The following is a 54,702-nucleotide window of genomic DNA, read 5'->3' on the forward strand; positions in this document are numbered from 1 at the left end:
TGGGTGAATTGACTGGGACGTCCCCGGTTGGTTCGCTGGCCTGTTCCTCGGATGCCTTGGCGCCGGGGGAGTCGACCACGTGTACAACCGAATTCACCGCCCCGGCTCAAGAAGCGGGCTGGGCCTTTCCTGTGACGGTAAGTGGAGCTACAGCGGGAGACGGTGAACAGGTCCAGGCCTCTCAGCGGGTTTACTTCACCGTGGCGAGTTCAGAGCGCAGCGATGGCACCGTTCCTGATGGCCATGGCTCAACGGGTGGATCAAACCCAACGGGTGGATCCAACTCGGCTGGTGGTTCTTACCCGAGCAGTGGAGACGCTCCGGTGGGTGGGTCTGATCCCGCGACCGGTGTCGGTGGTGCATTTACACCGCCGTTGTCCACGAACAATGGTGGTCCCGCCAACCTGTTTCCAAACGGTTTGGATGCCGGTGGCAACCATCAAGTAGGGAAGGTGCCCGCGGGTAGTGTCGACGGCGGTCTTGCTTCGCAGTCGGCCTCGGATAGCGGATGGCTGTTCAACGCTGGCCTGTTGACGTTGCTGACAGCTCTCGTTATTGGGGCTTGGCTGCGCTTGGAGCCGGCGACGGCATCGATTGTGGCGAAGATGGAGAAAGAATGAGCCAAAAGGAAAGGAGACGCAGGAGCGGTCGCCGGTCCCTGATGGGCCCGGCGGCCCTCGTCGGCAGCGTATTCCTCATTCTGGGGTTGGGATTCGGTCCGCTCCTCGGCCCGGCTAATTCGGGTTCGATGCCGGCATCAGGCGAAGCTGCGCAAGCGGACCCCACAGGTTCAGCCGAATCGACAGATGCGAATTCCGGCCCGGAGATGGACCGGTCTAAACCGGTCTCATTGAAGGTGCCTGCTATGGGGCTTCGCGAACAACTCCTTGAGCTGGGGACGAAAAAGGATGGTGATTTCGTCGAGCTCCCGGCACCGGCGCGAGCCGGATGGTTCACCGAATCGGTGACGCCTGGAGAGGTTGGCATCGCAACAGTAGTCGGTTACATACGCAAGTCCGAGAATCAGCCCGGGGTGTTCTCAAACCTGGGTGATCTGGCGCAAGGGGACAAGATTTCCGTAAAGCGCGAGGACGGGTCCAAAGCCGTCTTCGACGTCGGCCGGATCGAGACCTATGCGGAAGGGAAGTTACCGGAGTCTGAGGTATACGGGCAGACGGATCGTCCCGAGCTTCGGCTCATCACCAGTGGCGGTAAGCTACACCCGGATGATCCGGCCGGCAACGTCGTCGTCTATGCCCACCTTGTCGATTCGCGATGAGGTGAACAACGATGCTGTCGACGCTGAGATCCCTGGCCCGCAGGCCGGGGCGCCTCGGCTGGAGATCAGGGAGTATCCTGGTCGGCGTTTTAGCCACACTGGGATGTGCCTTTCTGATAGTGGCTGCCCTGAATGACGAACAGGGCAGTGGCCCGCAGCCGGTGGAGGCTGCCTCGCCCGCTCAGAAAAGCCAGTCTGGTGCAGGCGAAGAACCTCGCAAAGGCCAGGATGTTCGTCAGCTGAGGCGGCCGACGACGAAAGACGCCGCGGCAACTATGTCCCATTCACAGCCGGTGCAGTTGGCGATTCCCGCGATCGAGGCCGGTTCCCGGCTGCTCACCCTGGGTTTGCAGTCCGATGGGACTATGGAGGTGCCCCGGCCCGGGCAGGCGGATATGGCAGGTTGGTACCGCCATTCGCCGGCTCCCGGGCAACTGGGTCCTGCCGTGATAGCCGGTCATGTCGACTCGCTTGACGACGGGACTGGGGTCTTCTACCGGCTGAGCTCGTTGCAGCAAGGCGACGAGGTGCGGGTCACCCGGGCGGACGGGCTCATCGCGATCTTCACGGTCGAGACGGTCGCCTCGTACTCCAAGGAGTCCTTTCCGACTGAGAAGGTGTATGGCGACATCGACCACGCCGGCTTGAGACTCATCACCTGCGGAGATCTAAACGAGGCAGCCGGCGAATATCAGGCAAATACGGTTGTCTTCGCCTCATTGGACCGTATCGACCATCCACCGTCCGGGTGAGGCCGGCCCCGCGAGGGGCGGCGGGACCATTCGATAATTGCAGGTCAGGGAAAGGGAGTCATCATGGCCAGGTTACGGCCCCGACGAAGCTATGGTGTCCTGCTGCTGGCCATCGCGCTTTCCGTCACACTTGCCGCCATCGCGTTTTCAACCACGTTGGCCGCTTCCGGGGCGTCGATGGCCCAATCGAATCCGGCCGGCTTCGATTCCGGTGGCCAGGACCGGTCGCCGAGCCGCGATGCAGCGCCGGCCGCCTGGCAGCTGGCCGATGTTCAGTCTCAACTGACCCGTTTCGCGGTCAATCATGGGGCCGGTCAGGTACAGAACTGGTACGTCGATCAGGACCGTAATTCGGTCGTGCTGATGGTGCGGGCAGGCGCCGATGATGCGAAGACCCGGGCATTCGTTGAAAAGGCCCAAAGTTTCGGTCACCGGGTCGACGTCGAGCGGGTCCGGTCACAGGCCCGTTCAGCGGCGTACCTCTACGGCGGGCAACCGGTCACGCTCAGTAACGGCAAGCAATGTTCCATTGGGTTCAACGCGAGGACGTCCAGTGGTGAGTCGATCTTCCTGACGGCAGGCCACTGCGCGGCCGGCGGGCCAATAGCCATCCGCAATGGCAGCCGGATCGGCCACACCATAGGACGCAGCTTCCCGGGCAACGACTACGCCGCGATGACAATCAACCGGCCCAATGCCTGGAACCCGCAGCCGGCAGTCGACAAGTACAACGGGTATGCGCGAGTGGTGCGCGGGCATCGTGAGCCGCCGGTCGGCTCGAGGGTGTGCAAGGGTGGTGAAAGTACCGGCTGGACGTGCGGAACGATCCAGAGCTACAACCAGGCCGTCAATTACAACGGCAACATCGTCTACGGGCTGGTCCGGTTCAGCGCGTGTGTGCAATCCGGCGACAGCGGCGGCGCCGTGATGCGGGGCAACTACGCCGTCGGAATCGTCAGCGGCGCGCAAATGAAACAACACGGAGCGGCCACAGGGTGCGGGCAGCGCACGGCACCGAATGTGAGCTTCTACCAACCCATCGGCGAGGTGCTCAACGCCTACGACGCCACACTGGTGACCCGCCATTCGGGACCCTGACGCTCTCGGCTGACGAGACCCGGCCTTCCGCCACTGTTCATCTGAAGGACAACGCCACGTCAGCTGCCCGGAACTTCCGGGTGGCACGGTAGGAGCGTTGTTGAACAGATACAGGAGGCCAGACATGACCGGGACCAACATCCGGGGAGCACACGCACGCCGCAGCCGTGTCCTTATCACAGGCTTGCTGACGGCAGCGATGCTGAGCACCGGGACAGCCGCCGCCCACGCCTGGCCTGCGGCGGCGCCGAACGATGAACCAACTGTGATCGCCCACCGCGGCGCTTCCGCCCAGGCGCCCGAAAATACGCTGCCCGCCGTTGAACTTGGTACAAAGGCCGACTTTGTGGAGGTTGATGTCCAGATGACTAAGGACGGTGAGTTGGTTGTCATTCACGACACCACCCTTGACCGCACGACGGATGTCGAAAGCAAATACCCCGATCGCGCGCCCTATAACGTAGGTGACTTCACCCTCGCCGAAATCCGCACTCTCGACGCCGGATCCTGGTTCAGCGACGAATACGCCGGCACCAGGATCCCCACCCTGGAGGAGGTGCTCGACACGCTGCGCGGCCGCGCCGGTCTGCTGTTGGAGGTCAAGAGCCCCGCGCTGTATCCCGGCATCGCAGAAGCCATCGTCGCCGAGCTCGACGGCGAGGGTTGGCTGCGGGCGAACCCCCGCTCCGGACGGCTCATTGTGCAGTCCTTCAACTGGGACTTCATGGCCCAATTCAACTCCCTGGCTCCCAAGGTTCCGGCAGGGCTGCTGGGCGGGCCGCCGTCGGAAGCGGAAATGGCTGAGCTGTCCACATGGGCAGACCAGATCAACCCCAACCACAATCAGGTGGACGCCGAATTCATCGACACCGTGCACGAATACGGGATGGTCACCTGGCCTTACACAGTTGACGATCCAGCGCGGATGGGTGAACTCGCAGGGATCGGCGTGGATGGCATCATCACCAACCACCCGGCGGTGCTGATCGAGGTACTGCGTGAAGGACCGGGCTTGCGGGACGCCGCCTGACGGGCGCTGCTACAGCTCCGGCAGGTAGCTTTGCGCGTCCTCGTGGTCCAGGCCGGTGGCCTCAAGCAAGTCGACAATCATCGGCCGATAAAGCAGCACCAGGCCCTCGCCCTCGAGACGCTTGATCGACAACAGATTCGGATGCAGGCTGACCGCTACGGCCTCGAGCTCATTGCGGGCGCGGCGCAGGTAGCTTTCCTGCGACCCTGCTTCGGTCTCCGACAGTGCCGCGGCCAGGATCCTCACTCCGTCGGCGGTGTCCTCGATCAACGCGCCCAGATTCTCCATCGCCTCCTCGGTCAGGGCAGCGTTGTTGATCACCGACGCCAGCCTCCGGCTGAATACTCGGCTGTTGCGCACTGCCAGATCGATATGGTGCAGCGCTTTCTCCAACCGTTCCACCTCGCCGCGGTGCCGCCGGTTGGCCGGAGAGATCGTGGCCACCTCCCGGGAGGACCGGAGGGTGCCGGAGAGGCGGTCGACCAGGGGCTGGCAGTTCCGTGCCCGGACCAGCGCGTGCCAGGCCCGGGTGGAGTCGCTGCGAGTGACTGCTTCCGCCGTCTCACGAAGCACCTTCGCCAGCTCATCCAGCAGCTCGCGGAGACTCACTTTTGGTTCACGGCGGGGGTCCCGGGGCACCAGCATGGTGATCAACAGCGCGAACGCACCGCCGACGACGGCATCGAGGCTGCGGGTGAACGGGCCGCCGTCGGGCGCGGGCAACAGCACCACCAGCAACGCCTGCAGCCCCAGCTGGGTGGTGAAAATGCTGCCACTGTCCAGGAAGCGGGCCAGCATGACGGAGATGAAAATCACGACGGCGGCCTGCCACAATCCGACGCCGAGAAGGTGCAGCAGCGAATCTCCGACGACGATGCCCAACGTGCAGCCCGCCGCGACCTCCAGCACCTTGCGGATTCTCGGGTCCCGGGAGAAGCCAAGGGCGATGATGGAGGATGTTGCAGCGAACAGCGGACCCTCATGGCCGAGGACATACTGAGCGAAGGCGTAAGCGCCGACGCTGCACACCGTGATCTGCAGGGCCGGCCAGACGGAATTCCGGCTTCGGAGCAGGCCAACCTTGGCCCGGCGTCGCAGGAACGACGCGGGCCGCTTTGCCCGTGAACCGGAGGTGGCCATGGGTTCACTCTATTGGACACAACGACGGTACACAGACGGGCGCGAATGACTCACGTGCTGGAGGTGAGACAAGGGGTTTAGTAGGCTTACGCCAGGTTATTGACTGCTGTTCACCGGTCCTGGCTTGTAGTTAACCTTTTGTTCATCTGGGTTGTTCACGGTGGTGGTTGCGGGTACAGCGGTGCCCGGATGCAGACAACGAATGAAAGGGGCATCGCCCGTGAAGGCATCCCGCCTGCGCGTTGTGGCCGCCATGTTGGCGGCGGGTGCGGTGGTTTTGACGGGTTGCGGTTCGGATAATCCGACCGGCGAGACCCCCGGAGCAGACAGGGCTTACCAGGGAGAGGGCCTGGCCGGCACGTTGACGGGTGTCGGGTCCTCGGCCCAGGCCTCAGCGATGAATGCGTGGAAGACGGGGTTCATGGCCGAGCATCCCGGCGCGACAATCCTGTACTCGCCCGACGGCTCCGGAGCGGGCCGTGGCGCCCTGCTGGCCGGCGCGGCGGATTTCGCCGGTTCCGACGCCTACCTTGACGAGAAGGAACTGAAGCTGTCCAAGGAAGTCTGCGGCCCCGGAGGCGCCATCGACATACCGGTGTACATCTCTCCTATCTCGCTGGCCTTCAACATCCCGGGGGTCGAGAAGCTGAAGCTGGATGCCAAAACCATCGCGCTGATCTTCCGCAACGAGATCAACAACTGGCAGCATGAGGCCATCGCCAGCCAGAACCCGGGAGTCGACCTGCCGGACCTGAAGATTACGGCCGTCAACCGAAGCGACGACTCCGGAACCACCGAGAACTTCACCGACTATCTCTCCGCCGCCGCCCCGAAGGTATGGCCGGAAGACCCCGGCGGCACATGGCCGACGAATCTGCAGGGCGAGAACGCAAAAGGCAACTCCGGGGTGGTTAAGGTGGTATCCAACACCCCCGGCGCCATCACCTATGCGGACGATTCCGCCGTCGACGATTCGGTCAGCACCGTCAGCGTGAAGGTTGGCGACGAGTACGTTCCGGTCACGCCTGAGGCGGCCTCCAACGCGGTGGAAGAAGCCACCCGCGTGGAGGGCCGCGCCAAGCACGACATTGCACTTGAGCTCGACCGCTCCACCACCAAATCCGGGGCCTATCCCATTGTGCTCGTCTCGTACCACATCGTCTGTACGCAGTATGAGTCGGAAAAGACGGTGAAACTGCTCAAGGAATTCGAGTCCTACGTGTTGAGCAGGCAGGGACAGCAGGACGCCCAGGAGGCCGCCAGCAGCGCTCCGATTCCCCGCGGTCTCGCCAAACAGGCCCTGCAGGCGGTTAATTCGGTGGAGGTCGCCCCGTAATGTCGAAGCAAACCTCCCGAGCCGGGGACAGGATATTTTCCACCACCGCACTGATGGCCGGCGTGCTGATCCTGGTCGTGCTGTTCAGCGTGGCCGTCTTCCTGCTGATCCAGGCGCTGCCGGCCTTCTTCGCCGATCCGTCGGAAATCACCGGCGGCGAAGGATTCTGGTCCTACATCTGGCCTATCATCGTCGGCACGGTGATTGCCGCGGCCATCGCACTGATCCTCGCCACCCCGGTGGCCTTGGGCGTGGCGTTGTTCATTTCGCATTATGCCCCGCGCAGGCTGTCACAGGGGCTGGGCTACGTCATTGATCTGCTGGCCGCCATCCCGTCAGTGATTTACGGTGTCTGGGGCATTACCTTCCTGGCGGTGCAACTGGAGCCGATGTACGAGTGGCTGGCGGAATATGCCGGTTGGATACCGATCTTCGCCGGTCCGGCGTCGGCCACCGGTAAAACGATGCTGACCGCCGGTATCGTGCTGGCCGTGATGATCCTGCCGATTATCACCTCGATTTCCCGGGAAATCTTCCTGCAGACGCCGAAACTCCACGAAGAAGCGGCCTTGGCGCTGGGAGCAACGCGGTGGGAAATGATCCGGATGACCGTGATCCCCTTCGGCCGTCCGGGAGTGATCAGCGCAGTGATGCTCGGACTGGGACGCGCGCTGGGTGAGACGATGGCGGTCGCGTTGGTGCTGTCGACCGGTCCGCTGATTCTCAGCTTGATCCAGACCGGCAACTCCACCATTGCTGCAGAAATTGCCCTCAATTACCCGGAGGCATATGGGCTTCGCCTGGCTGAGCTGATCGCGGCGGGCCTGCTGCTGTTCATCATCACGCTGGCCGTCAACATGGTCGCCCGCTGGGTCATCACCCGGAACAAGGACTTCTCTGGAGCCAACGCATGACCAACACCATGACGACCCGCAGAAAGTCGAACCTCACCAGAGGGCAACTGCCCAAGTACACCCCCTGGGTGGTGGTGGCAGCAGCGGTGGTCCTGGCCGCGGCGATCATGACCCTGGTCGGTTTCAGCGCCTTCGGTTGGGGCGTGCTGGCAGCGATCCTGTTTACCGTCGGCCTGACCGGAATATCGGCGGCCGTCGAAGGGGCGCGCCAGGCAAAGGACAAGCTCGCCACGTGCTTGGTGTTCGGGTCCTTCCTGATTGCTCTATTGCCGCTCATTTCGGTGATCTGGACCGTGCTGGTCAACGGCATCCCTGGATTGACCTTCGATTTCCTCTTCTACTCAATGAACGGGGTAACCGGCCAATTCGATGACGCTGCGGCCGCGGGCGAGGCACCGGTGGTCGGCGGCGTCTACCACGCGATTGTCGGCACCCTGCTGATGACCTTATGGGCCACGCTGATCTCAGTTCCGGTGGGGCTGCTGGCTGCGGTTTACCTGGTCGAATACTCGGAAGGCGGCCGGCTGGCGAAGGCCATCACCTTCTTCGTCGATGTGATGACCGGTATCCCTTCCATTGTGGCCGGCCTCTTCGCGGTGGCGTTCTTCGCCGTCGTCTTTGGCCCCGGGACCAAAACCGGCATCGTTGCTGCTGTGGCGTTGTCGGTGCTGATGATTCCGGTGGTGGTCCGTTCCACGGAGGAGATGCTGCGCATTGTGCCCAACGAGCTGCGTGAGGCTTCTTATGCGCTGGGTGTGCGCAAGTGGCGGACCATCACCAAGGTGGTGATTCCGACGGCGATCTCGGGTATTGCATCCGGTGTCACCTTGGCCATTGCGCGAGTGGTGGGCGAAACCGCCCCCATCCTGGTGACCGCCGGATTCGCGACATCGATCAACTTCAACGTGTTTTCCGGTTGGATGGCGTCGCTTCCCACCTTCATTTATACCCAGATCATCACGCCCACATCGCCGTCGAATCCGGATCCCAGCGCCCAGCGTGCCTGGGCAGCGGCGCTGCTGCTGATCATCCTCGTGATGCTGCTCAACCTGGCGGCACGGTTGATTGCCCGGTTCTTCGCACCCAAGACCGGCCGCTGAACCGGCGAACCCGGCTGAGAAACCAGTAAAGGATTTCCATTGTCCAAGCGTATTGACGTACAGGACCTGAACGTCTTCTACGGCGACTTCAAGGCAGTCGAAGACGTCACCATCCGGGTCGAAGCACGCTCCGTGACCGCCTTCATCGGTCCATCCGGTTGCGGGAAGTCGACCTTCCTGCGGACCCTGAACCGGATGCATGAAGTGATTCCCGGCGCCCGGGTGGAAGGGCAGGTCCTGCTCGACGGGGACGATCTGTATGGGGCCGGAGTCGACCCGGTGACGGTGCGCAGCCAGATCGGTATGGTCTTCCAACGGCCCAACCCGTTCCCGACCATGTCCATCCGGGACAACGTGCTGGCCGGGGTGAAACTGAACAACAAGCGCATATCCCGTGCCGAATCGGACGCACTGGTGGAACGTTCGCTCCGCGGCGCGAACCTGTGGAAAGAGGTCAAGGACCGGCTGGACAAGCCCGGTTCAGGACTGTCCGGCGGGCAGCAGCAGCGGCTGTGCATCGCCCGGGCCATCGCTGTGGAGCCCGAGGTGATCCTGATGGACGAGCCGTGTTCGGCCCTCGACCCCATCTCCACACTGGCGGTGGAAGACCTGATCGACGAGCTCAAGGACAACTACACCGTCGTCATCGTCACCCACAATATGCAGCAGGCCGCGCGCGTGTCCGAGAAGACTGCTTTCTTCAACATCGCCGGCACTGGCGACCCTGGTCGGCTGATTGAATACTCGGACACCACGGAGATTTTCAACAATCCCCGTGAGAAGTCCACCGAAGACTACGTCTCCGGCCGCTTCGGCTAAACCCGGGCGGCGGCCCGGAACCATCACCTAGCCTGCGGTTCGGGACCTCCGCCGTACTCCCCGGGAGCACGTGCGGGTACGTTGCGGTTCGCTGATCGGCACCACTCACCGAGGTAGCGACTTCCCAGCGACGTAGCCCGTTGCAACGGGCTACGTCGCGGGTATGGGGCTCCCTCGGTGGAATTCAGCCGTCGGCCACTCGTTTCCTATCCACCCTGGTTCCAACAGCCGTCCCCGGTGCAGCGCAGACGCCCCATAGCCTGCCCGGCGCACCGGGTCAAGAGGCCTGGCGCCGATGTCAACCAAGAATGCGCCGGTTGTTCACCTGAAGTTTGCCTGGCGCCGCCCCTTCCGTTACCTAAGGCTCATAGCTTCGTAGTTGTACAGCACACGAGTACAACCAATGCGGATCATCCGCACCGAATGTGGCTAATCCTTGGAAGGGGCACTGACACGTGAAGGCTCTTCGCTATGGCCGCCCAGCGGCACTTCTTGCAGCAGGCGCACTGGTACTGACCGCCTGCGGAACCGACAACGCAACCGGCACCAATCCGGACCCGGCCGGCAACAGCGCCTCCGCCGGGGCTTCGGTGACCGGCACTCTCACCGGCGCCGGGGCGTCATCGCAGCAGGCGGCAATGACCGCCTGGAAGGCCGGTTTCGAGGAGATGTACCCCGAAGCCCAGGTCCAATACTCACCGGACGGCTCAGGCGCCGGCCGCGAGGCGTTCCTGTCCGAAGGCGTGCAGTTCGCCGGCTCGGATTCGTACCTCGACGACAAGGAATACGCCGCCTCAAAGGAAATCTGCGGCCCCGAGGGTGCACTGAACATCCCCGCCTACGTCTCGCCGATCGCGGTGGCCTTCAACCTGCCCGGTATCGATTCGCTGAAGCTGGACGCAAACACCATCGCGTCGATCTTCAACGGCGACATCAAGAAGTGGAACGATAAGGCGATCGCATCCCAGAACCCGGATGTGGATCTGCCGGACCTGCCGATCACCGTCGTGCACCGCTCGGATGATTCCGGCACCACCGAGAATTTCGTGGACTACCTGTCCGTCGCGGCGCCTCAGGCATGGCCCTACGAGGTCTCCGGCAATTGGCCGTCCGACATCGTGGCAGAGAGCGCCCAGGGGACCAGCGGCGTGGTGGCAACCACGTCTTCGACCAAGGGAGCCATCACCTACAGCGACGCGTCCGCCGTCGGCGACCTGGGCAAAGCCAAGGTGAAGGTCGGCGAGGAATATGTGGAATTGAACGCCGAGGCAGCTTCCAAGGCCGTCGAGGCGGCCACCCCGGTGGAGGGGCGTTCCGATCAGGACATGTCCCTGGACCTGAAGCGTGACACCACAGAATCGGGTGCCTACCCGATCGTGCTGGTCTCGTACCACATCTACTGCTCGGAGTACGAGAACCAGCAGACTGCTGATCTGGTCAAGGCCTTCGGCAGCTACGCGATCAGCGAGAAAGGCCAGCAGGACGCAGCCAAGTCCGCCGGCAACGCGCCGATCTCGGACAACCTGCGGCAGCAGGCACAGAAGGCGATTGATTCCATCAGCGCCACCTCTTAGTAATTCGCCGGTGCCCCGTTCGGAACGCAGCAATGCCGGACGGGGCTTTCCGGCGGTGGGCGCCCCGCCCCGCGCGGCGGAACCCGTCGCCGGCCACCGTCGAGTCCCCGTGATCCAAAGGTCCTTACGTGTCAACCAATACTCTGGCCAGGAGAGGCTCCGGCCGCTCGTCTGACAAAGCCTTCCACCTCGCCACGCTGGCAGCCGGCTGCCTCATCCTGGTGGTGCTGTTCAGCGTCGCTGCGTTCCTGCTGGTGCAATCCATACCCGCGTTCCAGGCCCAGGCAGAAGAAGTCACCGGCGGCGCCGGTTTCTGGTCCTACATCTGGCCCATCGTGATCGGAACCTTGATTGCCGCGGCCATCGCGATGGCTTTGGCCACCCCGGTCGGTATCTTTGTCGCCCTGTTCATTTCGCACTTCGCCCCCCGCAGACTGGCATTGGGCTTCGGCTATCTGATTGACCTGCTGGCCGCAATTCCGTCGGTGATTTATGGCGCCTGGGGTTACATCTTTCTCGCCCCGCTGCTGACGACGGCGTACGACTGGCTGGCTGCAAACCTCGGCTGGATACCGGTCTTCGCCGGTCCGGCCAGCCAGACGGGCCGCACCATGTTGACTGCCGGAATTGTGCTGGCGGTGATGGTGCTACCCATCATCACCGCGCTGACCCGCGAAATCTTCCTGCAGACGCCGAAGCTCCACGAAGAAGCCGCCTTGGCCATGGGCGCCACGCAGTGGGAGATGATCAAGATGGCTGTACTTCCCTTTGCCCGGCCAGGCATCATCAGCGCAGCGATGCTGGGACTGGGACGGGCCTTGGGCGAGACGATGGCGATCGCCTTGGTGCTGTCCCCGGGTGCCCTGACGGCTAGCTTGATCCAGAGCGGAAATCAAACGATAGCCGCCGAAATCGCGCTGAACTTCCCCGAAGCCTACAATCTGCGGCTCAGTGAACTCATCGCTGCAGGCCTGGTGCTGTTCGTCATCACCCTGGCGGTCAATATGCTCGCCCGGTGGGTCATCAGCCGCCACAAAGAATTCTCGGGAGCCAACTAATGCTCAAGGTGGATGCAAAACAACACCAGTCCCAGCTGACCAGGAACCGGCTGCCGCGGTTCGCCCTGCTGGCGGTGCTCTTCCCCGCTGCTATCGCGGCAGCCGCTGCCGCCACCCTGATCGGCTTCAACGTGGTGCTGTGGATGGTATTCACAGCCGTCCTGTTCGTCATCGGCGCATGGCTGATCACCCTGTTGGTCGAAGGAAGCCGGCATGCCGGCAATCGGATGATCAGGTACGTGGTCTACGGAGCGTTCATTCTTGCCCTGATCCCGCTGGTGTCAGTGATCTGGACGGTGCTGGAACGGGGTCTGCCGGGGCTGACCTCCAACTTCCTGTGGACGTCGATGAGCGGCGTGACCGGCGCCGTCGACAATCGGACCGTGGCCGAGGGCACGCCGGTGCTGGGCGGCGCCTATCATGCCATCGTCGGCACGCTGCAGATTTCGTTGGTGGCTACGTTGATTTCAGTTCCGATTGGCCTGATGTCGGCCATTTACTTAGTGGAGTACGGCACCGGCGGTCCATTGAGCCGGGCTATCACCTTCTTCGTGGACGTGATGACCGGCATTCCCTCGATCGTGGCCGGCCTGTTTGCCGCGGCCCTGTTCGGCATGGTCTTCGGTCCCGCCACCAGGACCGGCTTCGTCGCTGCTGTGGCGTTGTCGGTGCTGATGATTCCGGTGGTGGTCCGTTCGACGGAGGAGATGCTGCGGATCGTCCCCAACGAGCTGCGGGAGGCTTCCTATGCGCTGGGTGTGCGCAAGTGGCGGACCATCACCAAGGTGGTGATTCCGACGGCGATCTCGGGTATTGCCTCCGGCGTCACCCTGGCCATTGCCCGGGTGGTCGGAGAGACCGCGCCGATCCTTGTCACCGCTGGATTTGCGACTTCGATAAACTGGAATGTGTTCTCAGGCTGGATGGCCTCATTGCCCACATTCATCTACTACCAAATCAGGACGCCGACGTCGCCCACCAACGTTGAGCCTAGCGACCAGCGGGCATGGGCGGCGGCGTTGATCCTGATCCTATTCGTCATGCTGCTGAATCTGGCAGCCCGTTTGATCGCCAGGTTCTTCGCGCCCAGGACGGGCCGATAGGCAGCAGGCGAGCAACCGCAGTAAGGAATTAAGTGTCGAAGCGAATCAGCGTCAAAGACCTCAACGTTTTCTACGGCGATTTCAAGGCCGTCGAAGATGTCACCTTGGATATCGCACCCCGGTCCGTGACCGCATTTATCGGCCCCTCGGGATGTGGGAAGTCCACCTTCCTGCGGACCTTGAACCGCATGCACGAGGTGATTCCCGGCGCCCGGGTGGAAGGTGACGTCCTGCTCGACGGCGACAATCTCTACGGGCCGGGTGTGGACCCGGTAACGGTGCGGAGCCGGATCGGCATGGTCTTCCAGCGAGCCAATCCATTTCCGACGATGTCCATCCGGGACAATGTGCTGGCCGGGGTGAAGCTGAACAACAAGCGGATTTCCTCCAGCGATGCCGATGACTTGGTGGAACGTTCCCTGCGTGGTGCGAACCTGTGGAAGGAGGTCAAGGACCGGTTGCAGAAGCCGGGATCGGGCCTTTCCGGCGGGCAGCAGCAGCGGTTGTGTATTGCCCGGGCGATCGCGGTGGAGCCCGAGGTGATCCTGATGGACGAACCCTGTTCGGCCCTCGACCCGATCTCCACGATGGCGATCGAGGACCTGATCGCGGAGTTGGAGAAGGACTATACCGTGGTGATCGTGACACACAATATGCAGCAGGCGGCACGGGTTTCCGAGCGGACGGCGTTCTTCAACATCGCCGGCGCAGGCGAGCCGGGCCGGCTGATTGAGTACTCCGATACCACCGATATCTTCAACAATCCGCGCGAGAAGTCCACCGAAGACTACGTGTCCGGCCGCTTCGGGTAGCCCGTTCCCTCCGGTCAGCGCCGCATGGCGCGCCGTCCCCTCCGGCCAGCGGCGCAGCCCGGCTCCGTCCCCGCCAGTCAGCGGCGCAGCCCGGCTCCGTCCCCATCCGGCACAGGTAGTCTGGAAGCTGGCGTTCACTGTCCGAAAGGTTGATTCATGTCTGATCCGGTTGTTGTCACAGCGATTTTCCGCCCCGTTCCGGGCCAGTTCGAGGCGGTGTATGAGGCCCTGGTTCCCGCGATCCAGGAAGTCCACCGGGAGCAGGGGTGCGAGCTCTACGCGATCCACAAGCACCAGGACGGCAACACCATCGTGATGATCGAGAAATGGGAATCTGCAGCGTTGCTCGATGCCCACGGCGAGGGTGAGGCGGTGGCCCGGCTCAACGCATCGCTTGAAGGCAAGGTCACCGGACCGGCCGAGGTGACGCGGCTTGAGCCCCTGCCGGTTGGCGACTCCGGCCAAGGCGTTCTATAGACCTCTCACAAGACCGGATTGAGCGCGAGGTAGAACACCCCGCCGAGCAGACCGGTCGCCACGGCGGTCACCGCCCAGACAGCGACCACCTTAAGTACCAGCGCCACGTTCACCGAATCGAAGCGTTGGTTGGCCCCGGCCCCGACAATCGCGGAACTGATGGTGTGGGTGCTGGACAGCGGCATGTGCAGGCCGATGGCCCCCACGAACAGCATCAGAGCGCCCAGGCCCTGGGCCACGCTGCCGCGGAGCGGGTCGATCCGCACCAGCCTCCGGCCGAGCGTTTGGGCGATCCGCCATCCTCCGAACAGCGTCCCGGTGGCCAGCGCGGTCCCGGCGAGCAGTTGCACCCAGAGCGGAATGCCCGTACCGGTGGCCCACCCACCGGCGATCAGCGCCAGCATAATGACGGCCATGGAACGCTGCCCGTCCTGCAATCCGTGGCCGAGGGCGAATGCCGCGGCGGACACCGACTGTGCCATCCGGAAGCGCCGGTTGATCCTGCGAGGCTGGCTGTAGCGGGCCAGCCATGTGATGGGAAAGACCAGCAGGTACGCCAGCCCGAAGGCCAGCACCGGAGAGAGCAGCAGCGGCAGCCCGACCCGCAGCCATAGATCGGCACCTGCCACGGTGTGCCCGCCCACCAGCGTGGACGCGAAGCCGGCACCGACCAGACCGCCCAGCAGGGCATGGGTCGACGACGACGGGTAGCCCCGCCACCAGGTGAACAATCCCCACAGGCAGGCGCTGGCCAGCGCGGCGACCAGGATACCCAGCCCATCGGCACCGGGGGGAAGCACAATCCACTCGTCGCTGATCAACAGCGCCAGCGTGGTTCCGAGCAGGGCACCGGTGAGGTTGAAGATAGAGGCTAACAGAACGGCCACGGTGGGAGTCAGGGCGCGGGTGCGCACCGCCGTCGTCACCGAATTGGATGCATCGTGGAACCCGTTAATGAAGGCGAAGGTGCCGGCAAAGCCGACCACGACCACCAGCAGGAACAGCTCCACGCTTACGATTCCTTGACGATGATGCTGCCCACGTGCGTGGCTACGCGGCGCATATCCTTGGTGACGTCGACCAGCTGATTGGCCACATCCCGATGCCGGGCGTAGGGGATGGCCTTATGCTCGGAGAGCAGTTCGTAAACGTAGGTACGGTGTGTCCGTTCGGCCCGTTTGGAGAGCCGGAGCACATCCAGCCAGTAGTCCTCCAGGTCGTCCAGCTCACCCAGCTGCTGCATGGCTCTAGCCGTCAGTTCGGCCTGCCGGCCAATCACCTCCAGCTGCTCCGATGCCCGCGAAGAGAGCCGGTCCAACCGGTACAAGGCGATCAACTCCGCCGCGCCGTCGAGCTTCTCCATCGCCTCATTGAGGTACCGGGACAGGGCGTACATGTCCTCGCGGGGCAGGGGGTTGATGAAGCTGGTCCGCATCGAGGTCATCAGCGCGTACAGCAGGTCGGTGGATTTCGCCTCGTGCTGGTGCAGCTCTTCGGCCAACCGGTCGAGGTCGTCTTTCGAAGCGCCCAGCAGCTCCGACAGGGTCTGCACCCCCAGCACCACTTGGGAGGCCATCTCGGACAGCAGGTCCAGTCCAGCGTTCTCCTGTGGGAAGAGGCGCAACTTCACATCATCACCAGGCTTTTCGGGTTCAACAGGCAGCAGGCAAAAGGACTGCCCGGAACTACTCTACTTCGGCCGGGGAATCAGGGCATAAAAGTGGTGTCGGACTGGGAGCGCCTCTCGGCGGATGGCCGCTCGAAGCGGCTAAAAGTTGGAGCCCGGGGCTGCCGCAGTCCGACACCACCTTTAGTCTTCTACTTCGCTCCAGCAGTGTCAACCACATGGCTGCAGCGGCTGGAATCAACTGTTTGGCCCGGAGAGTTGCTTGCGTACCAGTGCCGAGACCTGGTCCACGACCACAATCAGCACAAGCACCACGATGATGTGGGTCAGCATTGCGTCGAATTGGAAAGACTTGATGGATTGGTTGATCAGCAGCCCGATCCCTCCCGCGCCAACGAGTCCCAGCACCAGCGAGGACCGGACATTCACGTCGAAACGGTACAGCAGCAGCCCCACGAACTGCGGCACCACCATGGGCAGCGTGGCGTTGGCGGCCTGCTGCATCCGGTTGGCGCCGGCGGTGCGCAAGGCCTGCTGCGGGCCCTGGTCGGTCTCCTCCATGGATTCGGCCCACAATTTCCCCATCACGCCGGTGTTGTGGCAAATCAGCGCCAGCACACCGGCGAAGGGCCCCAGCCCGACGGCGGTCACGAAGATCAGTGCGAAGACAATGTCCGGTACGGCCCGGAAGAAAGACAGCACCGACCGTGCCGCCTGGTACACCAGAGGATGGGCACCGGTGGTCCGGGACCCGAGCACGGCAAGGAGCAGCGCGGTGGGTATTGACATGGTGGTGCCGAGCAGCCCGATCCACAGGGTGACGACAGTGGCCTCCAGGCCGGGCCGCAGCACCGTTTCCCAGTCCAGGTCCGGGGGAAATGCCTCTGCGAGGAATCCGGCCATGCCCTGCCAGCCCTCCACCAATACAACCGGGCGGAAACCGGTGCCTTGGAAAGCCAGCAGGTGCAGTACAACGATGACGACGGCGGCCAGCACCAGGCGGGAGGTGCGGAGCCCGCGGCGGGGCTTCGATGGTACGGGCAGTCGTCGTGGCGTCCGGGTTTCAGCGGTGGTCATGCTGCCACCCGGTCCGGTAGGTAGAGCGGTTCAAGGTGTTCGCCGGTCAGGTCGGCGGGGGCGACGTCGAAGTCCACTTGGCCTTCCAGCAGCCCAACCGCGCGGTCCGCATAGCGGCGGGCCAGGTCCGGCTGGTGCAGCACGGTGGCTACAGCGAGGTGCTCCGTATGTGCGAGATCGGCCAGTAACGACATCACCTGTTCGGCGGCGTGCGGATCCAGTGCGGAGACGGGTTCGTCCGCCAGCACCACCGTCGCCCGTTGGCACAGCGACCGGGCGATGGCCACCCGCTGCTGCTGGCCCCCGGAGAGCCGTCCGACCTGTTCCAGCGCCCGGCCGGCCATCCCCGTTCGGTCCAGGCAGGCCATGGCTTCTTCGCGGATCTGCCGGGGGTACAGCTGTGGCAGCATCGACCGCCACCCGGGCATCCGGTGCAGTGCGCCGGCGCAGACGTTGTCCACGGCGGATAACCGAGGCACCAGATGGACTTTCTGGAACACCATGGCGGCCTGCTGCCGGGCGGCGGCCAGTTCGCGGCCGCGCAGCGGCCCCAGGTCGGCACCACCGAGACGGATGCCGCCGTCGTCGGGGTCGGCCAGCCCCATGATGCACTGCAGCGCAGTGGACTTGCCGGACCCGTTGGCGCCCAGCAAGGCCACGATTTCCCCGTAACGGACATCAAAGTCGACGCCGGTCAGCACCGGTCGACCGCCATAGCTTTTGACCAGGCCGCGGACGCTCAGCGCCGTCGTGCTCACTTCGGGGGCCGTCATCGTCATATTCATTAGAGGCTCTCCTCTGTCAGGTTCATGGTTTCCGCCAGGTCAAACAGCGGCGCGTAGGTCTTTTTGTCCACCTCGACCAAGGGGCCGGGAGGCGATACGTCGAGGAACTTGCCGACCTTTTTGACCGCGGACGGATCGAGGTCCAGCAGCGCCTCTTCCACTGCCTTCTTGAATTCGGGGTCCATGTCGCCACGGACCGTGATCGGGTCATTGGGAATCGGCTCTGACTTCCAGATCTGCTTGTACTTGTCCGGGTCGATCGTTCCCTCGGACTTGGCCGTGGCCAGCGTTTGGGAATTGATCTGCGCGGCGTCGACGGCGCCGTTGACCAGGGACAGCAGCGCCTCGGGGTGGCCGCCGGTGTAGTCCATTTTCAGGTCGCTTTCCTGGATGCCCGCCTTGTTCAGTGCGTAGCGCGGCAGCACATCGCCTGAGGTGGATCCAACACCGCCCAGCGCCAGGGACTTGCCCTGAAGGTCCTCGATGTTCTCGATTTTCGAGTCCTCCGGCACCCAGATTCCGGCGGTGTAGGTGCTGAGTTTGCCATCCGAGGTGCCGAAGGACACCAGCGGCTCTGCGTTGGCCCGGTTGCTGGCGAATACGTATCCGATGGGACCGAATTGCCCCAGGTCGAGCTTTCCGTTCTGCATGGCGAGGACTTCGGCCGAATAGTCGGCGACAACCTCGACGTTGACCGGGCAGTTGAGCTCGTCTTCCAGCGCGTTGGCCAGGACTTTGTAGGCGGGTTTCAGCTTGGAGGGGTCCTCGTACGGTTCAATGCCGAATTGGATCTCTCCATCGGGGCAGGTCGGGCGGTCCCGGGCGGCTTGTGTCCCGCCGCCGCAACCAGTCACGGCAAGGCCGACGACGGCGGCGAGGGAGACGAGCGAGAGGTGCTGCTTTTTCATGGATTCCTCACAAGAACGGATTGGTTGAGGTACAGCTCGGACGGGTACATGGATTCGAGGGTGCGTTCGGCCAGCCCAAAGGAGACGGTCATCCCGACCCCGGAGGTGACGGAGACGGCGGTGACGCCTCGCTGGACTTCTTCGACGAACAACGGCCCGGCATCGCTGGAGGCATACACGCCCTGCCACCGCTCAGCCACGGCCAGCTCGATTCCCAGCAGAGCGCTGATTTCCTGGTTCAGCCGTTCGGCGATGGACTCGGCAAGGAACGGTGCAGCGGTGTGCTGATAGGAATGCGAATCGCCCAGCAGCAGGCTTCCGTCCGGCTGCTGGGTGAACATCACGTTGGCGCCGATCTGCTGCAGCAGCGGGTCGGCGTCGGCCTGCAGCGCATCGGCGGACGGCATGGATGCGAAGGCGCCGTAACGGAGCATCGACGTTCCGGTGAGCACCGCCGGAGTGAGGTCCAAACCGGCTTCAGGCATGGCGCGGGACATCTGCAGCGTGCAGCGTTGGATCCTGTGATCGGCGGCGGCCTCGGGGAAGAGGTAATCGAGATCGTGGCCGACGCAGACAATCACGTGGTCGCCGGTGACGGCGCCCCGGCTGGTGTGCACCGCACCGTCGGCGAATCCCAGGGCGCTGGTCTTCCAGTGGAACGTGACGCCTTGTCCGGCCAGCCACGCGGCCAACCGGTGGACTGTAGTGCGCGGATCCACCCGCAGATCGTCGCGCAGGAAAGCACCGCCGATGATCCGCGGGTCCGGCTGCCCGCCTCTTGCTTGCAGATGGCTGACGACGTCATCACTCGGCAAAAGGGTGATTTGCCCGGGTTCGCGGCTACGGCCAAGTTCGCGCAGCACTTGCATCTCGATGTCAGTCCGGGCCACCACCAGCGCCCCTGTTTCGGCGGCCGTAAATCCCGCCTTGGTGGCGTAGTCCAGCCAGTGCCGGCGCCCGTTCATCGCGAGGTCGTACAGTTCGCCGCTTTGGCCGGTGATGCAGCAGTGGCCGAAGTTGCGCACGGAGGCGCCAACGGCATGCTCATCACGTTCGATCACGGCAACGGTCAGTCCGCGGTCGACGGCACGTGCCGCATGGGCAAGTCCCACAATTCCGGCTCCGACAATGACGACGTCGACCGGGGTCACAAGGTCGTTTGGCTTGGTCACGCTTCCGATCGTGCCGCCCCGGCTGAGCCTGCCACAAGCGGATTCGGCACTTATACATACAAGTTCACCAGACGTTCAAATCTGACAGTGCGAATTCATCGCCCGTTCATCCAGCACCCCCGAATTCGGGGCGTTGCGAGTGCCATTGAACTTGTATGATCAACCCATGGACGACGTCGTTAACCTCCCCCTGCATCAACGGCTCAGCCACGAATTCCGGCAACGGATCACCGAAGGTATCTGGGCGCCGGGCTCGCAGTTGCCCAGCGAGGCCGAGCTGTGCAGGGAGTTCGGCACTTCGCGCGGACCGGTACGGCAGGCACTCGCGGCGCTGCGCTCCGAGGGAGCCGTGATCGGCGGGAGGGGCCGCCCGCCGATGGTCCGGGGTCAGGTCCAGTCCCAGTCCTTTTCCACCTTCATGTCGTTCACGGAGTGGGCCCAAACGCTGGGCAAGGTCCCGGGCCAGCACACGCTGGAGGTGGCACGCCGGGCCGCGTCCCCGGCGGCTGCCGCGCAATTGATGCTGGACGACGGTGCGCAGGCGGTCGAGGTGTTCCGGGTGCGATTCCTGGATGGCACGCCGGCCATGATCGAGCGCACGACGTTCATTCCCGACGTCGGCCGGTTGCTCTTCGACTTCGACACCGACAGCGGGTCCATCTTTGCCTATCTAAAGCGGCATGGCGCGGACCTGAGCAGCGCACGCCACACCATTGACGCGGTGGCCGCCACGGACAGGGACGCCGAACTGCTGCACCAGGAGCCCGGAACTCCGCTGCTGCGCGAACGCCGGCTCACCTCAACCGCCGGGGGACACCCGGTGGAGTACTCCGACGACCGCTACCTGCCGTCCCTGACCAACTTCACCATCGAAAACAACGCCCAGCACCGGGCCAATCTGGTCCGCATCCACACTGCCTAAGGAGCGCTTTGATCACGTTAGTCGTATTCGATATGGCAGGAACCACCATCGACGAGCATGGCGATGTCTACCGTGCGCTTGCCCGGACGGTCGAGGAGACCGGCGCCAGCATCACGGACGATGATGTGCAACGGTGGATGGGCGCTGACAAGCGCGAGGCGATTGCGGCCTTGATCGAGATAGGGGGAGGCGTCCCGGACCAGAGCGTAGTGGATGCCGCCTTTGATCGATTCCGTGCCGTGTTGTTGTCCCTCTACAGTTCAAATCCGCCCGCGCCGCTGCCCGGGATCCCCGAGGCACTACAGGAACTGAAGACGCAAGGCATCAAGACCGCGCTGACCACCGGTTTCTCGCGGGATGTGACGGAACTGCTGCTCAAGGGACTTGGCTGGCAGGACGTGGATTTCCTGGACACGGTGATCTGCTCCGATGAGGTTCCGATGGGACGCCCCGCGCCGTACATGATCCACCGGGCGATGGAAGTGACCGGCGTCATCTCCGTCTCCGAAGTGCTGTCGGCGGGGGACACGGTCAATGACCTACTGGCCGCACGGAACGCCGGCGTCACCGGTGTCGGGGTGCTGACGGGAGGGCTGAACCGTGCAGAGTTGGAGCAGTATCCGCATGAATGCATAGTGGACAGCGCCGCGGATGTACCGGCATTGGTGAAGAGCCGGAGCTAATCAAGTTCGCCGCGGCGCCACGACGAGGCGGCGTGCTCCAGGTCCTCGGCCGTTTTCATCAGCTGTTGGGAATCGCGGGTGAGTTTCGACGCGTGGCGTTCATTGCCGGCGTCGGTGTCATCGGCCATGGTCGCCTGCCCGAGCGCTACGACCCTGCAGAATGCGGCGGAACGTTCCAGTGCGACGTCGAAATCACCCTCGAATGCTCCGGAGAGAATGGTGTTGGCCATAGTCTGGACTTCGTCTGCGCCCGGCGGCTCGGCCATCCCGGCCACCACATTCGAAACCTGGGCCACGTTGCGTCCGGCCGCGAAGTAGGACGAAATCCGTTCCGGGTTCTGCTGCGCCGCGGCCCGCAGGGCATAGAGGCGCCACAACGCGCCGGGAAGCGAACGCGGAGGGCTCTCCGCCCACAGCTCGGCGACAGCCTCGAGCCCCTGTTCATCGCTGAGCTTGACCAACCGCTCCGTCACTTCGGGATCGTCACTGGCGCGTCCGTGGTGCACGAGTGCCTGGGCAGCCAAGTGGGCCGCCTCGGAAACCCGCGCCGGATCCGCGCCACCGGCGTAGGGCTCAAAATCGGCCGGCGCAAACGGCTTCGGCTTGTGCGGCCGCGGTGCGTTCGAGCTGAGGTCGTTCATGGACGCGACTTTACTCCTCGACTCTGCGAATGTCTGCCTTTCGTCTGCTCAGCGCCTAAGTCGATACAGCTCGTTCTTATGCGATAAAGTGATTACGGTCTTCGCCGCATACCGGTTCCGCTATCGGGTGCGGTGCTGTGGAGACCGGGGCCTCTAGCTCAGTTGGTAGAGCATCGGACTTTTAATCCGTGGGTCGTGGGTTCGAGTCCCACGGGGCCCACCACGGCGGCGTCGTTCAACCCACCGACGTATCTGGCTATACACGCCCGTCTCCGTTCCTCCCTCCCACGGGCTGCTGCGGTCCCCTGGGTGGCGTGACTTGATTCCGTTCGGTCTCGTTACGGCTGGATGAAGATCTTGATCGTTTGGCGGCTCCGCTTTCACACCGCGATTACATCGGGTGATGAATGCCCTGCGATAAGATTGTCTAATGGCCCTGCTGGATGAGTATCGTGATGCCAGACGCGACGAGGATATTGCACGTCTGCGTCGAGTGGTCACGTTGCGCGTCGACAAGCGCGCCGGGACTCAGATATCGACCTCGCATCATATGGCGCCTGAAATCCAAACTCGGTGACGGCATCCGGCCGTGAGGCGGTACTGCTCTTCCTGCATGGCGAGCGTCACTGCAGCCCCCTTTGAGGAGGCTCAGGCGGAAATTCGCTCAGAAGCTCAGTGACTTTGTCCCGATTCCCGGCGCTTGTGCATTGCCTTCCACCCTCGGCTGCCTTCTTGAGTGGCAGGATCATTGTTAAACCCAGTGGGTAAACCGCACGCACGGATTGAAAGGGGATGGGGAACCAGGACCGTACTGCGGAGCCTGCGTCCTTGACTGCTGATGGCCTTGCTGCTGACCGGGATTGCACTCACCCTTGGTTATCTTGGGGTGGTTTTTGCCGTGTTGGCTGTCTATGCCCTGTCTGGTGCCCGACGGCGGAAGGCCCCCGAAGATGCCGGCGTCATCATGGTCCTCGGCGCACCCGTCTACAACGGCCAGGTGCTGCCGCTGCTGGCGACCCGGCTGGACGCGGCATTGAAACTCTACGGTGAAGCCACCACGGTCAACCTTCACTCCGTATCCGGTACCAAGCCGGTCCTTCTCGTCTCCGGCGGCAGGCCGACGTCGTCCTCTGCCGGTACTGAGGCTGCCGCGATGGCCCGATACTTGATTGAACGCGGGGTTCCCGAAGAGCGGGTGCTGCTCGAAGAGCAGTCCACCACGACCCGGGAGAACATCCGCTTCAGCCAGGAACTGGCAGCGTCCGCCAGTGCTGCGCCTGTTGTCGTCACCAGCGATTTCCATGTGCTCCGCTCTATCAGCATTTGCCGCCGTACGGGGTTTCCCGCCACCGTCGTGGGCGCCGTCTCGCCGCCCGGCGGGGTGCGTCGTTCAGTGCTGCGCGAATATGGTCTGCTGCTTGGCCAATGGTGGCCGTTGCACATTGTTGCGGCGGCTGCTGTCACCGTCGCACTGGCCGCGGTGGCCGCTCAGTAGTCCCGCCGGTAATCCGGTGCCCGCCGACCGCGGTCGCTGGCGGTCAGGATGACGGAGATGATCAGCCCCAGGGCCCCGAGGGCCAGCAGGATGTACCCGACCATGACGAGATTGACGAAGTCGACCACGTCCGTCACGGCGAAGGCGAGGATGGCTCCAATGGCCATCAGGGCAATTGATGAACCGATTCTCATGACCAGCAACTCCTAAGGTCGACGGCGCACGCCGCTGTGCGACGCGTCGTTGGCGAACACTACCAGCCTATCGCGACAGCCCGGCGGCCGCCGGGCGGGTGGCCTCGGCGGCCCGGGGCGTGATTTAGAGTTAAAGGGCAGACCAACGAGGGCAGGAGGGGTCGATGCCAAAGTCCAAAAGCGTCCGGCCGGCCATGAAGATCGCTGCCGAGGCCGCCTTTGACAAGCACGGTAAACCCAAGCCTGGTTTGTACCGGATGATGTACAACGCCGTCGAAGTGCAGCGCCCATTGGTGCTGGCAAACCTGCGGCGGCTGCGGCGGCGCTACCCGCACGCTTCGGCCGAACAGCTCGGTAAGAAACTCGAACGTGATTACCTGGCTTCGATTTCCGGCGGGGGAGCGGCGGTGGGCGCCACCGCCGTCGTACCCGGCATTGGCACCGTTGCCTCGCTGTCCCTTTCAGCTGCCGCCACTGTTGGTTTCCTCGAAGCCAGCGCGCTCTATGCGCAGTCTGTGGCGGAGCTGCACGGGGTCCGCGTCGAAGACCCGGAGCGTGCCCGGACTCTGGTGATGGCAATTCTGCTCGGCGAGGAGGGCACCGCCATGGTATCCGCCTTCGCGTCGCACGCCACCGGCCGGTCAGGTACGGTGATGTCGCAGTGGGGGCCGATGGTGGGCGAACGGCTGCCGAAAGGCGTGGTCAAGAGCATCGGCAGCATGATCCGCAGGAAGTTCATGCGCAACCTGTTGGCCAAGCAAGGTTCCGCGCTGCTCGGCCGGGCGGTTCCGTTTGGCATTGGCGCCGCAGTCGGCGGCGCCGGGAACCTGATGATGGGTCGCTCGGTGATTGCTTCGACGCGCGAAGCCTTCGGACGTCCTCCCGAAACCATTCCCGGGGAGCTGTTGGAGGATACCTCTACTGCCCTGCCGGCTCCTCCGGCACCCGGAGCGGACGCAGCTTCGCCCACAACAGGAACAGCAGGCCGGCGGCGATCAGGCCGATCCCGGACCACAGATTGAGGTTTACACCCTCGGCCTTCTGCAGGTCGGCGTCGCTGGTGAAGAACAGTCCCATCACCAGCAGGATCAGGCCATAGAAGCCAATCAACATTCCGATGATGGATCGAATATCCAAGGCACCGGCGCGTTTGGACGGCTTCTGGCCGCGCGTACTGACGTTCGGTGGCGGGTCTTCTTGGTCCGGCATCTCAAAATCTCCTCATTAACATTATGCTCGTGCGTCCTTATGCGAACACGATGTTCAGCACGATGATCAGCACCAGGGCAATGCCCGCCAGTAGGGGCGTTGACCGGTACCAGGCCGCGTTTTCTCCCACACGTTCCTCGGTGCGTTCGGCCTTGGGTGTCTGGGAATAGACCAGGCCGCGGAGCTCGGCGTCGGGTTTAGGCTCGGTAAACATCGTGACGATGACGCTTGCCACAATGTCGACGACGAACGCCGCGACAGCGCCAACGAAGGCCGCGCCCTGCCCGGGCAGGTCCAGCACGCCGACCTCGGCGAGAATGAACACCGTCACGGCGGACAAGGTGCCCAGCACCAGCCCCACCCAGCCGGCGGTCGGCGTCATCCGTTTCCAGAACATACCCAGAATGAAGGTTGCGAACAACGGCGCGTTGAAGAACGAGAACAGTTGCTGCAGGTAGTTCATCAGGTTCGAGTAGCCCGCGGCGAAGAACGCCGTGCCGATTGCGGCTACGGCGGCGCCCACGGTGGCCGCGCGGCCGACCTTCAGGTAGTAGTTATCCGGCCGGTTCTTGACGATGTAGGTCTGCCAGATGTCGTAGCTGAACACGGTGTTGAAGGAGCTGACGTTGGCAGCCATGCCCGCCATGAAGGAGGCCAGCAGGCCGGTGATGGCCAGGCCGAGCAGACCATTGGGCAGGATGTCCCTGATCAGCAGCAGGATGGCGTCGTTGTAGTCGATACTCCCGCCGGTCGAACCCCCTGATCCGCCCGCTGCCTTGTACTGGGCGAGCTCGCTGACCGAGACTGCGGCGATCATGCCGGGGACCACGACGATGAACGGGATGAAGATCTTGGGGAAGGCCCCAATGATCGGAGTGCGCCGGGCCGCGGACATATCCTTGGACGCCATGGCACGCTGGACTTCGACGAAGTTCGTGGTCCAGTAGCCGAAGGAGAGAACGAACCCGAGACCGAAGACGAGGCCGACTACGGACCAGAAGTCTGAGCTGAAGCCGGTGAGGTCGTTGCCGGGCCACACGCCGAGCTCTTCGGCCCCGCCGGGCCCGCTGCTGACCTTGTCGACCAGGCCTTGCCAGCCGCCCACATTGTTCAAACCGGCCAGCGTCAGCGGCAGCAGCGCGGCGACAATGACGAAGAACTGCAGCACTTCGTTGTAAACGGCGGCCGTCAGCCCGCCGAGGAAGGTGTACAGCAGCACAATCACTGCGGCCGCGACCAGCGAGACCCACAACGGCCACCCCAGCAGCACGTTCACGACGGTGCCGAGCAGGAACAGGTTCACGCCGGCGATGAGCAGCTGTGCAGCGGCGAAGCTGATGGCGTTCACCAGATGAGTGGTGGGGTTGAAACGCCTCAGCATGAACTCCGGCACGCTTCGCACCTTCGAACCGTAGTAGAACGGCATCATGACGACGCCGAGGAACAGCATCGCGGGCACGGCACCGATCCAGAAGTAATGCATGGTGGACATGCCGTACTGCGCGCCGTTGGCCGACATCCCCATGATTTCGATGGCGCCGAGGTTGGCTGAGATGAACGCCAAACCTGTCACCCAGGCCGGCAGCGAGCGCCCGGAGAGGAAGAAGTCGATACTTGAAGAGACCTGCCGGCGGGCGAGATACCCGATCGTCAGGACGACCGCGAAGTAACAGGCGATAATAAAGTAGTCCACTGGATTGGCATCCAGCCGTAGTATCTCCGAATCCACCAAACTCTCCTTCGAGGTCGCGGTAACCGGTGTGAATCATGGGACACAATACACCCGAGGGGGCGGAAGTGGCAGTGATTTTGTGATGGTGGTGGAGATTGGACACGGGAGGCGGCGACGATAGTATCTGCAACCATGCAGACGACGGCTGAGACGTTCGACGCCTACGGCCTCCTGCATTGGACAATGTTGGCAGTCACCGTCATCGGCGCTGTCCTGTTGGTCCGCTTCGGCAGGCGGCGCCGGGCAACGCCGAAGCCGGCAGTTGTGGCCCGGGCGATGGCGATACTGTTGCTGTCAGTAACACTCGGTTTCCAGGTCTATTGGCTGATGCCGCAGAACTTCGACCTGCAGCAGTCGCTGCCATTGCACCTGTCGGACATACTGCGGTTGGTGGCCGCCTACGCCTTGTGGACCCGGCGGCGCTGGGCCGTGGGCATCACCTATTACTGGGGGCTGACACTCAATCCGCAGGCCATGCTCACCCCGGACCTGAGTGCTCAAAGGCTGCCGGTGTTGGAGATGACGTCCTACTGGTCCCTGCACATCCTGGTGATGTGGGCGGTCATCTACTTGACGTGGGGGATGGGCCGATACCCGCGCTGGTCGGAGTACCGCTTTGCGCTGTTATTCACCGGCGTGTGGGCGGCGGTGGTGTTCGGCATCAACAGTGCAATTGGAACCAACTATGGGTACCTCAACGCGAAGCCGGGCGGCGCTTCCCTGTTGGACCTGATGGGGGAATGGCCGCTGTATCTGCTTGTTGCGTTGGTGCTCATCACGGTCGTTTGGGCCTTGATCACTTGGCCGTGGAGCTTGATTCACCGAAAGGTACCGTCCGCATCCCGTCGTATAAGTGGCGCGCTGTAGGAGGCGTACAGGCCTCACGACGACGCTGTTTAGGGTAGGTGGGCGAGCACATTGACGGTTGTGCCGCCTGGATCTTCCACGAAGAAGCGGCGGACACCCCATGGCTCATTGGTGAGTGGATAGACGACCCGCAGCCCCCGTTGCACGGCATCGTTGTGACACCTCGTCCACGTTGCCGGACTCCGCTGCCAGGGCACGGACAGCAGTCTCAGCGGCTGCGACGGCGGCGTGTGCGTCGCGCTCGCCTTGTTAAACCGGCTCATAGCCCGATTCTCCGCTTCGATACCCTGAATGGCCAGAGGGGTTTTTAAGTGCTTCCGGCCGGCAGTTTACCCAAACACCAGGTGCGCGATGGTGAATATCACCAGCCCGGCCAACGCGCCGACGATGGTGCCGTTGATCCGGATGAACTGCAGGTCCTTGCCCACCTGCAGTTCGATCTTCGACGAGGTCTCCTCCGCGTCCCAGCGTTCGACGGTTTCGCTGATCACTGCGGCGATGTCGTGGCGATAGGTGCGCACCAGGTAACCCGCGCCGTCGCCAATGAAGCCATTGACCTTGGCGGCGAGTTCGACGTCGTCGGCCAGTCGCCGCCCGAAATCCCGTATGGCGGCGGTGAATTTGATCCACAGTTCACTGTCCGGGTCGTCGACGGCGTCCAGCAGGGCGGTCTTGATGGTCAGCCAGGTCCGCGCCGCCAGGTCATGCACCCGCGGATCGTCCAGGACCTGATGCTTGATGTTTTCCGCCTGCGCGATCACCTTCGGGTCATGCTGCAGGTCTTCGGCCAGTCCCTTCAGGTAGTTATCCATCGACTGGCGGACTTCATGGTCGGGGTCCGCCTGCACCGCGAGCACAAAGTTATACATTTCGGTGTACACCTTGTCGCCGACCAGGCCATCCACGAAGCTTGGTACCCAGCCCGGAGCGCGGTCGGAGACCATGTGGGTGACGGCGTCGTAATTGTCCGCCACCCACTCCGCTGCCCGGTCCACCAGCAGGTCGACCAGCCGGTGATGGTGACCGTCCTCGAAGATTCTGGCGGCCATTCGTCCCACCGGCGGGCCCCAGGGCGGATCGAGCAGGTGCTTGCGGACCAGGGATTCGATCACGTCCTGGACCGCATCGTCGTCGAGGATGCGCATGGCGCCGCGGATGGCGGCGGCGCCTTCGGCGGCGACCCGGTCGGCGTTGGCCGGTTTGGCCAGCCAGCCGCCCACGGATTCGGCCACCCCGACGGTGGCCAGCTTGCCCCGGACCACGTCCTCGGACAGGAAATTGCTTTCCACGAAGTCGCCCAGGCTGGCGCCGATGGCGTCTTTGCGCCGTGGGATGATGGCGGTGTGCGGGATCTTCAGCCCCATCGGGTGCTTGAACAGGGCGGTCACGGCGAACCAGTCCGCTAGCGCGCCCACCATGCCGCCTTCGCTGGCCGCTCTGACGTATTGCAGCCACGGATACTCATCCTGCAGGGCGAAAGACACCAGGAAAATCAGCGCCATGGCCCCCAGTAACAAGGTGGCGAAGGACTTCATCCGGCGCAGCGCTGCGGCACGTTCGACGTCGGACGGCACTGACGCGGGCTGCGCGCCGTCGGGTCGGTGACCGGTGTGATGACCGGTCTTCGGTGGAGCAGTCATGGGCCCTCCAAACAGTGATGCACCGTATCCGCCAGTTAACCAGATGGCGTAATCTGCTTCTGACGTGAGTAGGTCCCTATCGGAGGAGGAGATGGTGCAGCCAGTTGTGTTTGCACACCGCGGAGCCAGCGGACGGTATGCCGAGCATACCCGGGCGGCCTACCTGCAAGCGCTCGCCGAAGCCACGGACGGGGTGGAATGCGACATCCACCTGAGTCGCGACCGCCAGCTGGTGCTGATTCACGACCACACCTTGGACCGGACGTCCAATGCGACGGGCCAGGTGGCTGATTACACACTCGATGAGCTGCGGCAGTTCGACTTCCACGGTTGGAAAAACTCCGACCTTCCGGCGGACTACGGATCAGCGGAGCAGCAGTTCCTGACCTTGCCGGAATTGATCGGCATCCTGCGCGAATACGGCAAGCCCATCAAGCTGGCGGTTGAATGCAAGCACCCGGACCCGTTCGGTGCGGCGCTGGAGGAAGAGTTGTTCGACCTGCTCGACGGCGAGGGCTGGGACGCTGCCACCTGCACCTTGGACAATATTTCGCTGAGCTTCATGAGCTTCGATCCCGCCGCAGTGGAACGGCTGCTGCAGCGGGTGCCGGCCCGGCTCGTCTGCCAGCTGCTCGAAGACATCAAGGTGGCCGCCGTCGCCGGAGCTGCGGGCGTTGACGACCCGGCGGGAACCGAGCAGATGGCTGCCGCCGAACAGTTCCTCGCTGACGGGCAAAGCAACCTGGACCGGCGGCGGGTGGGGATGGCCGGGCCGGGGGTCGAGTACATCGTCGAACACACCGAACAGGTCGAACGCTGGGTTGCCGCCGGACTGCGGTTCCGGGTCTGGACCGTCAACAGCGACGACGCGATCGACCTCTGCGCCCGGCTCGGCGTTGCCGAGGTGACCACCGACTGGCCCGCCCGCACGGCCGAGCGTTTCGCGCTGCGGTAGCCGCCCGCCTCGGAAGGACGGGATTACGATGGACGCATGGCATCACTGATCGAAGACTACGCACTGCTGACTGATCAGCACACCGCGCCGTTGATCTCCCGGAACGGCAGCATCGACTGGTTGTGCTTTCCCCGGTTCGACTCCCAGTCGGCCTTCGCCGCCCTGGTTGGCGACGAGGAGAACGGGCGCTGGTCATTGGCGGCCCGGGACGGCACGGTGACCCAGTGGGGCTACATCGATTCGACGTTTGTGCTGCAGTCAAAATGGGAGACCACCGGCGGCGCGGTGCGGGTCACCGATTTCATGCCGGTCGGGGACCGACGGGCGTCGATCGTGCGCAGAGTCGAAGGTCTCGAGGGTGAGGTCACCATGGACACCGAGCTGCGGATGCGATTCGACTACGGACTGGTGATGCCCTGGGTCAGGCGGCGGCAACTCGGCGGCGGCGAGGAGGCAATCGTTGCGATGGCCGGCCCGGATGCCATGGTGTTGCACGGCACTCATCTGCCGCACCCGGCGAACCACGTGCATTCAGGACACTTCGCCGTCGAAGCCGGACAGGTGGTGGATATGGAACTGACGTGGTTTCCGTCCCACCGGGACGTTCCACCACCGTCGGACGTTGACACCGCACTTCGCGAGACCACCGGCTTCTGGCAGCAGTGGGCATCCCATTTCACCCAGCAGGGACCGTACGCGGATGCAGTGAAACGGTCGCTGCTGGTGCTCAAGGCGTTGACGCACGAGGACACCGGCGGAATCGTGGCGGCCCCGACGACGTCGTTGCCTGAGGAGTTTGGCGGTGGCCGGAACTGGGACTACCGCTACTGCTGGCTCCGCGACGCGGCCCTGACCCTCGAGTCGATGTTGGTGCACGGTTACGAAGATGAGGTCTACCAATGGCGCAACTGGCTGTTGCGCGCCGTGGCCGGGGACCCCGAGGATCTGCAGATCATGTACGCGGTTGACGGCGCGCGGCATCTGCCGGAGCGGGAACTTGACCATCTGTCCGGGTACGAAAATTCCCGGCCCGTGCGGGTGGGCAATGGCGCCGTGGCGCAGTACCAGGGCGATGTCATAGGCGAAGTCATGGTGGCCCTGGAGAAGCTCCGCCATGCCGGGGTGACGGAGGACAACTTCTCCTGGCCGCTGCAACGGGCGATGCTGCAATACCTGGAGAACCACTTTGATGATAAAGACCACGGCATTTGGGAGATGCGGGGACCGAAGAATTACTTCACCCACTCGCGGGTGATGATGTGGGCCGCCCTGGACCGCGGCGTGCGTGCTGTACGCGACCACGGGCTCACCGGCCCGGCGGAGCGCTGGCAGCACCTGGCGGACCGGTTGCGCACGGAAATCATGGAGAAGGGTTTCAACAGGGAGCTCAATTCCTTCACCCAGACCTACGGTGAGCCTGAAACAGACGCATCGCTGCTGCAGATACCGCAGGTCGGTTTCCTCCCGTACGACGATCCGCACGTGCTCGGCACGGTCGCGCGGATCGAAGAGGAATTAAAGGATGAAGCGGGCCTGCTGCTGCGCTACCGCACCGAACACGGCGTGGATGGGCTGGAAGGCGGCGAGCACCCCTTCATGGCCTGCTCATTCTGGCTGGTGGAACAGTATGCGCGCAGCGGACGGGCCGATGACGCCACGAAACTGATGGATCAACTCGTTGGATACACCAATGAGACCGGGCTGCTCAGCGAGGAATATGCCACCAGCACGAGCCGGATGGCGGGCAATTACCCGCAAGCGTTCTCACACCTGACTCTGGTGCGCGCCGCGGATGCCTTGCACGGCGATCCGCAGGAACCGGTGGAGCCGTCGTGAACACCAGCCCGGGACGCTCGCCGTCGAACTCCACCGTCGCCCTGGCCGGATTGCTGACCGTCAGCGCCGTCAACCACTTTGCCACGCCGCACTTCTACTATGCCGTGGTGCCGCCGTCGATCACCACCGGATCAATGACCAGGAAGAACTGGGTCCATACCAGCGGTCTCATCGAGTTCGCAGGCGCGGCCGGACTGCTGCTGCCGCAGACGCGCCGGGCGGCGGCCATCTGCACGACTGTGATGTTTGCCGGTTTCACCGCCGGGCACATCACGGCCCTGCAGCGGGCGTGCGGCCCGAAAGGGTCGCGCAGGGCGCGGGTGGTCCACAGTCTGCGCCTGCCGCTGCAGGTGCCGCTGGTCGCCTGGGCCTGGAAGGCGCGGAACGGCTGAATGTCCTGGTTCACTTCGCCGGCCGTGCGGGTGGGGTTGTCCATCAGCATCGCCACCGGTCTCTACGGCCTGTCGTTCGGAGCACTTTCGGTGGCCGCCGGCCTCACCTTCTGGCAAACCATGGCATTGAGCCTGCTGTTGTTCAGCGGGGGGTCGCAATTCGCTTTCATCGGCGTGATCGGCGGCGGAGGCACCGGCGTCGCGGCGATGAGCGCGGCGACCCTGCTGGGAATCCGCAATGGCGTCTACGGCATGCAAATGAACGCGCTGGTCCGGCCGTCGGGACTGCGTAAAGCCATCGCCGCGCAGGTCACCATCGACGAATCCGCCGCCACGGCCAGTGGACAGCTGGACCATCAGGAGCAGCGCCGCGGTTTCTGGACTGCCGGGCTGGGGGTGTTCACCTTATGGAACATCTTCACGGCGGTCGGCGCGCTTGCCGGTGATGCCATGGGCGACCCCAGGCAATGGGGACTGGACGGGGCGGCTGTTGCGGCGTTCCTCGGTCTGTTATGGCCCCGGCTGCAGGCTAAGCAACCGGCCGCTATCGCCGTCGTCTGCGCCCTGATCACAGTGTTGACCATCCCGTTGCTGCCCTCCGGGGTGCCGATCCTGGTTGCCGCCGCGGTGGCCGGGGTTATCGGCTGGTTCAAGCACGATGCCGTTCCCGCCGGGATGGCCCCGGATGTTGAGCCGTACGAGGAGCCATACAGCGAGCACGACGTGGACCACTACGCCGCCGACCACAAGCGGCCTGATCACGCGACGCCTCACCGCAAGGGGACCGACCGCAAGGGGGACATATGAGCCTGTGGGGATGGGTGCTGATCGCCTGCGTGCTGTCGTTCGTGATCAAATTCGCCGGCTATCTGCTGCCGCGCAAGGCGATGGACAACCCCCGGATGTCGCGGGTGGCGGGGACACTGACCATTGGGTTGCTGGCCTCGCTGACGATGATGAATACGTTCGCCAGCGGGCAGGCGTTGGCCGTGGACGCCCGGATTGTGGCGCTCGCGGCGGCGGCCGTGGCGCTGTGGCTGCGCGCGCCGTTCCTGGTGGTGGTGATTGTGGGTGCTGCGGCGGCGGCGCTGACCCGGCTGGCCGGCTGGGGATAGGGTTGCCGGGAGCCGGGTTCCAGTGCCGGGTGCTCAGCAGCCCTGTGCGTGCACGACGGCGGCAGTCGCCTCGGCGATGGCCCGCTCCTCGTCGGTGGGAACCACAAGTACGGCCAACGCCGAATCCGGGGCGGAAATGACCCTGGCCGTATCCGCCTGCGCCCGGTTGGCGTCGTCGTCGAGCTTCACGCCCAACGGCGCCAGCCTGTGGGCGACTGCCTGGCGGAACTCCCACGAGTTTTCTCCAATTCCGGCGGTGAAGACGATGGCCTGGGCGCCTGAAACCGCCACGTGGTAGCCGCCGATGTATTTGGCCAGCCGGTAGGAGGCGATGTCGAGGGTTAACCGGGCACGGTCGTCGCCGGCCTCGACGATAGCGCGCATGTCATTACTTCCGAACAGTGCCGTGAGGCCGGATTCCCTGTTCAGCATCCGGTCCAGCTCGTCGGCCGTCCATCCGTCGCGTTGCAGGAAGAGCAGGATGGACGGGTCCAGATCCCCGGAACGGGTGCCCATCACCAGACCCTCCAGCGGGGTGAATCCCATGGAGGTATCAACGCTGCGGCCACCCTCGATAGCTGTAACGGATGCGCCATTGCCCAGATGGGCGACGACGGCGTTGAAGTCCTGCCGGGCAGTTCCCAGCAGCGTGGCGGCCTGGGCGGTGACATATTCGACCGAGGTGCCGTGGAAGCCGTAGCGGCGGATCCCGTAGTGCCGGTAGAAGTGGTTCGGGATGGCGTAGCGCCAGGAACGCTCGGGCAGCGTGCGATGGAAGGCTGTGTCGAAGACTGCCACTTGCGGCAGGTCGGGCCACGTGTCCTCGATGGCGCGGATGCCCAGCACATTGGCAGGATTGTGCAGCGGTGCAAGCGGGTTGAGGCGTTCGATGGCCCGGGTGATTTCGTTGCTGATCAACACCGGTTCACTGAACCGTTCGCCGCCGTGCACCACCCGGTGTCCGACGGCGTCGAGCTGCCGTCCGCTCATCGTTTCGTCCAGCTCGGCGTTGATGATTGCCAGGGCCTCGACGTGGTCGGTGACTTCGCCCTCGCCGATCCGTTCCACGATTCCCTCGGCGATGAGCGCCTCCGGACCGTCGGATGTACTGCTGCCGTCTCCGGCGGCGCCCCCGCCTGCCCCGTCTGCGCCGACTGCGCCGTCTGCGCCGACTGCGCTGCCGGTGCTCACGTGGCGGACCTGGTACTTAACGGACGACGAGCCGGAGTTCAGCACCAGAACGAGCATAACGCGGACCTCTTTCTAAGACTGGGCCTGGATGGCCGTGATCGCGACGGTGTTGACAATGTCGTCGACTGTGCAGCCGCGGGACAAGTCGTTAACCGGCTTGCGCAGTCCCTGCAGCACGGGTCCGACGGCGACCGCTCCGGAGGATTGCTGCACCGCCTTGTACGTGTTGTTGCCTGTATTCAGGTCGGGGAATATAAAGACTGTGGCCTGTCCGGCCACACTCGATTCGGGAAGCTTGGATTCGGCCACCGAGGCATTGACCGCGGCGTCGTACTGTATGGGGCCCTCCACCGGCAGTTCCGGACGCCGTTCGCGCAGCAGGTCGGTCGCGCGGCGCACTTCGCTCACTGATCCGCCGGAACCGGATGAGCCAGTGGAGTAGGAGAGCATGGCCACCCTTGGATCGACGCCGAACTCCGCTGCGGTGTCGGCCGAAGCGGAGGCAATATCGGCCAGTTGTTCCTCGTCCGGCTCCGGATTGACGGCGCAATCCCCATAGACCAGGACCCGGTCCTGCAACAGCATCAGGAACACCGAGGAAACGATCTTGACGTCCTCACGTGTCTTAATGAATTCGAGGGCCGGCCGGATCGTGTTGGCCGTGGTGTGCGCGGCTCCGGACACCATGCCGTCCGAATGCCCGAGATGGACCATCATGGTGCCGAAATATGCCCCCTCGGCCATTCTTTCGCGCGCGGTGGGCATATCGAGGCCCTTGTGCTCCCGCAGCCGGAAGTATTCGGTGGCGAACTCTTCCCGCAGGTCACTGGTTTCCGGGTCCACCAGGTTGATTCCCTGCAGTTCCACGCCTTCATTGGCGGCCAGCTCCCGCACCCGGCGTTCCGGTCCGAGGATGGTCAGCTCGCAGACGTCGCGGCGATACAGGATCTCCGCCGCCTGCAGGATCCGGGCATCCAGTCCCTCCGGCAGCACGATGTGCATCCGGTCGGCCCGTGCCCGGTCTACCAGACCGTGGAGGAAGCGCAGCGGCGTCATCCGTTCCGCCCTCGGCAGGGTCAACCGGTCGACAAGTTCCGCCTCATCCACCACGTTGGACCAGGCGCCCAGCGCGGCGGCGGTGCGGCGCGGCCGGTTTCCGGTGATTTCCCCGCGCACTTCGCTGACCAGCCGGGCGGTGGAATAGGTGTCGGCCGGGTGGGCCAGCACCGGGAACGGCGCCTCATCGAGCAGCGACGCGATATTCGGGTCAGGCTCGAGGCCGCCGGTGAGCACCACCCCGGCAGGCACAGGGAACTCGGCCGACAAGGCCGAGGCGAGCGTGGCCACCAGCACGTCCGCGCGGTCGCCCGGAACAATCACCAAGGCTCCTTCGCCCAATTCGGCCAGGAAGTTGCCCACATTCATCGCCGCCACCTTGGTGACGGCGATCTCCCGCTCCAGATTCCGGTTCCCGGCCACCTGCCGCAGTTGCAGCTGGTCGGCGACCTCCGCCATCGTCGGCCGTGATACCTCCGGAATTTCCTCCAGCACGTAGACCGGTCGCCTGGAGGCTCCGGGACGGACGGCCGCGGCAATCCGTCCCGATTCCCCGTCGTCGGCACGGTTGACCATCATGGCCAGCAGCGAACAGTTGGCGGCGGCGAGCTCGCGGCGGGCGACGTCGACGGCATCGGCCGCTTCTGCGGCGGTGAGCCCCGCGGCGCTGACCACCGCCAGCACGAGGCAGCCGAGATTGTTGGCCAGCCGCGCGTTCAGGTCGAACTCGACGGCGGCATCCTGCCCGGTCAGGCTGGTGCCCTCGACGATGACAATGTCGCATTCATCGGCGATCCGGCCATAGATCTCCACACAGGCGGTGTCGATTTCATCGCGCCGTCCGCTGGCCAGCAGGCTGCGTGCCTCGGCGGTTCCGAGTCCGGCCCGGCACCGTGATTGAGGCAGGTCGAACTGGTGGCCAATCATGGCGACGACCGGATCGGCCGAGGGGTCGTCGCCCTCGGAAATCGGGCGGAAGAAGCCGATTTTGTCGGCCCGCCGGTGCAGGGTGTCGGCCAGGCCAAGGCTGATCAGCGCCTCCCCGGACCCGGGTGTCATCGCACTGACATAGATTCCCTTGGCCACGTGCACCTCCTCTGGCTCCGCCGTCGGCGCGGTACCTGCACCCATCCTGCCAAACCCCCTGTTACGTGACCAGCGCCAGGGTTACGTGGCTGGTGTGAGGCCGTTTGTGCGCCGGTTATGCGCCACGTACCATTCATGAGGTTTTGTCGTGAGAGAAGGAGCAAACGTGGCTGAGTCTGTGACCACGCAGGAGGCCGGCGAAGAGAAGCCGAAGTGGCGGATTGTCGGTCCCGGCATCGTCGCGGCGGCCACCGGTGTCGGGGCCGGCGACCTGGTGGCGACCGCGCTGGCCGGCAGCCTGTACGGGTACGTGCTGCTGTGGGCGGCAGTGCTCGGCTGCATCTTCAAGATCATCCTGGTCGAAGGAACCGGCCGATGGTACCTGTCCACCGGCAAGACAATCTTCCAGGGCTGGCGCTCGCTGGGCATCTGGACCAGCTGGTACTTCGGCATCTACGTGGTGTTGTGGGGCTTCGTCTACGGTGCGTCCGGGATGGCGTCGGCGGCTTTGCCGTTGGCGGCGCTGTTCCCGGCCGTCCCGCTCAACGTGTTTGCCATCGCCTCGGGCCTGGTGGCACTGGTGCTGGTCTGGTTCGGCAAATATGGCGGACTGGAGAAGATCATGACGGTGCTGGTCGGGATCCTGTTCGTCTCCGTTGTCGGATCCGCCATCCTCGCGGTCCCCAACCTTGGCGGCATCATGTCCGGACTGGTTCCCAGGATTCCCGAAGGCTCCATGTTCTACGTGCTCGGCATCGCCGGCGGCGTCGGGGGAACCATCACCTTGGCGGCCTACGGTTACTGGCTCAAGGAGAAGGGCTGGAGCAAGCCGTCCTGGATGAGGGTGATGCGGATCGACAATTCCGTCGCCTACACGGTCACCGGGATCCTCGCGGTGGCGATGCTGATCGTCGGCGCCGAGCTGCTCTATTCGGCCAACATTGCGCTCTCCGAAGGCGGCGACGGGCTGATCGACCTGGCCGACGTCCTCGCCCAGCGATACGGCACCGTATGGTCGGTGATCTTCCTGGTCGGATTCTGGGCCGCTTCCTTCTCTTCCCTGATCGGGGTGTGGAACGGGGTGTCCCTGATGTTCGCTGACTTCGTGGTGAACTTCCGCAAGCACCCCAAGGATCTGTCAGCCGACAAGGCGCCCTCATCCGGAAGCAAGCAAGCCAGGGCGTACATGCTGTGGCTGACGTTCCCGCCGATGCTGCTGTTGCTGGCGGGAAAGCCCTTCGCCATCATTGTCGCCTACGGTGTCCTCGGGTCTTTGTTCATGCCCTTCCTGGCCGTGACACTGCTGTGGCTGTTGAACACCAAGCGGGTGCCAAAGCGGTGGCGCAACGGTCCGGTGAGCAACGTGCTGCTGTCGCTGGTGGCGTTGGTGTTCATCGTGCTCGGTGCCCAGGAGCTCTACAACCAGATCGCGGCGCTGTTCGCCTGACCCGCCTGTTCCGGGCTGTCCCTCCGGGGCGCGGGGGTTATCGGAACGGCGCCGGCATGGCAGACTAAAAGCATGCTTGTTGCCTTTTCAATTGCACCCTCCGGAAGTCCCCAACAAAGCGAAGCCGCGGATCAGACCGGCGACGGCGCTTCGGTCCACGATGCTGTCGCGGCAGCGGTGAAGATAGTCCGCGACTCCGGCCTGCCCAATCACACCAGCTCGATGTTCACTGAAGTCGAGGGGGAATGGGACGAGGTGATGGATGTCGTCAAGCGCGCCACAGAGGCCGTCGGGCAATACGGCAGCCGCGTCTCTTTGGTGCTTAAGGCGGACATTCGACCGGGTCACAACGGCGAAATCACCGGCAAGGTTCAGCGGATGGAAGCAGCCATCGATGGTGGCGACGGCGGGAGCGCACAGTGAAGGACCAGTGGAACGACGTCGACCGTTATCTCAAGGATACCGTCGTCGGGCCCGATGAAGCGCTGGAGCAGGCCATCGGGGCCACCACCGAAGCCGGGATGCCGGCCATTGAAGTAACGGCGGCCCAAGGCAAACTCCTGATGCTGCTGGCCCGCATCCGCGGAGCCAGGAAGGTGCTCGAAATCGGTACGCTCGGCGGTTTCAGCACCATCTGGTTGGCGCGGGGGATGGACGACGACGGCCGCGTGATCAGCTGCGAGTACGAACCCCGTCACGCCGAGGTGGCGCAGCGGAACCTGGAGCGTGCCGGCGTATCCGCCAAGGTCGATATCCGCGTCGGCGCAGCGCTGGACACGTTGGACGGGTTGAAGGACGAGGCGCCGTTCGACCTGTTCTTTATCGACGCGGACAAGGCGAACAATCCCAAGTATCTCGAGTGGGCGGTGAAGCTCTCCCGGCCGGGCAGCGTGATTGTGCTGGACAACGTGGTCCGCGGCGGCAGCGTGCGCGACGGCGCCGTGGCCGAAGGGACCGGTGCCAGCGGAGGCACCGTCGAAGACGAGGATATCCGAGGTACCCGCGAGGCGCTGGAGTTGCTGGGCAGCCACCCGAACCTCGATTCCACGGCCATTCAGACCGTGGGGGCGAAGGGCTGGGACGGGTTCGCCCTCGCCGTCGTGGTTTAAGTAGCCTCAATGCCGCACAGAGCTATGAACACCGCCGGTTTCACCATCCGCCGGGCCGTCCCGGCCGACGCCGGCGCATATGCCCGCACCCACGTGCAGGCGTTGGGAGAAACCTACGCCCACCTGATGCCTGAAGAATTCCATCGTGATTACCAGGGACGGCTTGATGAGCTGACCGCCCGGCACGCCGGCCGGCTCGAAGCGGAAAACAGTGACGACGACGCCGGCAGCAGCTGGATCGGCCTCGATGAGGCGGGCGCCGTCGTCGGATTTGCCGCGGCCGGGCCGCACCGCGACGCCGAATGGCAGCAGGGAGTCCCGCAGTCCTCCATAGAACTGGAACTTCACCATCTCTACACCTTGGTTCCCGCCCACGGATCCGGGCTGGGGCAACGACTGCTGGATGCCGCCATCGGCCACGAGCCGGCGTTCTTGTGGATCCTCAACGACAACCCGCGGGCGGAACGGTTCTACCGGCGCAACGGCTTCGCCCCGGATGGTTACTCCCTGCTGTGCGGGCGCAGCTGGTACCACAAACCGATGTTCCGGTTGGAGCGGCGCTGATGGCGGGCCGGAACACGCAGCAACCGGCAGACGGGTTCTACCCGATTGACACCGGTACGGCGGAGTTGATCTCGGATGGCGACCGTCCGGGCAGCTGGCTGCTGAAGGTCAACGGGGTGCAGAGCTCCCATGTGGACCAGGATGATCCGTTGCGCCTCGACTTCGAGTACATGCGGTGGATGGTTGCCCTGATCGAGTCGCATTGGGATCCGGACACCTCGCGTCGGGGTCCGGACGCCAAGTTCCGTGCCCTGCATCTGGGCGGCGGTGCCTGCTCCGTGGCACGGTATCTGGCGGCCGCCTACCCCAACTCCCGCCAGGTTGTGGTCGAAATTGACGGCCGCCTCGCCGAATTGGTGCGTTCCTGGTTCGACATTCCCCGCGCGCCGCTGGTGAAGATCCGGGTGGGGGAAGCCCGCGAAGTGCTGGAGTCGCTCACCGACGGGAGCCGCAACCTGATTATCCGCGACGTATTCGCCGGCCCCTACACGCCTGACGAGCTGACCACCGTCGAGTTCACCGAGCACGCGCAAAGGGTGCTAACCTCCGGCGGGATGTATATGGTCAACTGCGGCGATGCCCCGAATCTGTCCCGGGCCAAGCAGGAAATGGCCACCATCGGTTCAGTGTTCGCCCACACGGTCATCGTGGCCGACCCTCCGATGCTCAAGGGGCGCCGGTACGGCAACGTGATCATCGCCGGCAGCGACGTGCCGATCGGCGACGACCCGAAACTGGCCCGCCGGCTCCTCGGCGGCGGGGTGCCCGCGCAGCTGTGGGACGACGCGCGGGTGCGCCAGTTCAGCGCCGGGGCCGCCGTGCTGCGCGACGAAGACGGGGACGAAAGCGGGGACGAAGGGTTGAGCGGGCCGCGGACATCGCAGCACAGGAAGCCGCCGAGGTACAGGAAGCCACTGAGGTAGCACCTTCGCCCCGAGATAGCCCCCTGCAACGGGCTACCTGACGGGCGCGGCGCTACCTCGGGGTGGGTGAGGGGGTGCGGGCTACCTCGGCGTCAACGGGCTGACTCGGCTGAACCAGCAGCCATCACCCAGGGTAGACCCGGATTTCGCTGGCCTTGAGCTGCGCCCACAACCGCGAGCCCGGCGATAAGCCGAGGTCGGCCACCGCTGCCGGAGTGATGTCCGCGAGCACCTCAGGCGGGCCGGTCAGGTCGATGCGGGTCGTCAGCCCGTGGTTTTCCAGGCCGCGGATCTTCACGGGCCAACTGTTCCGGGCGCTTCCCACCGGATGGTCAACATGGAGGCTGACCGCAGTGGGGGAAAACGCCACCATAACCGGGCCCTGATGCGAGGAGGCCGCAGTGATCTGTCCGCCGTCGTCGAGCGACACCACAGTCCCGTCGCTGGTGCCCCGCAACAGATTCACGCCCACCAGATTCGCCACATAGTCCGTCAGCGGATGCCTGGCGATCTGAGCCGGTGTTCCGTCTTGGATGACGCGCCCGTCCTGGACAATGAGCAGCCGGTCGGCCAGCACCATGGCGTCCAGCGGATCGTGAGTGACCAGCACGGTGATGCCGGTGAAGTCCCCCAGGTGTTCCTTCAATCCGGAGCGAACCTCGATTTTGGTGCTGGCATCCAGGGCGGCCAGCGGTTCGTCGAGGAGGAGCAACCGGGGGTCGGTGATCAACGCGCGTTCCAAGGCGATTCGCTGCGACTGGCCGCCGGAGAGCGATCCCGGCCGCTGCTGCGCGTAGCGTTCCATACCCAGCCGCTGCAGCGACGCGTACGCCCTGCTTCGTGCCTCGCTGCGTCGAACGCCGACTGCCCGGAGCCCGAAAGCGACATTGTCCACCACTGACAGGTGGGGAAACAGCAGATAGTCCTGGAACACCACGCCCACGGCCCGGCGCTCGGGCGGGACGAATACGTTGTCGTCTGCGTGGTCCAGCACCTCGCCGTCCAGGATGAGATGTCCGGCGGCCAGCGGCAGCAGTCCGGCCAGGCCACGCAGCGCGGTGCTTTTACCGGCGCCGTTTGGCCCCAGCAGCCCGACGGTTTCGCCCGCGCCGGCGGCGATATCGATGTCCACCGTGAACCCGGAACCGCGCCGCAGGCCGATGCTTCCGTCCAGGCTCATGAGGCTGGACGGATCCACTTATCCCGCAGGATGACGAGCACGGCGATGGACACGGCCAGCAGCACGAGGCTGAGCACAATTGCTGCCTCCGGATCGGACTCCAGCGCCAAATAGACCGCAAGCGGCATGGTCTGCGTTTCACCCGGGAAATTGCCCGCGAAGGTGATGGTCGCGCCGAATTCTCCCAGCGCCCGGGCCCAGCACAACACTGCTCCTGCACCAATGCCCGGAGCCGCCATCGGCAACGTCACCTTGCGGAAGATCAGCCACCGCGATGCCCCAAGTGTTGCGGCCGCCTCCTCGAACCTTTGGTCGGCGCCACGCAGGGCGCCGTCGACGGCGATCACCAGGAAAGGCATCGCCACGAACGCCTCGGCGACAATCACCCCCGCAGTGGTGAAAGGCAGCGAGACGCCGAACCATGATTGAAGGTATTGGCCGATCAGCCCGTTCCGTCCCAGCACGAGAAGCAGGGCCACACCGCCGACCACGGGGGGCAGCACCAGAGGAACCGTGACGAGCGACCGGAGGAGGCGCCGGCCCGGAAACCGGCTGCGGGCCAGCAGCCAGGCCAGTGGAATCCCCAGCACCAGGCACAGCGCGGTTGCGGAGGTGGCCGCGATGAGCGACAACCGCAATGCGGCCAGCACGGCCGGGTCGGTGAGCCTGGTCAACAGCGTTCCCCACGGCGCTTCGAGCACCAGCCCCGCCAGCGGCAGCACCAGGAACGCCAGCCCGGCCACGGCGGGAATCACCAGCAGGGCAGGGATGGCACCGGCCCGATAACTGCGGGAGCGGTGACTGCCGGATCGGTGGCCGACCCGATAGCTGCGGGCGGACCGGGTCACGAGCCGCCCGCCATGAATCCAAAGTCTGCAAGGGTCTGCTGCCCCTGCCGTGACTGTACAAAGTCCACAAACGCGGCCGCCGCCTGCCGGTGCGGGGCTTGGTTCAACACGGCGATGTGGTAATCGTTGACCGCGGCATCGGAGGCCTCGAAGCCGAAGTCCTCAACCTCATCGCCGGCGGTGGCGGCGTCCGTGACATACACCAGCCCCGCGTCCGCTTCGCCCAGCGATACCTTGGTCAGCACGGCTTTGACATCCTGTTCCAACGTGTCCGGAGCAGGCTCCACCCCGGCGGCAGCGAAGGCCTCGCGGGCGGCCGCGCCGCACGGAACCTGCTCCACGCACAGCGCGATAGTCAATTCCTCCTGGGCAAAATCCCGCAGCCCGTCCACGCCGGCAGGGTTGCCTGCCGGCGTCACGATCCGCAGCTTGTTGTGTGCGAAGACCGCGGGATCGGTGACGACGCCGGCGTCGACGACAGTGCGCATCTGCTGTTGATTGGCCGAGGCGAAAACGTCTGCAGGAGCGCCCCGTTCCAGCTGCCGGGCAAGCGTGGAACTGCCGGCAAAGTTGAACTGCACGTCGACTCCGGGGTGCTCCGCTTCGAAATCCTTTCCGATGGCGGTGAACGCTTCGCTCAATGATGCCGCCGCGAAGACTGTCACGTGGCCGGATACGTTTCCAGCCATTTGTTCAGGCTCGGGATCAGTGGAGGACGACGACGGCGGGTTCTGTCCCGCAGGGCCGCACGAAGCCAGCGCCATGGCGACAGCGGCCACGACGACGGCACGCCGAGGCAGTGCCCGCCACCGTCCGCCCTGCCGCCTGCGCATAGTCGCCCTCCATCACCAAGTGCAGTCTCAGCGTGGCAAATTTGCGGGACAAAAACAAGACATTCATCCGCAATTGCGGATTGAAAGGCCAGGATTCGCCGGATGTGCGGATCTCCGCCTACGGTGTCTCCACGATCACCTGGGTGCTCTTGATCACCGCGACAGCCAGCACACCCGGCTCCAGCCCCAGGTCCCGGACGGCCTCGCTGCTCATCAGGGAGACGACCCGGTGCGGTCCGCACTGCATTTCCACCTGTGCCATCACCCGGTCCTCGACGACTTCGGTGACAAGGCCGACCAGGCGGTTCCGCGCCGAGCGTCCCACCGTCGATGGATCGCGGGACGTCTGCGCCTGCGCCTTGGCGAAAGCCGCCAGTTCGGCACCGTCGACGGCCAGCCGCCCGCCGTCGTCGTTGCCCGCCGGCAGCTGTCCGGTGTCGATCCAGCGCCGGACCGTGTCGTCGCTGACGCCCATCAGGCCAGCCGCCTCGGCGATACGGAAGGTCGTCATGGACTCCACCCTAGCGCCCGAGTCGCTACGCCATCCCCAGCACCCGAGTCGCTACACCATCCCCAGCGCCTGCTCGATCGGGCCGAGGCCGAAGAACACCACGAACGCCGCCGCGACACCCCACATCAGCGGGTGGATCTCGCGGGCGCGGCCCTGGAAGCTGCGGACCAGCACAAAGGCGATGAATCCCGCGCCGAGACCGTTGGCGATGGAGTATGTGAAGGGCATCAGTGTGAAGGTGAGGAAGGCGGGGATGGCGACGCCGGCGTCGGACCAGTCGATGTTGCCCACCTGCGAGACCATCATGAAGCCGACGACGACCAGAGCGGGTGCCACCGCCTCAAACGGCACGATGGCGACCAGCGGAGTGAAGAACACAGCCACCAGGAACAACAGACCGGTGACGATATTGGCCAGCCCGGTGCGGGCGCCCTCGCCAATACCGGCCCCGGACTCCACGTAGATCTGGCTGGAGGAGACCGATCCGTACCCGCCGGCCACGGCGCCGAGGGCGTCGACGATCAGCACCCGGTCCACATTGGGAATGTTCCCCTTCTTATCCGTCAGCCCGCCTTCGTTGGCCAGCCCGACCATAGTCCCCATCGCGTCGAAGAAGATGCTCAGCAGGATGGTGAAGGTCAGCAGCGACGCGGCGGTGATGCCCATATGGGAGAACGCGCCAAACAGATTGATGTTGCCAATCAACGACAGATCGGGCAGCTCAATCCAGCTGTCCGGCACGGTCGGGACCACCAGGGACCAGCCGGTGGGGGTTTCCGGGCGGACGCCGGAGGGGAAGATGGCCTCGATAATGATGGCGAAGATCGTCGTGACGATGACACCGATCAGGATGGCGCCCTTGACGTTCTTCACCACCAGCGCGATGGTCAGCACCAGCCCGACGACGAACACCAGGGTCGGCCAGCCGAGCAACACGCCATTGAACCCCAGGCCCATGGGAACGGTGGTCCCGGCCTCGTCCGGAATGCGCCGCACAAATCCCGCATTCACCAGGCCGATCAAGGTAATGAAGAGACCAATGCCCACCACGATGGCGGTTTTCAGGCTTTGCGGTACGGCGTTGAAAACCGCCGTCCTGAAACCGGTCAGCACCAGGATGAGCATGGTGACACCGGAGATGACCACGAGCCCCATCACATCCGGCCAGGTCAGGTTCGGGTTGGAGGCAATGGTGACCGCGACATAAGCATTGACACCCAGCCCGGTGGCCAGGGCGAACGGGTATTTCGCCCAGGCGCCCATCACGATGGTCAGCACACCGGCCACCAGCGCCGTCACCGCCGCCACCCGTGCCGCGCCCAGTTCGTCGCCGGCCGCGTCGGCTCCACTGAGGACCAGAGGATTCAGCACCACGATGTAGCTCATGGCAAAGAAGGTGGCCAGCCCGCCGCGCACCTCCCGCGAGATGGAAGAGCCACGCGCCGTGATCTGAAAATAGCGGTCAAGGGCAGAGCCTTGCTTGAGCATAGTACGTTTCCTTGTGCCCGACGTCGATAAGTCCTCGGTGAATCCTACCGTTCCGGCTGCAGCGTCCCGCCTCCTGAGCCCGTGAGATGTCATACGCTGGAGACAGACACTTTGTTCGAAGGAGCCCCGTGCAACACACCTCAGCCATCCGCCGCGCCCTGGCCACACTCGGCGCCGTCCTGCTGGCCTTGTTGCTGCCGGTGTCCGCGGCATCGGCCCACGACACATTGACCGGGTCCAGCCCGAAAGACGGCCAGCAGCTGGAGACGATGCCGCAGAACATCGAGCTGACCTTCAGCCAGCCGCCGATCAAGATGGGCTCCGAGGTCAAGGTGCAGGACGAGAACGGTAAGGATTGGGCCACCGGCAAGGTGGAAATCGTGGACAACGTCGTTAAGCAGGCCATCAGCGCGGACGCCCCGGCAGGGGAGTACACGGTGACCTGGCGGGTGGTTTCTTCCGACTCGCACCCGATTGAGGGTCAATTCACCTTCACGGCGGCATCCGGAGGCCCGGGCGGTGCCGAGGCCGGCTCCCAGGAGCCGTTGGCCTCGGATACAGCCGCCGCCGGCGGCGACTCTGAACAACAGGAAGCGCCGACGACGTTCCCCACCACCTTTGTCGTGTTCATGGGCGTGCTGCTGGTGGTGCTCGTAGTGATTATCGGCCTGCTGGCCCGCCGCCGGCTCGGCCGCCATGACGAGCGGTTCGGTGATCAGTAACTGACACTCTGGCACAAGCCCGCCGCCCGGGAACGCCGCGGTCATGCCGGCGGACGGCCCGGCAGGCACCGGCCCCCGGGCGGAGCCGGTACCTGCCGCGGTCAGCGGCGCGTACGTGCCAACGCAACACCGCCAGCAATCAATCCCAGCAGCCCGGCGGCCAGACCGGCCCAGCCCAGCACCTGCCCGGGCCCGCCGCCGCCGTCGTCGGATGAAGCGGCTGCCGCGGTGCCGGCCGCCGAATGCGACCCGGCCGCCGCCGTCGTGGTGAAGGACGGCGCAGGGCTCTCCGGCTCGGCTCCTTCGCCCGAGGCGACATCATCCCACTTGGCCACGCTGCCGTCCGTATAGATCTGCGACACCGGCAGTGTCACTTCGGTTCCCGCTTCGGGAAGGGTTCCCACTGACAGCGAGAACGTTTGGTACTCGTTCTGCGAGACCTGACGGGATTTGTCCTCGGCGGTCCACACCACGGACAGCGGTGCCTTCGTAATCTTGGCACCGTTGACGGTGACCGGTTCGGGCAGCTTGCCGCGGACAATGTCGGCGTTCCAACCCTCCACCGGCTTGATGCTCACCGAGGTGAACGGCGTGTCCTTGGGCAGTTCGATCTTGATCTTGTTGGTATTGGCGGTCTGCGATTCGTTCGGGACGTTGAAGGTCAGATGCGTGTACCCGCCGGCGGCGGTGGACTGCGGTGTCACGGTCACGTGGGCGCTGGCGGCACCGGCGCCAACCACCATCAGGGAGGTGGTTGCAGCGGCGACGGCGGCCGTTCTCAGGGCGCGCGAAGTCGGGAATTTCATGTCATGCCTTTCGTGATCTGCCCACTGGGGACAGTAAGTCAGGGTGGTGAAGAATGCTCCCATGGGCACCACCGCAGTGCTCAAGCGGGGCGGGCGGATGGTGCCACGGTGCGCGAGGGCGGTCCACGAAGGCTGTTGACGGGAATATTCCGCCATGGAGATGGCACCAGCAACGGGTTGCGGATAAACACCTGCGGCGGCCTGGCCGGGATGACGCCCGCAACCGGCACTGCCGCCAACGGGCGCAGCCACGCCAGCAATTGCCACAAGGCAGTCTCGCTGCGGCAGAGGAACCAGGCCGCGACGACGGCGGCAGCGACGTGTCCGGCGAGCATGGGCAGCGACCCGTACATTGGATCGTGATGCGCCATGGCGCCGTGATGGGCCATGGGGGAGAAGATCATGAATGCCTGGTGCAGCATGGCCTGTCCGGTGATCAAGATGGTCAGCAGCATGCCGTAGGAAAGCCTGCGGACGGTCAACAGCATGACCGGCTGGAACATCAACGCGAACATCACTGCGGCCGGCCCCGGTTCGGGAAGGACACCGCCACCGGCCAGATGCCCGGCAGCCGACAGGGAGAACAGCACCGCAGTGAGCAACAGCGCACGAAGATGGCGGAGTGGAGCTGGACTGCTCTTCATCTTTCTCCCGTCCACCGTAGGTTCCACCTGAACGCTAGGCAATGAATCCGCACGGAAGCAATTCCACCTCTGTACCTGTGACGGATGCCGGGCCTATGCTGAGCATCGTGGCGCCTGATCACGCCGGGAGGAAGCAACATACGCTATGAGATGCACTTCTCACGATGAGAAGGGAGATCCAGGATGGCCGAAGTACTGCTGTTCCACCATGCACTCGGGCTGACCCGCGGTGTTGAGGACTTTGCGGGAATGCTCCGACGCTCCGGGCACTCGGTCCATGTTCCGGATCTCTATGAAGGGAACGTGTTTGAAACCCTTCAGGAGGGGTTGGACTATGCCGGCAACGTTGGATTCGCCACATTCTTGGAGCGCGGTAGGGCCGCGGCGGACGAACTTCCCTCCGGCATCGTCTATGCCGGGTTTTCGCTCGGGGTGATGCCAGCGCAGATGCTCGCCCAATCGAGGCAGGGCGCCACCGGTGCCCTGCTGGTCCACTCCTGTGTTCCGCCGGGCGAATTCGGCAGCGGCTGGCCGCAGGGGGTGCCGGCGCAAATCCATGCCATGGACGCCGACCCGCTTTTTGTCGACGACGGCGACATCGACGCCGCCCGCGAACTCACCGCTGCCGTGCCGGAGGCCGAACTGTTTCTCTACCCGGGCGACGCCCACTTGTTTGCGGACAACACGTTGGCCTCGTATGACGCTCAGGCGGCCGATCAGCTCACCGATCGCGTGCTTGGTTTCCTCGATCGGGTGGCGTAGCTCGGATTCGCCCGGCCGTCGTCGTCGATTTCCGGCCAGGCACGAAGCATGCCTTGGCACCTCCCGGGCCGCGATGCACGAAACGCTTATCGGATCGGCGCGGGGATGGGTAGCGTACATTGCACACCGAATGTGTCACGCCGCCGGCGGAAGGTAAGCTGGAAGCAGGCGTCAACGCCCCTGGGGGCAGTCAAGGAGGACCGGCCATGAGCGAGGCAGCCGGACGTAGTCCGCAAGGAAGAACACCACGCGGAATTGTGGTGGGCGTGGACGGCTCCGATCAAAGCATGTGCGCGTTGATATGGGCTGCCCAGGAGGCGGAACGCCGTCGCACGCCGTTACACCTGGTGACGGCTTACACCGTGCCGATCTTTGCGGCGTCCGGGCTGGACGGCGGTTACGCCACCGTGGATGACACGGTGATCCGCGAAGGTGCAGAGACTGTGCTCAACCAGGCAGCGGCAAAGGTCGCCGATCACGATATAGAAATCCACGCCTCAGTGGAAACCGGAGACGCGGCGGGGGCACTGCTCGAACAGTCGGAAAATGCCGAACTGATCGTAGTCGGCTCCCGTGGCAAGGGTGGCTTCTTCGGGCGGCTGCTCGGATCTGTCAGCAGCGCGCTTCCTGCGCACGCAAGCTGCCCCACAGTCACGGTCCCGCTCAGTTGCGCGCCGCGGCTACCCGAGGCCGGCGTCGAACCGCCGGAAGAACATGGTCAACCCGCCGTCCCGGCAGAGACTGAGCCCGTTGTGCTGGTCGGCGTGGATGGTTCGGAGCAGGCCCGTGCCGCGGTACTGGTCGCGGCCGAACAGGCGCAGCGTTGGCGTATGCCGCTGCGGATGGTCTGCGCAGTGCCGCCGTTCACCGGTTCTTTGGCGTGGGTCCCGGCCCCGCTGGACCGCGAAGCGCTCTATTCCGATATCCAGGTCCAGCTCGATGCCGGCAAGGACTGGCTGCAGACGCATTTTCCCGGTCTGCAGATCTCCCATCAGGTATTCGACGGCGCTCCGGTCGAAGTGCTGATCGATGCTTCGGCCACCGGCGAGCTGATGGTGGTCGGCTCCCGTGGACGGGGAGGATTTGCCGGCATGCTGCTCGGGTCCACCAGCCAGGGCGTATTGCACCATGCCAAGGGGCCGCTGATGGTGGTGCCGGACCACGAAGATGAACGGCTGGCCAACCGACCGGATTTCGGCCCGATCCTCGGCTCTTAGGCGCTCTGGCTCCGGGCCGGAGGGATGCGCGGGTCCCGGCTACGTATGCGGGTCCCGTTCGTGATGGGCGTGCGCCTGCGGTTCGAGCTGGAACGTGCAGTGGGCGGTGTCGAAGTGGCTGCCCAGGCACTCGCACAGCCGGTCAAGAATCCTGTCCGACCCGGGGGCGTCCAAGGCATCGTTGTCCACCACGACGTGGGCCGAGAAGACCGGCACTCCGGAGGTGATGGTCCAGATGTGGATGTCGTGCACGTCCGTCACGCCGTCGACACTGAGAATGTGGTCGCGGACCATGTCCAGGTCGACTCCCTTCGGCGTGGCCTCCAGCAGCACATTCACCACGTCCTTCAACAGGCTCCATGCCCTGGGCAGGATCATCACCGCAATCAGGATGGAGGCCCAGGTGTCGGCCTGGCCATAACCCGTCAGCGCGATGACAATGGCGGCGGCGATGACGGCAATCGAGCCCAGCAGGTCGCCGAGGACCTCCAGATAGGCGCCGCGGACGTTGAGGCTCTCCTTTTGTCCGCCCTGCAGCACCAGCAGCGAGACCAGGTTCGCAACAGCGCCGACGACGGCCGTCGCCAGCATGATGCCGGTCTGCACGTCCGGTTCGGTTCCAAACCGGCGGATGGCCTCAATGAAAATGATCACGGCGATCACGATCAGCACCAGCGCATTGGCCAGCGCGGCCAGCACCTCTGCGCGTTGGTAGCCGTAGGTGCGCCGGTCGCTGGCCGGCAGGGTTGCAATCCAGGAGGCCAGCAGCGCGATTGAAACGCCGGCGGCGTCGGACAACATATGCCCGGCGTCGGCCAGCAGCGCCAGTGATCCGGACACCGCCGCGCCAATCACCTGGATGACAACGACGGCCAGGGTGATGGCGACGACGACAAACAACCGCTTGCGGTGCCGGCCCGCAGCGGTGGGATTGGCCGTTATGCCGTGATCATGCCCCATGGCACTAACCGTAGCGCGGCAGGGACCGGAAATTCATCCGACGGTGCCCCGATTATCCCCAGCCGAGTTCGTGCAGCCGGGCGTCGTCGATGCCAAAGTGGTGGGCGACTTCGTGGACCACGGTAATCAGCACTTCGGAGACCACTTCCTCGCGGGTTTCGCACATCTCGAGAATGGACTCGCGGAAGATCACGATCCGGTCCGGCAGCGAGCCGGCATCCCACCAGCCATCCCGTTCCGTCAGCGGGGTGCCTTCGTAGACGCCCAGCAACACGGTCTCGGGATCTTCGCCGGCAACAGGAACATAGCGGTCTTCGATGAAGATGGCGACATTATCCATCGCCTGGGCCAAATCCTCCGGGATCCTGTCGATAGCGTCGTCGACGGCGGCCTCAAACTCTTCTTCGGGCATCTGCATCACGTACTATTTCTACCGCGTTTTAGCCGCAGGGGCGTGTTAAGTGATGTTCATAACCGCCCGGTTTGGAACGTCCAGTTGCAAATCATCGCGTTCAAGCAGGCCGGCGCGGGCGGCGAGGACGGCAATTTGCACGCGGTTGTGGAGCTGGAGCGTCGCCATTATCTGACTCACGCGTGCTTTCACAGTTGCCTCGCTGCACAACATCACCCCGGCTATGTGGGAGTTGGGCATGCCCTTGGCTACGCAAAAGAGGGTCTGCTGCGCTTCCTTGCCCAGCTTCTGCAGCTTCTTCTGTTCGACGCTCTCCCGGAACTGAGCGGGTGGAGGAAATCCTCTCATGCCACGGGGGAGCGAAAATATGACCTCGCCCCGATGGATCATGCGCAATGCAGGACCCAGGTCCTCTGTAATGGCGTTCTTGGCCAAGTAGGCGCGGGCTCCGGCTTGATGTGCCTTCACAGCACCTTCAAGATCGTACGACGACGACAGCATCACGATCCGTGTGCCCGGCCACGACTCAGCAATTGCGCCGGCCGCCTCGAGACCCGAGACATTATTAATCGATGCTTCCATCAGCAGAATATCGGGCGTATGGATCTTGACCGCCTCGATGGTCTCTGTCCCTGTAGTGCTGATCATTCCCAGCTCGACGTAGTCGATCGTGGACAGCAGACGCTCGAGACCCAGCCGCGCCAAGTAGTCGGCTTCTGCTAAGTGGACGCGAATTTTGTTTTGAGACAATTTCCCTCTTGCCTCCCCCCGGAGTGATGGTGATTCAGTGTTGAAACTAAACAGTGAGACTACTGATTTAATATCACGCTTGAGCACTGACTCGCCATTTGCGTAACGATTGTGTATCTTAATCCAGCAAATTTGTCCGCAAGGTCCGTAACAATGAGCGATTGCGGCGGAAATCAGCTTAGCCAAGTAGCCAACTGGCTGCGGCGTTGGGGCGATGGCCTGCGGGTGCGGCGGCCCGCCGATCCCATCGTTCCGCTGAAAGTCATTCGGTACCTCGTGCCGCTGGAGTTCCGTCAGCGGAACTCCGGCGGCACGAATAGCCATTCGGCTAGTGCAAGTAGCCAACTGGCTACTCAGAATTACCCGATTGATGACCCCTTTTCTAGATGGCTTTGCCCTACTGTTCTAAGAGTGCGTGCCCCTGAGCGGGTGCGCATTTGCACGCACTCAGCACGTTCAACATCGAGGAGATTTCTTGGAAGCGAACCGTAAAAGACGATGGAGGGGGTACTTCGGTCGTCCGGGGAGGCTGCTGGCCGGTGGTGTGGCCGCCAGTATGGTGTTTGCCCCGGCCACCGGCGCCGTAGCAGCACCCAGTGACGACTCCGCAGCCCAGTCGCAGGTCATTGCGTCTGAGCTGCTCAGTGCAGAACTCCTTAACGTGGCCACTACAGACAGTGGCTTCCCCAGCGATCCCGGACCGCATTACGGCACTCTCAACCTGGAGGCGCTGAACACTCTCGGTCTGAATCTGGGCGGCTTAACCCTTCCGTTGCTGGATGCACCGGGGACCGACGGTCTTTTGGCCCTCGATGCCGGCGTGCTCAACAGTTACGCAGCATCGCCGGATGCATCGTCGTCGACGGCTTCGGCAGGCGCTGTGGGCGATGACGGTGCCATTGATCTGAGCCTTCCCGATGACCCGGCCACCCCCGGTAATGCCCGGGTGGACCTGACGGCTTTGCTGGGACAACTGAACGTGGACGGGCTCACTGATCAAATTGTTGACCAGCTGAGTGTTGAGCTCGGTGCTTTGGCGTCGACTGCCACCGCTGACGGTTCATCCTTCCAATCCGACTATGTTGTTGCCGATGCCCGGTTGGACGTCAGTAGTCCCTTGGTGGGTCAACTGACCAATGATCTCGCGGGCGTCACCACTGATCTCGGGACGACGCTGAATGCGCTGGTCGCCCAGGATGGGGCGTTGGGCTCTATTGCTAATGCCGTTGACATTGATCTCAGTGTTCCCTTGATAGGCGGACTCCAGGCGGGGCCTGGAACGGTCGGAATCAATGGCCTCGATGCTGCGTTGCAAAGTGTCGCGGACAATGTCCTGACCGGAACCTTGAGCGACAGCAGCGGCGTCGTATCCATCAATCTGGACACCGGCGTCGTTTCGGTCGATCTGGCCGCTCTCTATGGCACCGGCACTGGCGATCTTAACGGGCTGCCTGCCAACACTGAACTGTTGAGCGCAGCAGCGATCGATGCGATCACTAACGGCGTGGCCGAAGTTCTTGGTGACCTGACGGCAGAGCTGACGACGGCCTTGACCGATGTCATCAACACCGTTGAACTCGTGATTACCCTTCCGGCTGAAGTTTCGCTGCTGGGCGGTTCCGCTGCCAGCGGAGATGTGGTCGTCACCGGTGCCCTCGGCGATTTCGCCGGGACCACGGGCACGGATCCAGTGGTTGACGTAAATTTTGACCTGTTGGGCTTTCCACTGGACGCGCTCCTTGATCCCATTACGGACCAGTTGCTGACGCCGTTGGTTCAAGCCGCAGGATCTGCAATAACCACGTTGACTGGAAATCTGGAGCCGACCATTAACGGCGTCGTGGATCCAGTAATTGGGACCCTGCAGCCCGTCCTGGATGGTGTATTGAGCGAAATCGTTCAGATCACTATTAATCACCAGCCGACACCCGGGGCCCTTGGTTCCGAGTCATTTACAGTTAACGCTCTGACCTTGACGCTGCTGCCTTCAGCCACTGCTGCACAGGTAAGTCTGGCCTCGTCCACAGTTCGCGCTTCCGCAGTGGAGGCTACGATCACGCCCAACCCTCAGGTGGTTCCGGATGGTTCCACCACGACTGTGACCGGGGAGAACTGGCCCGCCGACACAGAGGTGACGGTTGAGCTTGTTAGTCCGTCTGGAGATACCATTGCCACCTCGCAGCCGGTTACTTCCGCTGCGGATGGGACCTTCACGGCAGACGTGACTGTTCCTGCGGGGACGCCTGCTGGAACCGACTATCAGCTGGTAGCGACGGCAGCCGACGGCACAACGGCAACAGCCCCGTTGACCGTCACGAATGACGACTCGACAGCGGACAACACAGCAGATAACACTGCTGATAACACGGACGTGAACACCGAGGTGAACACCGAGGTGAACACGGCGGACAACAGCGCTGACAACACGGACGTGAACACTGAGGTGAACAC

General features: G+C 64.1%; 59 protein-coding genes and 1 tRNA gene. 35 read left to right on the forward strand and 25 right to left on the reverse strand.

Annotated features, from left to right (window positions below; genetic code table 11):
- Positions 1-374: 374 nt before the first annotated feature.
- From H535_RS29430 to H535_RS0119590, 5 genes are all read left to right on the forward strand, one after another.
- The gene (locus H535_RS29430) at positions 375-620 is read left to right on the forward strand and encodes a hypothetical protein (protein WP_162144916.1); all 246 of its coding nucleotides are present in this window, start codon (positions 375-377) and stop codon (positions 618-620) included.
- A complete protein-coding gene (locus tag H535_RS0119575; RefSeq protein WP_162144917.1) occupies positions 617-1,279 on the forward strand; it encodes a sortase domain-containing protein in 663 nt (220 codons plus the stop codon). Before H535_RS29430 ends, H535_RS0119575 begins: the two co-directional genes overlap by 4 nt.
- 119 nt (positions 1,280-1,398) lie before the next feature.
- A complete protein-coding gene (locus H535_RS28690; protein WP_162144918.1) occupies positions 1,399-2,031 on the forward strand; it encodes a class F sortase in 633 nt (210 codons plus the stop codon).
- Positions 2,032-2,094: 63 nt separating this feature from the next.
- Positions 2,095-3,129 (forward strand): S1 family peptidase, encoded by a 1,035-nt coding sequence (locus H535_RS26825; RefSeq protein ID WP_051299576.1) that lies wholly within the window; start codon positions 2,095-2,097, stop codon positions 3,127-3,129.
- A gap of 124 nt (positions 3,130-3,253) precedes the next feature.
- Positions 3,254-4,159, forward strand: a complete 906-nt coding sequence (locus tag H535_RS0119590) for a glycerophosphodiester phosphodiesterase (protein ID WP_026820878.1) — start codon at positions 3,254-3,256, stop codon at positions 4,157-4,159.
- A 9-nt stretch (positions 4,160-4,168) separates the two neighbouring features.
- Here the strand turns inward: H535_RS0119590 and H535_RS0119595 are convergent, their stop codons facing one another.
- Complete coding sequence (locus H535_RS0119595) at positions 4,169-5,299, reverse strand: FUSC family protein (protein WP_026820879.1); 1,131 nt, start codon at positions 5,297-5,299, stop codon at positions 4,169-4,171.
- 220 nt (positions 5,300-5,519) lie between these two features.
- Here H535_RS0119595 and pstS (H535_RS0119600) point away from each other — a divergent pair, with 220 nt between their 5' ends.
- From pstS (H535_RS0119600) to H535_RS0119640, 9 genes are all read left to right on the forward strand, one after another.
- Complete coding sequence (gene pstS, locus H535_RS0119600; RefSeq protein ID WP_026820880.1) at positions 5,520-6,635, forward strand: phosphate ABC transporter substrate-binding protein PstS; 1,116 nt, start codon at positions 5,520-5,522, stop codon at positions 6,633-6,635.
- Complete coding sequence (gene pstC, locus H535_RS0119605) at positions 6,635-7,549, forward strand: phosphate ABC transporter permease subunit PstC (protein ID WP_026820881.1); 915 nt, start codon at positions 6,635-6,637, stop codon at positions 7,547-7,549. Before pstS (H535_RS0119600) ends, pstC (H535_RS0119605) begins: the two co-directional genes overlap by 1 nt.
- Positions 7,546-8,649 (forward strand): phosphate ABC transporter permease PstA, encoded by a 1,104-nt coding sequence (pstA, locus tag H535_RS0119610; protein ID WP_026820882.1) that lies wholly within the window; start codon positions 7,546-7,548, stop codon positions 8,647-8,649. Before pstC (H535_RS0119605) ends, pstA (H535_RS0119610) begins: the two co-directional genes overlap by 4 nt.
- 39 nt (positions 8,650-8,688) lie before the next feature.
- Positions 8,689-9,468: a phosphate ABC transporter ATP-binding protein PstB gene (gene pstB / locus H535_RS0119615; RefSeq protein ID WP_026820883.1), complete on the forward strand. Its 780-nt coding sequence runs from the start codon at positions 8,689-8,691 to the stop codon at positions 9,466-9,468.
- 455 nt (positions 9,469-9,923) lie between these two features.
- Entirely contained in the window at positions 9,924-11,042 is a 1,119-nt protein-coding gene (gene pstS / locus H535_RS0119620) for a phosphate ABC transporter substrate-binding protein PstS (protein WP_026820884.1), read from the forward strand.
- Between the two features lie 128 nt (positions 11,043-11,170).
- Positions 11,171-12,100 carry a phosphate ABC transporter permease subunit PstC gene (gene pstC / locus H535_RS0119625; protein WP_026820885.1) on the forward strand — a complete coding sequence of 310 codons (930 nt, stop codon included), beginning with the start codon at positions 11,171-11,173 and terminating at the stop codon, positions 12,098-12,100.
- On the forward strand, positions 12,100-13,203 hold the full coding sequence (gene pstA, locus H535_RS0119630; protein WP_026820886.1) for a phosphate ABC transporter permease PstA: 1,104 nt from the start codon (positions 12,100-12,102) through the stop codon (positions 13,201-13,203). Before pstC (H535_RS0119625) ends, pstA (H535_RS0119630) begins: the two co-directional genes overlap by 1 nt.
- A gap of 32 nt (positions 13,204-13,235) precedes the next feature.
- Positions 13,236-14,015, forward strand: coding sequence for a phosphate ABC transporter ATP-binding protein PstB (pstB, locus tag H535_RS0119635; RefSeq protein WP_026820887.1), 780 nt, complete (start codon positions 13,236-13,238; stop codon positions 14,013-14,015).
- A gap of 156 nt (positions 14,016-14,171) precedes the next feature.
- The gene (locus H535_RS0119640) at positions 14,172-14,492 is read left to right on the forward strand and encodes a putative quinol monooxygenase (protein WP_026820888.1); all 321 of its coding nucleotides are present in this window, start codon (positions 14,172-14,174) and stop codon (positions 14,490-14,492) included.
- A gap of 5 nt (positions 14,493-14,497) precedes the next feature.
- Here H535_RS0119640 and H535_RS0119645 read toward each other — a convergent pair whose 3' ends face one another.
- The 6 genes from H535_RS0119645 to H535_RS26830 all read right to left on the reverse strand — a co-directional run bounded on the left by H535_RS0119645 (position 14,498) and on the right by H535_RS26830 (position 20,061).
- Positions 14,498-15,502, reverse strand: a complete 1,005-nt coding sequence (locus H535_RS0119645) for an inorganic phosphate transporter (protein ID WP_026820889.1) — start codon at positions 15,500-15,502, stop codon at positions 14,498-14,500.
- Between the two features lie 2 nt (positions 15,503-15,504).
- Complete coding sequence (locus H535_RS0119650) at positions 15,505-16,122, reverse strand: DUF47 domain-containing protein (RefSeq protein WP_026820890.1); 618 nt, start codon at positions 16,120-16,122, stop codon at positions 15,505-15,507.
- A gap of 234 nt (positions 16,123-16,356) precedes the next feature.
- Positions 16,357-17,196 (reverse strand): phosphonate ABC transporter, permease protein PhnE, encoded by an 840-nt coding sequence (gene phnE / locus H535_RS0119655; RefSeq protein WP_026820891.1) that lies wholly within the window; start codon positions 17,194-17,196, stop codon positions 16,357-16,359.
- Entirely contained in the window at positions 17,193-17,981 is a 789-nt protein-coding gene (locus H535_RS0119660) for a phosphonate ABC transporter ATP-binding protein (protein WP_245580392.1), read from the reverse strand. The genes phnE and H535_RS0119660 overlap by 4 nt, the downstream gene beginning before the upstream one ends.
- Positions 17,981-18,889 (reverse strand): phosphate/phosphite/phosphonate ABC transporter substrate-binding protein, encoded by a 909-nt coding sequence (locus H535_RS0119665; RefSeq protein WP_026820893.1) that lies wholly within the window; start codon positions 18,887-18,889, stop codon positions 17,981-17,983. Before H535_RS0119665 ends, H535_RS0119660 begins: the two co-directional genes overlap by 1 nt.
- Positions 18,886-20,061 (reverse strand): TIGR03364 family FAD-dependent oxidoreductase, encoded by a 1,176-nt coding sequence (locus H535_RS26830; protein WP_245580393.1) that lies wholly within the window; start codon positions 20,059-20,061, stop codon positions 18,886-18,888. Before H535_RS26830 ends, H535_RS0119665 begins: the two co-directional genes overlap by 4 nt.
- Before the next feature lie 166 nt (positions 20,062-20,227).
- On the opposite strand from H535_RS26830, the gene H535_RS0119675 reads away from it, so the two are divergent.
- Together H535_RS0119675 and H535_RS0119680 are read left to right on the forward strand one after the other, a co-directional pair.
- Positions 20,228-20,983 (forward strand): GntR family transcriptional regulator, encoded by a 756-nt coding sequence (locus H535_RS0119675; protein ID WP_026820894.1) that lies wholly within the window; start codon positions 20,228-20,230, stop codon positions 20,981-20,983.
- Positions 20,984-20,991: 8 nt separating this feature from the next.
- A complete protein-coding gene (locus tag H535_RS0119680; RefSeq protein ID WP_026820895.1) occupies positions 20,992-21,666 on the forward strand; it encodes a phosphonatase-like hydrolase in 675 nt (224 codons plus the stop codon).
- Here H535_RS0119680 and H535_RS0119685 read toward each other — a convergent pair.
- A complete protein-coding gene (locus tag H535_RS0119685) occupies positions 21,663-22,307 on the reverse strand; it encodes a hypothetical protein (RefSeq protein WP_026820896.1) in 645 nt (214 codons plus the stop codon). The genes H535_RS0119680 and H535_RS0119685 overlap by 4 nt on opposite strands.
- Before the next feature lie 147 nt (positions 22,308-22,454).
- Between H535_RS0119685 and H535_RS0119690 the strand changes: the two genes are divergently transcribed.
- The 3 genes from H535_RS0119690 to H535_RS26835 all read left to right on the forward strand — a co-directional run bounded on the left by H535_RS0119690 (position 22,455) and on the right by H535_RS26835 (position 23,802).
- Positions 22,455-22,530 (forward strand) — tRNA-Lys (locus tag H535_RS0119690).
- Between the two features lie 207 nt (positions 22,531-22,737).
- On the forward strand, positions 22,738-22,884 hold the full coding sequence (locus H535_RS29195) for a hypothetical protein (protein ID WP_155838793.1): 147 nt from the start codon (positions 22,738-22,740) through the stop codon (positions 22,882-22,884).
- A gap of 261 nt (positions 22,885-23,145) precedes the next feature.
- Positions 23,146-23,802 carry a YdcF family protein gene (locus H535_RS26835; RefSeq protein ID WP_051299578.1) on the forward strand — a complete coding sequence of 219 codons (657 nt, stop codon included), beginning with the start codon at positions 23,146-23,148 and terminating at the stop codon, positions 23,800-23,802.
- Here the strand turns inward: H535_RS26835 and H535_RS26840 are convergent.
- Positions 23,796-23,996 carry a DUF6458 family protein gene (locus tag H535_RS26840; protein ID WP_035770267.1) on the reverse strand — a complete coding sequence of 67 codons (201 nt, stop codon included), beginning with the start codon at positions 23,994-23,996 and terminating at the stop codon, positions 23,796-23,798. The genes H535_RS26835 and H535_RS26840 overlap by 7 nt on opposite strands.
- Positions 23,997-24,160: 164 nt before the next feature.
- Between H535_RS26840 and H535_RS26845 the strand changes: the two genes are divergently transcribed.
- Complete coding sequence (locus H535_RS26845; RefSeq protein WP_035770269.1) at positions 24,161-25,018, forward strand: hypothetical protein; 858 nt, start codon at positions 24,161-24,163, stop codon at positions 25,016-25,018.
- Here the strand turns inward: H535_RS26845 and H535_RS28695 are convergent.
- Positions 24,915-25,205, reverse strand: coding sequence for a hypothetical protein (locus H535_RS28695; RefSeq protein ID WP_155838794.1), 291 nt, complete (start codon positions 25,203-25,205; stop codon positions 24,915-24,917). The two genes, H535_RS26845 and H535_RS28695, sit on opposite strands and share 104 nt — an antisense overlap.
- 37 nt (positions 25,206-25,242) lie before the next feature.
- Positions 25,243-26,937 carry a sodium:solute symporter family protein gene (locus H535_RS0119710; RefSeq protein WP_026820897.1) on the reverse strand — a complete coding sequence of 565 codons (1,695 nt, stop codon included), beginning with the start codon at positions 26,935-26,937 and terminating at the stop codon, positions 25,243-25,245.
- 132 nt (positions 26,938-27,069) lie between these two features.
- Between H535_RS0119710 and H535_RS26850 the strand changes: the two genes are divergently transcribed.
- Positions 27,070-27,804 carry a YwaF family protein gene (locus H535_RS26850; RefSeq protein ID WP_035770270.1) on the forward strand — a complete coding sequence of 245 codons (735 nt, stop codon included), beginning with the start codon at positions 27,070-27,072 and terminating at the stop codon, positions 27,802-27,804.
- 29 nt (positions 27,805-27,833) lie between these two features.
- On the opposite strand, the gene H535_RS29700 is transcribed toward H535_RS26850, so the two are convergent.
- Positions 27,834-28,067, reverse strand: a complete 234-nt coding sequence (locus tag H535_RS29700; protein ID WP_211236641.1) for a VOC family protein — start codon at positions 28,065-28,067, stop codon at positions 27,834-27,836.
- 66 nt (positions 28,068-28,133) lie between these two features.
- On the reverse strand, positions 28,134-29,339 hold the full coding sequence (locus H535_RS0119720; RefSeq protein WP_026820898.1) for a DUF445 domain-containing protein: 1,206 nt from the start codon (positions 29,337-29,339) through the stop codon (positions 28,134-28,136).
- Positions 29,340-29,535: 196 nt separating this feature from the next.
- Here H535_RS0119720 and H535_RS0119725 point away from each other — a divergent pair, with 196 nt between their 5' ends.
- Genes H535_RS0119725 through H535_RS0119745 form a run of 5 tightly spaced genes read left to right on the forward strand, consistent with a single transcriptional unit; the run spans position 29,536 to position 33,742 of the window.
- Positions 29,536-30,399, forward strand: a complete 864-nt coding sequence (locus H535_RS0119725; protein ID WP_026820899.1) for a glycerophosphodiester phosphodiesterase — start codon at positions 29,536-29,538, stop codon at positions 30,397-30,399.
- 36 nt (positions 30,400-30,435) lie between these two features.
- On the forward strand, positions 30,436-32,235 hold the full coding sequence (locus tag H535_RS26855; protein ID WP_035770272.1) for a glycoside hydrolase family 15 protein: 1,800 nt from the start codon (positions 30,436-30,438) through the stop codon (positions 32,233-32,235).
- Positions 32,232-32,627: a DoxX family protein gene (locus H535_RS0119735; protein WP_026820900.1), complete on the forward strand. Its 396-nt coding sequence runs from the start codon at positions 32,232-32,234 to the stop codon at positions 32,625-32,627. The genes H535_RS26855 and H535_RS0119735 overlap by 4 nt, the downstream gene beginning before the upstream one ends.
- Complete coding sequence (locus H535_RS26860) at positions 32,628-33,434, forward strand: AzlC family ABC transporter permease (protein WP_051299580.1); 807 nt, start codon at positions 32,628-32,630, stop codon at positions 33,432-33,434.
- On the forward strand, positions 33,431-33,742 hold the full coding sequence (locus H535_RS0119745; RefSeq protein WP_026820901.1) for an AzlD domain-containing protein: 312 nt from the start codon (positions 33,431-33,433) through the stop codon (positions 33,740-33,742). The genes H535_RS26860 and H535_RS0119745 overlap by 4 nt, the downstream gene beginning before the upstream one ends.
- A gap of 33 nt (positions 33,743-33,775) precedes the next feature.
- Here H535_RS0119745 and H535_RS0119750 read toward each other — a convergent pair whose 3' ends face one another.
- A complete protein-coding gene (locus H535_RS0119750) occupies positions 33,776-34,990 on the reverse strand; it encodes an acetate/propionate family kinase (RefSeq protein ID WP_026820902.1) in 1,215 nt (404 codons plus the stop codon).
- Positions 34,991-35,005: 15 nt separating this feature from the next.
- Complete coding sequence (gene pta, locus H535_RS0119755; RefSeq protein ID WP_026820903.1) at positions 35,006-37,075, reverse strand: phosphate acetyltransferase; 2,070 nt, start codon at positions 37,073-37,075, stop codon at positions 35,006-35,008.
- Between the two features lie 166 nt (positions 37,076-37,241).
- Between pta and H535_RS0119760 the strand changes: the two genes are divergently transcribed.
- From H535_RS0119760 to H535_RS26870, 5 genes are all read left to right on the forward strand, one after another.
- A complete protein-coding gene (locus H535_RS0119760; RefSeq protein ID WP_051299581.1) occupies positions 37,242-38,522 on the forward strand; it encodes an Nramp family divalent metal transporter in 1,281 nt (426 codons plus the stop codon).
- A gap of 72 nt (positions 38,523-38,594) precedes the next feature.
- On the forward strand, positions 38,595-38,945 hold the full coding sequence (locus tag H535_RS0119765; RefSeq protein ID WP_026820905.1) for a thiamine-binding protein: 351 nt from the start codon (positions 38,595-38,597) through the stop codon (positions 38,943-38,945).
- The gene (locus H535_RS0119770; RefSeq protein ID WP_026820906.1) at positions 38,942-39,631 is read left to right on the forward strand and encodes an O-methyltransferase; all 690 of its coding nucleotides are present in this window, start codon (positions 38,942-38,944) and stop codon (positions 39,629-39,631) included. The genes H535_RS0119765 and H535_RS0119770 overlap by 4 nt, the downstream gene beginning before the upstream one ends.
- A gap of 9 nt (positions 39,632-39,640) precedes the next feature.
- Complete coding sequence (locus H535_RS26865; protein WP_081416834.1) at positions 39,641-40,195, forward strand: GNAT family N-acetyltransferase; 555 nt, start codon at positions 39,641-39,643, stop codon at positions 40,193-40,195.
- Positions 40,195-41,118 carry a spermidine synthase gene (locus tag H535_RS26870; protein WP_169728276.1) on the forward strand — a complete coding sequence of 308 codons (924 nt, stop codon included), beginning with the start codon at positions 40,195-40,197 and terminating at the stop codon, positions 41,116-41,118. The genes H535_RS26865 and H535_RS26870 overlap by 1 nt, the downstream gene beginning before the upstream one ends.
- 124 nt (positions 41,119-41,242) lie before the next feature.
- Here H535_RS26870 and H535_RS0119785 read toward each other — a convergent pair whose 3' ends face one another.
- From H535_RS0119785 to H535_RS0119805, 5 genes are all read right to left on the reverse strand, one after another.
- A complete protein-coding gene (locus tag H535_RS0119785) occupies positions 41,243-42,298 on the reverse strand; it encodes an ABC transporter ATP-binding protein (protein WP_026820907.1) in 1,056 nt (351 codons plus the stop codon).
- Positions 42,295-43,146 carry a molybdate ABC transporter permease subunit gene (gene modB / locus H535_RS0119790; protein ID WP_211236642.1) on the reverse strand — a complete coding sequence of 284 codons (852 nt, stop codon included), beginning with the start codon at positions 43,144-43,146 and terminating at the stop codon, positions 42,295-42,297. The genes H535_RS0119785 and modB overlap by 4 nt, the downstream gene beginning before the upstream one ends.
- Complete coding sequence (gene modA, locus H535_RS0119795; RefSeq protein WP_026820909.1) at positions 43,143-43,979, reverse strand: molybdate ABC transporter substrate-binding protein; 837 nt, start codon at positions 43,977-43,979, stop codon at positions 43,143-43,145. The genes modB and modA overlap by 4 nt, the downstream gene beginning before the upstream one ends.
- Positions 43,980-44,097: 118 nt before the next feature.
- A complete protein-coding gene (locus H535_RS0119800) occupies positions 44,098-44,490 on the reverse strand; it encodes a TOBE domain-containing protein (RefSeq protein WP_026820910.1) in 393 nt (130 codons plus the stop codon).
- Positions 44,491-44,541: 51 nt separating this feature from the next.
- Positions 44,542-45,978, reverse strand: a complete 1,437-nt coding sequence (locus H535_RS0119805) for an NCS2 family permease (RefSeq protein ID WP_026820911.1) — start codon at positions 45,976-45,978, stop codon at positions 44,542-44,544.
- Positions 45,979-46,106: 128 nt separating this feature from the next.
- Between H535_RS0119805 and H535_RS0119810 the strand changes: the two genes are divergently transcribed.
- Positions 46,107-46,700, forward strand: coding sequence for a copper resistance CopC family protein (locus H535_RS0119810; RefSeq protein WP_026820912.1), 594 nt, complete (start codon positions 46,107-46,109; stop codon positions 46,698-46,700).
- A 101-nt stretch (positions 46,701-46,801) separates the two neighbouring features.
- Here H535_RS0119810 and H535_RS0119815 read toward each other — a convergent pair whose 3' ends face one another.
- Both H535_RS0119815 and H535_RS0119820 read right to left on the reverse strand, forming a co-directional pair.
- Entirely contained in the window at positions 46,802-47,506 is a 705-nt protein-coding gene (locus H535_RS0119815; RefSeq protein WP_026820913.1) for a YcnI family copper-binding membrane protein, read from the reverse strand.
- 80 nt (positions 47,507-47,586) lie between these two features.
- The gene (locus H535_RS0119820; RefSeq protein ID WP_026820914.1) at positions 47,587-48,150 is read right to left on the reverse strand and encodes a hypothetical protein; all 564 of its coding nucleotides are present in this window, start codon (positions 48,148-48,150) and stop codon (positions 47,587-47,589) included.
- Positions 48,151-48,333: 183 nt separating this feature from the next.
- Between H535_RS0119820 and H535_RS0119825 the strand changes: the two genes are divergently transcribed.
- Together H535_RS0119825 and H535_RS0119830 are read left to right on the forward strand one after the other, a co-directional pair.
- Complete coding sequence (locus H535_RS0119825; protein ID WP_026820915.1) at positions 48,334-48,912, forward strand: dienelactone hydrolase family protein; 579 nt, start codon at positions 48,334-48,336, stop codon at positions 48,910-48,912.
- A gap of 206 nt (positions 48,913-49,118) precedes the next feature.
- On the forward strand, positions 49,119-50,129 hold the full coding sequence (locus H535_RS0119830) for a universal stress protein (protein ID WP_026820916.1): 1,011 nt from the start codon (positions 49,119-49,121) through the stop codon (positions 50,127-50,129).
- A 39-nt stretch (positions 50,130-50,168) separates the two neighbouring features.
- On the opposite strand, the gene H535_RS0119835 is transcribed toward H535_RS0119830, so the two are convergent.
- From H535_RS0119835 to H535_RS28705, 3 genes are read right to left on the reverse strand one after another with little or no spacing between them, the layout of a single operon-like run.
- On the reverse strand, positions 50,169-51,089 hold the full coding sequence (locus H535_RS0119835; protein ID WP_026820917.1) for a cation diffusion facilitator family transporter: 921 nt from the start codon (positions 51,087-51,089) through the stop codon (positions 50,169-50,171).
- Positions 51,090-51,141: 52 nt separating this feature from the next.
- A complete protein-coding gene (locus tag H535_RS0119840) occupies positions 51,142-51,507 on the reverse strand; it encodes a metallopeptidase family protein (protein WP_245580395.1) in 366 nt (121 codons plus the stop codon).
- A 39-nt stretch (positions 51,508-51,546) separates the two neighbouring features.
- A complete protein-coding gene (locus tag H535_RS28705; protein ID WP_081416835.1) occupies positions 51,547-52,575 on the reverse strand; it encodes a response regulator in 1,029 nt (342 codons plus the stop codon).
- Between the two features lie 151 nt (positions 52,576-52,726).
- Here H535_RS28705 and H535_RS0119850 point away from each other — a divergent pair.
- Positions 52,727-54,702, forward strand: a 1,976-nt coding sequence (locus H535_RS0119850; protein ID WP_155838796.1) for a choice-of-anchor G family protein, incomplete at its 3' end; no start/stop codon positions are given.

It is taken from the genome of Arthrobacter castelli DSM 16402 (assembly GCF_000430705.1).
GTDB lineage: Bacteria > Actinomycetota > Actinomycetes > Actinomycetales > Micrococcaceae > Arthrobacter_C > Arthrobacter_C castelli.

Excerpts from the sequence above, each read along its gene's own strand:
- H535_RS0119745 (WP_026820901.1), top strand. The coding sequence starts at position 33,431 with ATGAGCCTGTGGGGATGGGTGCTGATCGCCTGCGTGCTGTCGTTCGTG.
- H535_RS29700 (WP_211236641.1), bottom strand. The coding sequence starts at position 28,067 with ATGAGCCGGTTTAACAAGGCGAGCGCGACGCACACGCCGCCGTCGCAG.
- H535_RS26825 (WP_051299576.1), top strand. The coding sequence starts at position 2,095 with ATGGCCAGGTTACGGCCCCGACGAAGCTATGGTGTCCTGCTGCTGGCC.
- H535_RS28695 (WP_155838794.1), bottom strand. The coding sequence starts at position 25,205 with ATGCCGGACCAAGAAGACCCGCCACCGAACGTCAGTACGCGCGGCCAG.
- H535_RS26860 (WP_051299580.1), top strand. The coding sequence starts at position 32,628 with ATGTCCTGGTTCACTTCGCCGGCCGTGCGGGTGGGGTTGTCCATCAGC.
- H535_RS28705 (WP_081416835.1), bottom strand. The coding sequence starts at position 52,575 with ATGGCTATTCGTGCCGCCGGAGTTCCGCTGACGGAACTCCAGCGGCAC.
- H535_RS26855 (WP_035770272.1), top strand. The coding sequence starts at position 30,436 with ATGGCATCACTGATCGAAGACTACGCACTGCTGACTGATCAGCACACC.
- pstC (WP_026820881.1), top strand. The coding sequence starts at position 6,635 with ATGTCGAAGCAAACCTCCCGAGCCGGGGACAGGATATTTTCCACCACC.
- pstA (WP_026820886.1), top strand. The coding sequence starts at position 12,100 with ATGCTCAAGGTGGATGCAAAACAACACCAGTCCCAGCTGACCAGGAAC.
- modA (WP_026820909.1), bottom strand. The coding sequence starts at position 43,979 with ATGCGCAGGCGGCAGGGCGGACGGTGGCGGGCACTGCCTCGGCGTGCC.
- H535_RS26835 (WP_051299578.1), top strand. The coding sequence starts at position 23,146 with ATGGCCTTGCTGCTGACCGGGATTGCACTCACCCTTGGTTATCTTGGG.
- H535_RS0119805 (WP_026820911.1), bottom strand. The coding sequence starts at position 45,978 with ATGCTCAAGCAAGGCTCTGCCCTTGACCGCTATTTTCAGATCACGGCG.
- H535_RS0119830 (WP_026820916.1), top strand. The coding sequence starts at position 49,119 with ATGAGCGAGGCAGCCGGACGTAGTCCGCAAGGAAGAACACCACGCGGA.
- H535_RS0119720 (WP_026820898.1), bottom strand. The coding sequence starts at position 29,339 with ATGAAGTCCTTCGCCACCTTGTTACTGGGGGCCATGGCGCTGATTTTC.
- H535_RS26865 (WP_081416834.1), top strand. The coding sequence starts at position 39,641 with ATGCCGCACAGAGCTATGAACACCGCCGGTTTCACCATCCGCCGGGCC.
- H535_RS0119820 (WP_026820914.1), bottom strand. The coding sequence starts at position 48,150 with ATGAAGAGCAGTCCAGCTCCACTCCGCCATCTTCGTGCGCTGTTGCTC.
- H535_RS0119665 (WP_026820893.1), bottom strand. The coding sequence starts at position 18,889 with ATGAAAAAGCAGCACCTCTCGCTCGTCTCCCTCGCCGCCGTCGTCGGC.
- H535_RS0119595 (WP_026820879.1), bottom strand. The coding sequence starts at position 5,299 with ATGGCCACCTCCGGTTCACGGGCAAAGCGGCCCGCGTCGTTCCTGCGA.
- H535_RS0119785 (WP_026820907.1), bottom strand. The coding sequence starts at position 42,298 with ATGAGCCTGGACGGAAGCATCGGCCTGCGGCGCGGTTCCGGGTTCACG.
- H535_RS29195 (WP_155838793.1), top strand. The coding sequence starts at position 22,738 with ATGGCCCTGCTGGATGAGTATCGTGATGCCAGACGCGACGAGGATATT.
- phnE (WP_026820891.1), bottom strand. The coding sequence starts at position 17,196 with ATGACCACCGCTGAAACCCGGACGCCACGACGACTGCCCGTACCATCG.
- H535_RS26870 (WP_169728276.1), top strand. The coding sequence starts at position 40,195 with ATGGCGGGCCGGAACACGCAGCAACCGGCAGACGGGTTCTACCCGATT.
- H535_RS26850 (WP_035770270.1), top strand. The coding sequence starts at position 27,070 with ATGCAGACGACGGCTGAGACGTTCGACGCCTACGGCCTCCTGCATTGG.
- H535_RS0119640 (WP_026820888.1), top strand. The coding sequence starts at position 14,172 with ATGTCTGATCCGGTTGTTGTCACAGCGATTTTCCGCCCCGTTCCGGGC.
- H535_RS0119660 (WP_245580392.1), bottom strand. The coding sequence starts at position 17,981 with ATGAATATGACGATGACGGCCCCCGAAGTGAGCACGACGGCGCTGAGC.
- H535_RS0119750 (WP_026820902.1), bottom strand. The coding sequence starts at position 34,990 with ATGCTCGTTCTGGTGCTGAACTCCGGCTCGTCGTCCGTTAAGTACCAG.
- H535_RS0119675 (WP_026820894.1), top strand. The coding sequence starts at position 20,228 with ATGGACGACGTCGTTAACCTCCCCCTGCATCAACGGCTCAGCCACGAA.
- H535_RS0119685 (WP_026820896.1), bottom strand. The coding sequence starts at position 22,307 with ATGAACGACCTCAGCTCGAACGCACCGCGGCCGCACAAGCCGAAGCCG.
- H535_RS0119725 (WP_026820899.1), top strand. The coding sequence starts at position 29,536 with ATGGTGCAGCCAGTTGTGTTTGCACACCGCGGAGCCAGCGGACGGTAT.
- H535_RS0119575 (WP_162144917.1), top strand. The coding sequence starts at position 617 with ATGAGCCAAAAGGAAAGGAGACGCAGGAGCGGTCGCCGGTCCCTGATG.
- H535_RS0119840 (WP_245580395.1), bottom strand. The coding sequence starts at position 51,507 with ATGCAGATGCCCGAAGAAGAGTTTGAGGCCGCCGTCGACGACGCTATC.
- H535_RS0119815 (WP_026820913.1), bottom strand. The coding sequence starts at position 47,506 with ATGAAATTCCCGACTTCGCGCGCCCTGAGAACGGCCGCCGTCGCCGCT.
- pstA (WP_026820882.1), top strand. The coding sequence starts at position 7,546 with ATGACCAACACCATGACGACCCGCAGAAAGTCGAACCTCACCAGAGGG.
- H535_RS0119825 (WP_026820915.1), top strand. The coding sequence starts at position 48,334 with ATGGCCGAAGTACTGCTGTTCCACCATGCACTCGGGCTGACCCGCGGT.
- H535_RS0119835 (WP_026820917.1), bottom strand. The coding sequence starts at position 51,089 with ATGGGGCATGATCACGGCATAACGGCCAATCCCACCGCTGCGGGCCGG.
- H535_RS0119590 (WP_026820878.1), top strand. The coding sequence starts at position 3,254 with ATGACCGGGACCAACATCCGGGGAGCACACGCACGCCGCAGCCGTGTC.
- H535_RS26845 (WP_035770269.1), top strand. The coding sequence starts at position 24,161 with ATGCCAAAGTCCAAAAGCGTCCGGCCGGCCATGAAGATCGCTGCCGAG.
- H535_RS26840 (WP_035770267.1), bottom strand. The coding sequence starts at position 23,996 with ATGAGAATCGGTTCATCAATTGCCCTGATGGCCATTGGAGCCATCCTC.
- H535_RS0119800 (WP_026820910.1), bottom strand. The coding sequence starts at position 44,490 with ATGACGACCTTCCGTATCGCCGAGGCGGCTGGCCTGATGGGCGTCAGC.
- H535_RS0119765 (WP_026820905.1), top strand. The coding sequence starts at position 38,595 with ATGCTTGTTGCCTTTTCAATTGCACCCTCCGGAAGTCCCCAACAAAGC.